The sequence below is a fragment of the Streptomyces sp. NPDC059696 genome (genome assembly GCF_042733745.1).
GTDB lineage: Bacteria > Actinomycetota > Actinomycetes > Streptomycetales > Streptomycetaceae > Streptomyces.
Map to the genome: position 1 here is coordinate 2,014 of NZ_JBHWFG010000040.1, position 57,671 is coordinate 59,684.

Sequence of the window (57,671 nt, forward strand, 5' to 3'; positions counted from 1 at the left end):
GCTGGCGGGGGGTGGGGGCCGCGGGGGCCGGGGGGTATGCCGGCCCGCCGCCCGCCCGGGGGCGGGGCGGCGGTCGCGCGGGGGCGTCGCCCTCGCGATCACTGCTTGGCGAAGGCCAGCAGGTCCTCGTTGAGACGGTCGGCGTGGGTGGCGAACAGACCGTGGGCCGCGCCCTCGTAGGTCAGCAGGGTGCTGCCGGGAACGAGCTCAGCGGTGCGGGGGCCGCACAGCGGATACGGCGCCGCGAGGTCGGCGGTGCCGTGGATGACCAGGGTGGGCACCCGGACGGCCGCCGTCTCCGCCCGCAGGTCGGTGGTGAACAGCGTGCGGTAGATCTCCGTGGCGGCCCGCGGCGAGGTGTCCATGGCCAGGTCCATCAGCCACTCGGCCAGTCGGGGCGAGAGCGGAGTGCTCGCCGGATCCGCCTCGGGGCCGGCGAAGAACGGCCAGGTCAGTGATCTCAGCCAGGCGGCCCGGTCGGTCCGGACGGCCTTCTCGATCTCCTCGAACAGCGCCATCTCCAGCCCGTCCGGGTTGTCCGGGGCCCGCAGCAGGAACGGCGTGGTCGAGGCGACCAGCGCCAGCTTCCCCACCCGCCCGGCGCCGTACCGGGAGAGGTAGCGCACGGCCTCGCCGCCGCCCACCGCGTAGCCGACCAGCAGGACGTCCCGCAGGTCGAGGTGGTCGAGCAGGTCGGCGAGGTCCGAGGCGAGGGTGTCGTAGTCGTAGCCGCTCCAGGGGACGTCCGAACGCCCGGTGCCGCGCCGGTCGTAGGTGACGCAGCGCAGCCCCTGACCGGCCAGGAACGGCGCCTGGAACTCCCACATCCGCGAGTCCGCCATGGCGGCGTTCAGCAGCACCACGGGACGTCCTTCGCCCCAGTCGGTGCAGTGGAGCCGGGTCCCGTCCCGGGTGGTGACGTACGGCATGACGCCTGCCTTCCTTGGTGGTGGGGACCCTCAGCGCCGTGCGGTGCGGCCCGGTGCCGCCAGGACCAGGGCGGAGGCCAGGAGTCCCAGGGCGATGAGCGGGACGAGCGTGACGGCGAACGCGTGGGGGTAGGCGCCCGCCGTGCCGCCGGCGTCGGCCAGGGTGGGGAAGAAGACCGCGCCGGCGATCGCCACGCCGACGGCCGCGCCGCCCTCCTGAGCGGTGTTCAGCAGTCCGGACGCGGAGGCCGCGTGCTCGGGAACGGCCGCGCCCAGCACCAGGTTGGTCAGCGGCCCGGTCGTCAGGCCCATGCCGAGCCCGGCGACGAGGAGGGCGGGCAGCAGCCACAGCACGTGTCCCGTCGTGTCGAGGCGCTCGGCGGTCAGGGCGACCGCCGTGTAGCCGATCGCGAGGGTCAGCGGCCCGACGGCCACCCTGCGGGCGGTGACCGAGGCGGCCTTGCGCGACGACATCACCGAGGCACCGAAGTAGCCCGCGCCCAGGGCCAGGAAGACGGACCCGGACTCCAGGGGCGACAGGCCCCGGCCCAGTTGCAGGTAGAGGGCCAGCACGAAGAAGAAGGAGCCCATCGCGAGGAAGTAGACCACCGTCGCGGTCAGCCCCACCGAGAACACCCGGCCCTTGAACAGGGCGGGTTCGATCAGCGGGCCCCGGTCGGCCGCCGCCCGCCGGCGCAGGTGCCAGACGGTGACCGCCACCAGGACGGCCGCGCCGGCCAGCGCCTCCCACACCCACACCGGCCAGCCGCGCTCCTGGCCCTCCAGCAGCGCGAAGACGATGATGCCGAGGGACGCCGTGACCAGCAGGGCACCCACGAGGTCCAGCCGGGTGCCGCCCTCACCGCGCGACTCGGGGATCGTGCGGCCGGCGAAGGCCAGGGAGACCAGGCACAGCGGGACGTTGATCAGGAAGATGGTCCGCCAGCTCAGTCCCGCGATGTCGACCGTGATCAGGGCACCGCCGATGAACTGGCCGAAGACGCCGGCGAGTCCGATGACCAGGCCGTAGGCGTTGAAGGCGCGGTCGCGGGCGGCGCCGGTGTACACCGTGCCGATGATGCCGAGCACCTGCGGCACCATCAGCGCGGCGGCGGCGCCCTGGGCGATGCGGGCGACGATCAGGACGGTCGCCGTGGGGGCCAGGCTGCACGCGGCCGAGGCCAGCATGAACAGCACCATGCCGAGCGTGAACATCCGCCGGCGGCCGAAGAGGTCGCCGAGCCTGCCGCCGGTGATCAGTCCCGCGGTGAAGGCGACGCCGTAGCCCACGACGAACATCTGGGCCTGGGCGGCGCTCGCGCCCAGGTCGGCCTTGATGGCGGGGACGGCCACGTTGGCGATGAAGAAGTCCAGCACCGTGATGAACGTGCCCACGAGCACCACCAGGAGGGCACCGGCCGAGGGGGCGGCGGCCGGTGCGCCGCCGGAGGGCGTCGGCGCACGCCCCTCGACGGCGACTTCCGTGCGTGTCTCAGAAGTCATGACGACTCCGTTTCTCGATCTTTTCGGGTGGTTGGCCGGTGGTGCCGGTACCGTGGCCGGTCACCAGGTCACGGGAAGGTGTGTCACCCCGTGGAAGACGGTGCCGCGGCGGAAGACCGTGCGCGGGTCGGCCGCCAGTCGCAGGTTCGGGAAGCGCCGCAGCAGGGAGCGCAGCGACAGCTCCATCTCCAGCCGCGCCAGCGGGGCCCCCTGGCAGTAGTGCGGCCCGAAGCCCCACTGCAGGTGGCCGCTGGTGTCGCGGTGCGGGTCGATCCGGTGCGGGCAGGCGAAGACCGACTCGTCGTGGTTGCCGGCGGGCACGGAGATGACGACGGCGTCGCCCTTGGAGACGGTCACACCGCCGAGTTCGAGGTCCTCCACCGCCAGCCGGACCATCGCGTCCTGGGAGATCGACCAGTAGCGCATCGACTCCTCGATGAAGTTCGGTATGAGCGCGCCGTCGTCGGCGGCCACCCGCGCCCGCAGGTCGTCGTCGCGCAGCAGCGCCAGGATGTTCAGGGCGATCTGGTTCGTGGTGGTCTCGTGTCCGGCCACCAGGACCAGCCGGGCGATGCCGACCAGCTCGTCCAGGGTGATCGCGCCCCGCGCGTGGTGGTTGACGGCGAGGCGGCTGATCAGGTCGTCGCCAGGACTCTCCAGCTTGCGCAGCGCCAGTTTGGCCAGGTACTCGGACATCTCCTCGAAGGCGGCCAGGGAGACCGCCGGGTCCTCCTGGGAGATGGTGACGCGGGTCTTCTCGATGAAGAACGCGGAGTCCTGCTCCGGAACGCCCAGCAGCCGTGCGATGACGAGGGTCGGCAGCGCGCGGGAGAACACCGCGTGCAGGTCGGCCGGCCGGGGCAGTTCCTCCAGTTCGTCCAGCAGCTCGTCCACCAGCCGCTGGACCGGTTCGCGCAGCTTCCTCACCCGGCGTGCGGTGAACTCGGTCTGGATCATGCGGCGGAGCCGGGCGTGCTCGGGGTCGTCCAGGCGCAGGAAGGAGCTCGGGTTCCCGCCGGGCGGGACCTGGATGCGCACCGGTGCGCCGGGCAGCCGTTCGTCGGCGCTGAGGCGGGGATCGCCCAGCGCCTGCCGTACGTCGGCGTACCGGGTCACCAGCCAGGCCAGGCGGGACTCGGCGGCTCCCGCCGGGATACGCACCACGCAGGGGGGCGCTTTGCGCAGTTCGGCCAGGATGGGCGGCGGGTCTCCGTCCTCGGTGCGGGCGAAGGGCCAGTCCAGGACATCGGTGTGGTCCGCGAGCGACAAGTCGGCCTCCAGGGGTGAGGGGGCAGGCAGGGGGATCCTGGGCACCGGCTCTCTCCCGTGGTCGGACTCGGACGCGCTGACGCCGCCGGGGCGGTGGGGACATGGGTGGTGTCCCGTCCTTGAGCCGCGGACGGTCATGCGCCACTGTCGCGCAGTCCGCTGACACGGCGCTGACGCGGCGGACTGGCCGGGCTGTGGAACCCGGGGAACCGTGTGGGGCCGGTGCTGGGGGGTGTGTGGTGCAGGCCGGGAAGGCGCCGGAGCGGGGCGCCTTCCCGGTGTCGTGCCGGTGCCGTGGCCGGAAAGGCCGGCCGGTCGGCCTGTCGGGTCGCGGCTAGCGCGCGTGCTGGGCGACGGTCCGCTGCAGGCGGTGCGCGAAGTGCGCGGTGACGGCCTGGGCGTGGGTGTCGATGTAGAAGTGGCCGCCGGAGTACTCGTTGTGGCCGAGGTAGGCCGGGGTGCGTCCGGCCCAGTGGGTCATGGCGTCCGGTTCCTCCTGCAGGGGGTCGGAGCGCCCGCCGTAGGAGGCGAGCGGGCAGGCGACCCCGGCGCCGTCGTCGACGTACTGGGCGGCGACCCGGAGGTCGGCGCGGAGCGCGGGGACCACGAGGGCGAGCATCTCGGGGTTGTCGTAGATCTCGGCGGGGAAGGAGCCCAGCTTCTTGATCCACTCGACGAGCTCGGACTCGGGCATCCGGCTCTGCTCCTCGGTGGGCTGGAAGAAGCCCACGGGCGACCAGCCGGACATGCCGACCATGACGGGGGCCGGGCCGCCCTCCTCCTCCATGCGGATGGCCAGCCGGAACGCCAGCTGGGCGCCGAGGCAGTGCCCGAAGAACGCGAACGGCCGGTCGTCCAGGTCGTCGAGCACGGCCTCGTGCAGCGCTTCGAGCAGGGGCCAGAACTCCTCGTACGTCGGCTCCTCCCGGCGGTTGTGACGGCCCGGCAGGGTCACGGCCTGCGGGGCGATGTCGGGCGGCAGCAGGCTCTCCCAGTCCCGGTAGATGATGGCGCCGCTGCCCGCGTGTGGGAGCAGGAACAACCGGATCGAGGCGTCGGGCGAGGGCTCCACCGGGTGGAACCACTGGCCCGCGCGGGACATCCGGCTGCCGGCGGTGACGGTGGCGCCGGTGTCCGTTGCGTTGGTGGAACTGGTCACGACTGTGTACTCCCCACGGTGGTGGACGGGCCGAGGGCGCGTACCGCGGGCAGCAGCACCTCGGCGATCTCCTTCAACTGCGGTTCCGGGTCGAGCGATCCGATCCTCAGGACCAGGTGGCGGGCGCCGGCCCGGACGTAGCCGCCGAGCCATTCGGCGCACTTCTCGGCGCTGCCCCAGGCGTAGGCCTGGATGGTGCGCATCTGGTCGAGGGAACGGCCGTAGTAGTGGCTGATGTAGTGCTCCAGTTCGGCCTCGGCCGCCCGCTCGTCGCGGTTGACGGTGATCGTCGCGTACAGGGCGGGGGTGACGGCGCCGGCGGGGCGGCCGGCCTCCTCGGCGAGCTCGGCGATCCGGCGGCGGGCCCGGCCGTAGGCCTCGGGGTCGGGCAGGAACGGCAGCCAGCCGTCGTAGCGGGTGGCGGCGCGGGCGAGCACCTTGGGGGTGTCGCTGCCGGCCAGCCACAGCGGCGGGCCGCCGGCGGTGGCCGGGGAGGGCAGCCGGTCGAGGTGGTCGGCCTGCCAGTACCGGCCCTGGAAGTCGGCCGGTTCGCCCTCCTGTCCGGCGCGCCAGGCCGTGCGCCACAGGGCGGTGATCTCGTCGAGGCGTCCGACGCGGCCGGTGAAGGCGGCGCCGACCGAGGCGAACTCCTCCTCCGTCTCGGGCATGGGGAAGCCGGAGCCGAGCCCGAGGACCAGCCGGCCCGCGGCCACGTGGCTGAGGCTCGCGACCATGTTGGCGCCGATCAGCGGGTGGCGCAGGGCCGGGGTCAGGGCGGCGGTGCCGACGGTGATCCGCTCGGTGGCGGCGGCAGCGGCGGCGAGGACGACGAGCGGGTCCAGGCGCGGGCGGGCGGTGAGCGAGTCGCCCGCCCAGAGGGAGTCGAATCCCAGTGCCTCGGCCTGCCGGGCGAAGTCCAGCAGCGGGGCCGCCGCGTAGGTGCCGTTGATGGCTTGTTCCCGGGTGGGCAGCAGGATGCCGACGTGCAGGGGCCCGTTCATGGGCGACGACCTTTCTGTCCGTGGTGGCTGACGCGCTGTCATGCGACCGTGCCGGCCAGCGGGTCTCGGGCCGGTGCCGTCAGCCGCTCCCGCACCGCGCGGCGCAGGATCTTGCCGGAGGGGTTGCGGGGCAGGGAGTCGGTGAAGTGGTAGGCGGTGGGGATCTTGTAGTCGGCGAGCCGGCCGCGCAGGGAGAGCAGCAGGTCGCGCGGGTGCGCCTCGGCACCGGGGCGCAGGACGACGACCGCGTGCACGCTCTCGCCCCAGTGCTCGTCGGGCAGGCCGACGACGGCGGCGTCCGCCACGGCCGGGTGTGCGGCGAGCGCCTTCTCGACCTCGGCCGGGTAGATGTTCTGCCCGGCGACGATGATGGTGTCGTTGATGCGGTCGCACAGGTGGAGGTAGCCGTCCTCGTCGAGGTAGCCGGCGTCCCCCATGTGCAGCCACTCCCCCACCAGGGTGCGTGCGGTGGCCTCGGGCAGGTTCCAGTAGCCGAGCATCCGGGACGGGGCGCGCACGCAGATCTGGCCGATCTGCCCGGGCGGGAGGGGGTCGCCGTCGGGGCCGATCACCTTGATCTCGTTGCCGGGGCAGGGCCTGCCGACCGAGTCCAGCACGGGACTGCCCGGGTGGTGCGCCTCGGGCGGCAGGCACACCGCCACACTGCCGGTCTCGGTACTGGCGTAGATCTGCGCGAACTCGCAGTCGTAGGTCTCCAGGCACTGCTTGAGCAGGGTCTCGGACATGGGCGCAGCGCCGTAGGCGATCTTGCGCAGGGAGGTGAACGCCTCCGGTCCCGCGCCGCGTTCGGCGGCCATCATCTGGAGCATGGCGGGGGCCGCGAAGGTGGTGGTGACCATGTGGGTGCGGATCAGCCGAACCGCTTCCTGCGGGTCGAACTGCGGCATGATCACGTTGGTGCCGCCCGCGTTGAAGGTGTGCAGGAACCAGCCGATGCCCGCGACGCCGAAACCCGGCAGCGAGATGAGGCTGACGTCGTCGGGCAGCCAGTCGATCCAGGCGACGCCGTGCTCGCGCATCGCGTGCGGGAGGGTGAAGAAGCTGCGGTGGGCGAGGACGGCGCCCTTGGGCAGTCCGGTGGTGCCGCTGGTGTAGATCTGCACCACGGCGTCGTCGGGGCCGGTGCCCGGCACCGGCTCGGAGTCGGGCTGGTCGGCGGCCCAGGCGGGCAGGCCCGCGCCGCGGGCGGGTTCGCCGTCGGCGTCGGTGCCGTCGACGCGGATCACCCGCCGCAGGCCGGGCAGGTGGTGGCGCACCGCGGCGACGGTGTCCCAGAACTCGTCGTCGACGAAGATCAGGGCGGCGCCGGAGTCGCGCAGGATGTGGTCCACCTCGGTCGGGGTGAGCCGCCAGTTGACCGGCACCAGGACCGCGCCCGCCTTGGCGCAGGCGAGCATCACCACGTAGTAGTTCTCCGACTCGCGCCCCAGGTAGGCGACCCGGTCGCCGCGCCGCACGCCCCCGGCGCACAGGGCGTGCGCGGCACGGTTGCTGTCGCGGTGCAGCTTGTCGTAGGTGGTGACGCGGCCCTCGCAGATGATGGCCGGGTGGTCCGGCCGGCTGCCGGCGTGGGCCCGTGAGGAGTGGGTGAGCGTCCAGCGCTCCCTCGGTGTGCCGCGGAGTGTGTCAGTCATGATCCGTCCTTGGGTGCGTCAGGCGGCCGGCACCGGCTCGAGCTGCCCGCAGAGGAACTGGGCCAGCTGCCGCACGGTCGGGTGGTCGTGAGTGAGGGAGGCCGGCAGGGGCAGCCGGAACGCCTGCTCCAGAGCGGCCTTGACCTGCTGGGCCATCAGCGAGTCCAGGCCCAGGGAGACGAACTCGGTGTTCGCGTTCAGTTCGTCGCCCTCCTCCAGGTGCAGGACGGCGGCGACCTTCTCGCGGACGACCCCGGTCACGGCGGCGGTCCGCTCGGCCGGGGGCAGGGCGGTGAGCGCGGTGAGGTCGAGGCCGGTGTCGTCGTCGGAGGCGTTGCGGGCGAGCCGGTCGTAGAACAGGTCGCCGGTGACGCTGCCCGCGACGTAGCGGTCCCAGTCGAACTCGCCGACCACCCGCTGGGTGCGGGGGCGTCCCCAGAGCCTGGCCAGGGTGTCCAGGGCGCGGGTCGGGGAGAAGAAGCGCACGCCGCTGCGTTCGATCTCCTGGCTGAGGTGCTCCTCCAGGCGGGCCGACATGCCGACCCGTGCCCAGGCGCCCCAGTTCACCGACAGGCCGGGCACGCCCTGCCGGCCGCGCCACTCGGCGAGGGCGTCGAGGGCGGCGCTGGCCGCGGCGTAGTGGCCCTGGGTGGCGCCGCCGAGGACCGAGGCGATCGAGGAGTAGGTGACGAAGAAGTCCAGCTCCGGGAAGGAGGACTGGGCGGCCTCGTGCAGCAGCCAGCCGCCGTACGCCTTGGCCTCCAGCTGGGCGTCGATGGCCTCCCAGGTCAGCTCGGCGATGAGCTTCTTGTCGTAGGCGCCCGCGGCGTGCACGATCCCGCCCACCGGGTGCGGGCCGGCCGCGAGGTGCCGCACCAGCCGTCGTACGTCCTCGGTGCGGCCGATGTCGGCGCGGACCACGTCGAGTTCGGCGTGCTCGGCGAGGTCGGCGAGGACGGGGGCGGCCTCCTCGGTGGGCCGTCCGCTGCGGCTGACCAGCGTCAGGTGGCGGGCGCCGAGGGCGATCAGCTTCCGGGCGGTGACCAGGCCGAGGCCGCCCAGCCCTCCGGTGACGAGGTAGGTGCGGTCCGGGCGCAGGGCGGCCGGTACCTCCTCGGCGGGGGCGGCGGGCTCCGCCTCGGGGGCGTCCGGGAGGGTCACCCAGGACTGTCCCGACGGGTCCGACAGGGCCGTCCGCAGCGCCTCGCCGGTCTCGTCGAGGCGGAAGTGCCGGGCGGCGTCGTCCCTTCCGGCGGGCGGGGCGTGCACCACGGCCGCCGCCGGGACGGTGAGCGTGGAGCGGAACGTGCCGTCGTGGCGTACGAGGACGTCGTCGCCCGGCGCGAAGCCGGTCCCCTCGGCCGCGGCGAGGACCGTGCCGGTGGCCGCGGTGCCCAGCAGCGGCGGGGGCTCCTCCTCCGCGCCGAGCAGTTCCTCGCGCTCCGCGCGGCCGGTGTCCAGGGCGGTGCGGGCGTCGCCGGCGGTCAGGCCGACCGACCGGACGCGGATCTGGACCTCGTCGGCACCCGGGGGCACGTCCGTGGCGGCGACCAGCGCGAGGTCGGACAGGTCGCCCGAGTCGGGGGCGCGCAGTTCGAAGCCGCCGGACCAGGTGAGCGGGGCGTCGCCGGAGAGGAGCCGGCGGACGTAGCGGCGGCCCGGACGGTGGGCGACCTGGTACTCGCCGGCCGGTTCGGCGTGCCACTCCTCCAGCAGCGGGGCCAGGCCGCTGCCGGGGGCGACGTCGACCAGGGTGGCCCGGTACTGGGGGTACTCGGTGAGCAGCACCCGGCCGAAGCCCCAGAGGGTGGCGGCGGCCAGGTGTCCGCCGTCGCCGGCCGGGTCGCCGGGCAGCCACTGGGCTCCCTCGGTCACCAGCCACAGGCGGGGCGGCCGGACGGTGCCCGTGGCGTCCAGCGCGGTGACCAGGGCGAGCAGTTCTCGGTAGTTCTCCTCGCACTCGGCGCGCAGCCGGTCGGCGGACATGGCCTGCGGGAGCTGCCGCCAGACGCGGACGACGTCGGTGACGGTGGGGTCCTCCAGGGCCGCCTTGAGTTCGGTGAGGCCGGTGCACCGGGTGACCTGAAGGCCGGGCCGTCCGGCGAGGTCGGCGGCGCGGGCGGGCGACGGGTCGAGCAGCACGACGTGCCGGGCGGGCGCGGTGGTCCGCGGTGCGGGCAGGGCGCGGCGGACCCACTCGGGGCGGTGCAGGAACCGGCGGCGGCCGGTGCTGCCCTCGGGGCGGGCCAGTCGGACGCCGAGCAGTTCGGCGACCGGGTCGCCGTTCTCCAGGAGGAGCACGTCGGCGGTGCGGCGGTCCTGCTCGCCGTGCACCCGGGCCAGGACGCGCAGCTCCTCGCCGCGGGGCTTGCGGAAGTGGCGGACCGAGGCGACGCCGCGGGGCACGAACACCGGGCCCTCGGGGTCGAGGACGACGCACGCCTGGACGGCGGCCTCCACGAGCTCCGCCGGCACGTGTTCGACGGCGGAGGCGCTGCGGCCGGTCAGCTCCCCGGTGACCAGGCCGTCGGCGTGCCGGGCGGCGCGCAGCAGCAGCCGCATCCGGGGGCCGTTCGGGCGGCCGACGGAGGCGAGGTCGGTGTAGATGTCCTCGTCGTCGATCTGCGTCGCGGCGGGGGCGAGGTCCGCGTCCAGTTCGGCCAGTTCGGAGACGGGGACCACCGGTTCGGGGTCGGCGGCGATCACCGCGGTGGCGTGCACGTCCTCCTCCCCGCCGACGACCGTGAACACCGCCACCTCGGCGCCCCCGCCCGGCAGGGGCCGCCACCGGGTGGTCAGGGCTGTCGTGGTCTCGGCGGGGAGGTCGAGCGGCGCGAGCAGCCGGAGGTCGCGCACGGCGGACCGGGCGTGGCCGCGGACCGCGTCCTGGACCGCGAACAGCAGGTCGACGTAGGCGCCGGCGGGCAGGGTGGTGCGTCCGCCGTCGGCCAGGTCGGCGAGGGGGCCGAGGTCCTCGGCGGTGAACTCCGCGGTGAACTCCCGCACCCCCGAGGCGAAGCGCTCCTCGGTGCCGAGCAGCGGGTGGCGGGCGGTGCCGCCCGCGGCGGCGCGGCGGGGTCCGGCGGCCGGCAGCCAGTAGCGCTTGCGCTGGAAGGCGTAGGTGGGCAGGTCCGCCTTGGCGGGCACGGCGTGCCCGGCGTGGTAGCCGGGCCAGGAGACGGTGAGTCCGGCGGCGTAGTACTCGGCGAGTGCGGTCAGGGTGGTGCCGGCCGTCCGGTCCCGGCGGCGCAGGCTGGCCAGCCACAGGTGGTCCTCGGCGTCGACGCCGCGCCGGGCGAGCGCGGTGAGCGCGGCCTGCGGGCCGACCTCGATCATGGCGTGCCGGCCGCGCCGTGCCACCGCGCGGATGCCGTCCAGGAAGCGCACGGGTTCGCCGATGTGCCGCACCCAGTAGTCGGGGGTGGCGATGTCGCGGAACCGGGCGAGCCGTCCGGTCACGTTGGAGATCAGGCTGATGGCCGGCTCGTGGAACTCGATGCCGTCGAGCGCGGCGCGGAAGTCGTCGTAGACCTCGGCCATCTGCGGGGAGTGGAAGGCGTGCGAGACGGCGAGCCGGTCGACGCGCACGCCGCGCTCCTTCAGGATGCCGCAGACCTCGTCCAGGGCGGGCAGGGCGCCGGAGACGACGCACTGGTCGGGGGCGTTGACCGCGGCCAGGGCGAGGTCGGGGCGGCTCTCCAGGAGCGGCTCGACGTCCTCGGCGGGGGCGGCGACCGCGGCCATGCCGCCCTCGGCGCGCACCGCCTGCATCAGCCGGGCCCGCGCGGCGACCAGCCGCACGGCGTCGGGGAGGCTGAACAGGCCGGCGACCGCGGCGGCGACGACCTCGCCGATGCTGTGCCCGACGAGCACGTTGGGGCGCACGCCCCAGGCCATCCACTGCCGGGCGAGGGCGTACTCGAGCGTGAACAGGGCGGGCTGGGTGTACTCGGTGCGGTCGATCGCCCCGGGGTCGTCGGCGGTGCCGAGCAGCAGGTCGCGCACGGAGCGCTCCAGGTGCTCCGCGAACAGCCGGTCGCACGCGTCGACGTGGGAGCGGAACTCCGGGAGGGCCTCGTAGAGGGCGGCGCCCATGCCGGCGTACTGGGAGCCCTGGCCGGTGAACATGAAGGCGGTCTTGCGGATGCCACTGGGGCCCTCGTGGTCCTGGCCGGCCGCCTTGTCCAGGAGCCGGGTCAGGGCGGCGCGGTCGGCGACCGGGGCGGCGACGCGGTAGGGGTGGTGGGTGCGGGCGACGTTGGCGGTGTGGCAGAGGGCGTCGAGGGGGAGGTCGGGCCGCTCGTCGAGCAGCCGCCGGTATTGCGCGGCCTGCTCGCGCAGGGCCGCGGAGCTCTTGGCGGAGAGGGTGAACAGCGGGGCGGCGGGCGTGCCGGAGGGCCGCGGCGCGGGGCTCGCCTCCGGTGCCTGCTCCAGGACCACCGCGCCGATGGTGCCGGCGAAGCCGAAGCTGTTCACGACCGCGCGGCGCACCTCGGCCCGCCACGGTTCGCAGGCGGTCGGCACGCGCAGCGGATAGAGGTCCCAGGGGATGCGCCCGGACGGAGTGGTGAGGTTCAGGTGCGGGTAGATGGTGCCGGAGCGCAGCTGCAGCACCGTCTTGATGACGCCGACGATGCCGGAGGCCGGTTCCATGTGGCCCAGGTTGGTCTTCACCGACGCGGTGAGCACGGGGTTGTCGGCGGTGTGCGACTCGGCGAACACGTCGCCGATGGCGCCGAACTCGATCGGGTCGCCGAGCGGGGTGCCGGTTCCGTGCGCCTCCACGTACTGGATGTCCTCGGGGGCGAGGCGGGCCGTGGCCAGCGCGGCGCGGATCACCTTCTCCTGCGCGGGGCCGTTGGGCACGGTCAGTCCGGCGCTGTCGCCGTCCTGGCCGACGGCGGTGCCGCGCACCAGGGCGAGCACCCGGTCGCCGTCACGCTCGGCGTCGGAGAGCAGCTTGAGGACCAGGACGCCGCAGCCCTCGGCGCGCGCGTAGCCGTCGGCCGACTCGTCGAAGGTCTTGCACTGCCCGTCCGGGGCGAGCATCTGCGCGTTGGAGAACATCACCGGGATGCGCGGGTGGTGCAGGGCGTTGACGCCGCCGCACAGCGCGATGTCGGTCTCGCCGGAGCGCAGGGCCTGCACCGCCAGGTGCAGTGCGACCAGGGAGGAGGAGCAGGCGGTGTCGACGCTCATGCTGGGGCCGCGCCACCCCAGGAAGTACGACAGCCGGCCCGACAGCGGGAACATCGTGATGCCGGAGGCCAGGTGGCCGTCCATCTCCTCGTACGGCAGGGACTCCAGCTCCAGCGCGTAGTCGATGGAGCTGGCGCCGACGTAGACGCCCCCGTTGCCGCGGCGCAGCGGTGCCGGATCGATGTTGGCGTGCTCCAGGGCCTGCCAGGCGGTCTCCAGCAGCAGGCGCTGCTGGGGGTCCATGTAGCGCGCCTCCTTCGGGGAGATGTTGAAGAAGGCGGCGTCGAAGAGGTCCACGCGGTCGAGGAAGCCCCCCGCGGTGGTGTGGATCTTCCCCTTGTCCTCGGGGGTCTCGGGGGTGAACGCGGCCACGTCCCACCGGTCCTGCGGGATCGGGCCGATCCCGCTGCGCCCCTCCCGCAGGAAGGCGTCGAACTCGTCGGGCGAGGTGCTGCCGCCGGGGAATCGCAGACCGATTCCGACGATCGCGACCGGCTCGGGCGGCTGCTGGGATTCCGCACGCGGCATGGAGGGACTCCTTAGCTTTCCTGGGAGGAACTGTCCTGGACGGCCTGGGTCAGGTGGTCCACCAGATGGGCGATCGTCGGCTCGTTGAAGAGCACGCTGACGTTGATGGAGAGATCAAGGAGCCGCTCCAGGCTCTGCCGTATCTCGGTCAGCCGCAGTGAGGTGAGTCCGAGATCGAAATAGCTGATGTCGAGCGGGAGGTCCTCGGATTCGTCCATGAGGAGAACCGCCCTGAATTTCTTCAGGACGATCGACTCGATTTCTTCGGCGAGTTCGGCGCGCGGCAGATCGCGCAGGCGCTGAACAGTGCTGTCGACGGGTGGCATGCGGTCATGCAAGCAGCGCAGGCTGACGCCCCACTGACGGACGACGGGGCCGGCTTGGCTGAATCAGCTCCCTGTCAGCGCCGGGTCAGATTCCGCTGCCACGCTCGCACTGCTTCGAAAAATCCGCTCGCCAAAGGTGAAAGGCTGAAGATGCTTCGCGAAGCCGCGCAGGAGGAGAGTGCCGAGGCACCTTCCGATATCAAGAGCTACGACCTCTACATCGCGGGCAAGGACGTCGCGGGTGACGGATGGGTGTACACCGTCAGCGGCCGGTCCCTGCTGGAAGACGTGTTCACCAGCGTGAGCCTGAAGCGCGCCCTGGAGCAGGACCCGGAGTCGGAGGCGGCCAGGCACCCGTACGTCGTCGGGCGCTGCGCGATCGCGGACGACGCGTCCATCGACCTGGCCACGCAGGCCGCGGCCGCCGCCGCACCCGACTGGGCGGCCGTGCCGCTGGAGCGGCGGATGCGGCTGGGCACGCGGTTCCGCGAGGAACTCATCAAGCACCAGGACGAGTTCCTGCGCATGCTGGTCGCCGAATCCCACCCGGTCAAGCTGGCCCGCTGGGAGCTGAGCTGCCTGCTGCAGATCTACTCCCCGGGCTCCCTGCGCTGGTACACCAAGCAGATGCGGGTGGAGAAGGAGTACGCCGGCCGCACGCTGGTGCTGCACCGCCAGCCCGACGGTGTGGTGGCCTTCAACCCGCCGCAGAACGCGCCCCTGCCGAGCGCCGCCCTGTGCGTGCTGGCGCTGATGGCCGGTAACGCGGTGGTGGTGCGGGCGCCGCGCAGCATCGCGCTGAGCACCATGTGGCTGCTGCGGGACGTGGTGGCACCGCTGCTGGAGGAGATGGACGCTCCCGCCGGGGTGCTCAACGCGGTGTGCAGCAACCCCAAGCAGACCATGGACCGCTGGATCGCGGACCCGCTGATCAACGACATCTTCTACATCGGCGGCAGCCAGGAGGGCCTGCGCTTCGAGCAGCAGTGCGTGGCGCACGGCAAGAAGCCGATCCTCGAACTGGCGGGCAACGACGGCATCGTGGTGTGGAAGGACGCCGACATCACGTGGGCGGCCGAGGCCATCACCGAGGCCTTCTACGGCTCCGGCCAGATCTGCATGGTGCCCAACTACGTGCTGGTGCACCCGGACGTCGCGGACAGCCTGATCGCCGAGGTGAAGGAGCAGGTCAAGGGCATCCGGCCGGGCCTGCCCGAGGAGGAGGACGTGCTGCTGTCGCCGGTGCGGCGCAGCGAGCGGTTCTTCCGGCTGCTGCGGCAGGCGCTGGACAACGGCGCCGAGCTGGTCACCGGCGGCCACCGCACCGAACTGGACGGCACGCCCTCGGAGACGGGGGTCTTCCTCCAGCCGACGGTGGTGCGCGTGGACGGCCTGGACCGGGCGCGCACCTACGACGTGGTGCGCGAGGAGACGTTCTTCCCGCTGGTGCCGATCGTGGTTCCCGAGCGGGAGGACGACGACGCCCTCCTGGAGGCGTTCCTGCGCTTCGTCAACAGCAACGACTACGGGCTGCGCAACTCCCTGTGGTCGCGGTCCGACCACGTCATCGAGACCTTCGTGCGACGGGTCGTCAACGGTGGCCTGCTGAAGGTCAACGACTCCCACATCGGCTTCCTGCCCTATCTGCCCAGCCACGGCGGTACCGGCCGCACCGGCGGCGCCTTCGGCGAGGCCAACTACCCGATGCTCAAGACCTCCCACGTGCAGGGCGTCAGCATCGCCCGCGGCGTCAGCCCGTACGACGCCGTGTTCGGCGCCTGACCGCCCTGCGTCCCTGAACCCCGCCGTTTCCGCTGGAGGCTTCCGTTGCGTTCCCTCGACCTCGCGCGCTCCGTCTGCGAGCGCTTCCACCCCGGTCTGCTCAAGGAGCTGGACCAGATCCCGTACGCCGAGCGCGAGCGGCCCGGCAGCCCGGTGATCGACCTGTTCCGCATCCACGGCGGGGTCGGTCTGCTGATCCCCGAGGAGTACGGCGGCCACGGCGCCGACGCCCTGGAGGCGCTGCGGGTCCAGCTGGCCCTGGGCGCCGTGTCCCCGTCGCTGGTGGCGGCCGTGTCGATGCACCACTTCACCGTCGCGATGCTGTACTCGCTGGCCGTCAAGGCGGGCCGGCTGACCGACGAGCAGACGGCCCTGCTGCGCCGAGTCGTGCCCGACCAGCAGGTGATGGCGTCCGGCTGGGCCGAGGGCCGGACGGCGCAGAACATCCTCAAGCCGGCCGTGACCGCCCGCCCGGTGCGCGACGGGTTCCTGCTCACCGGCGCCAAGAAGCCGTGCAGCCTGTCCCGTTCGATGAGCCTGCTCACGGCGAGCGTCGCCATCCACGGCGACGACGGCGAGCCGGAGCTGGCGCTCGCCCTGGTGCCGGCCGACGCGCCCGGCCTGACCGTGCACCCGTTCTGGGGCAACGACCTGCTGGCGGGCGCGGAGAGCGACGAGGTGCGGCTGGAGGACGTGTTCGTGCCGGCCGGCATGGTCGTGCGGGCCGGCGCCGACGATCCGCACCGCCTCGACGACCTCCAGTCGGCCGGGTTCGTCTGGTTCGAGCTGCTGATCTCCGCCGGGTACGCGGGTGGTGCGCTGGCGCTGGTGGAGCAGGTGCTGGAGCGCGAGCGCGGCAGCGTGGCGGAGCGAGCCTCCCTCGCCGTGGACATGGAGACCGCGGTCGCGCTGCTGGAGGGCGTCGCGCGGGCGACCGGCCCGGAGCCCGGTGACGAGGAGTCGGTGGCCCGCGTACTGGTGGCGCGGTACGCCGTGCAGAACGCCCTGCCCGACATCGCCTCCCGCGCCCTGGAGCTGCTGGGCGGCCTGGACTTCATCCGCGGCTCCGGTCCGGCACAGGCCGCGGCGGCGCTGCGGGCCCTCGCCTTCCACCCGCCGTCGCGCACCGCCGCGGCCGAGCCGCTGCTGCGCTGGTTCGACGGCGGCCAGCTCGTCCTCGCCTAGGGCCGCGGCCGGGACGGTCCGCCGGCCGGTGAAGACCCGGTCACGGCACCACAGCCGCGGCCGGACAGGGCCCCGGCCGCGGCACGGGCCCGGTCCTGTCCGCACGACCCCACGACCCCTTGGAGTGAGCCACACGTGACCGTCGTCCAGGAATCCCCGGCGGCTTCGTCCGCCGACGCCGAGGCAGAGGTCCTCGGCCTGTACCGCGCGCATCTGAGCAAGGGCCGGGCCACGCTCGCCGAGCTGTTCGGCAGCCACATGGAAGTCGCGTCCGAGGGCGCCTGGCTCACCACCAGCGACGGTGAGCGTTTCCTCAACGCCGGCGGTTACGGCGTGTTCGTGATGGGCGCCCGCCACCCGATCGTGATGGAGGAGGTGGAGCGCCAGCTGCGCACCCACCCCACCGCGACCCGCATCCTGCTGGAGCCCACCGTGGCCCGCGCGGCCGAGGCACTGGTCTCGGTGCTGCCGCCCGGTCTGGACCGGGTGCACTTCGCCCTGTCGGGGGCGGAGGCGGTGGAGACCGGCCTGAAGCTGGCCCGCGCGGGCGGCTTCAAGCGCACGGTCTCCATGCGCGGCGGCTACCACGGCAAGACCCTCGGCGCGCTGTCGGCCACCGCCAAGGAGGTCTACCAGCGGCCGTTCCGCCCGCTGGTGCCCGACTTCCTGCACCTGCCCTTCGGCGACGCCGACGCCCTGGAGGCCGAACTCGCCGCCCACCCGGGCGAGGTGTGCGTCATCCTCGAACCGGTCCAGGGCGAGGGCGGTGTGATCATCCCGCCGAAGGGCTACCTCAAGCGCGTCGAGACCCTGGTGCGCGAGTACGACGGCTTCCTGATCCTCGACGAGGTGCAGTCCGGCTTCGGCCGGCTCGGCGAGTGGTGGGGCGCCGACATCGAGGGCGTCGTCCCGGACGTCCTGCTCGCGGGCAAGGCGCTCGGCGGCGGGGTGATGCCGGTGTCGGCGGCCGTCGCCACCCGCAAGGCCTTCCGTCCCTTCGACAAGGACCCCTACGTCCACACCGCCACGTTCTCCGGGCAGCCGGTGCTGATGGCCGCGGTCCAGGGCGCCATCCGGGCCGTGAAGGAGGAGCGTCTGGTCACCAGGGCGCTGGACCTCGGCGCCCGGCTGCTGCCGGCGATCACCGAGATCGCGCGCCGCAACATCCCCGACCTCGTGGTGGACGTGCGCGGACGGGGCCTGCTGATCGGCGTCGAGCTCGTCGAGGCCGGACTCGCCGGCGAGCTGCTGATCGAACTGTTCAACCACGGCGTGGTCGCCAACCATTCGATGAACGGCAGCTCGGTGGTGCGGTTCACCCCGCCCGCCGTGCTCGGCGACAGCGACGTGGACTTCCTCCTCAACTCCTTCGACCTGGCCACCCGCGACCTCGTACGGGGCGCGGCCAAGATGCCGGAAGGCGGTAACTGATCGTGAGGCACGTCGAACTCGATGCTCTGATACCCGGGGAGCAGGCCGAGACGGTCCTGCACGCCGTACGGCGCTGGGAGCGGTACCCGGACCTGGCGCCCCACGTCAACGCGACCACGGTGCACGCCGCCTACCCCGACCCCGCCGCCTCCTCCAGCTGGGAGCTGCACTTCCGCAGCGGCCTGCTGCGCTGGACCGAGGACGACACCGTGCTGCCGGAGCAGGGCGAGATCCGCTTCGAGCAGTCCGACGGGGACTTCGACTCCTTCTCCGGGACCTGGGCGGTGACGCAGGACGGTGACGACGTCGCGGTCCGCTTCGACGCCGACTTCGACTTCGGCATCCCGAGTCTGGAGGGCATCCTCGACCCGATCGCCGAGCGGGTCATCAAGGAGACCGTGGCCTGGGCGCTGACCGGTCTGTTCCCCGCCGTGCGCATCAGCGGCGGCATAGAACTCACCACGCCCGCCGCGGTCGGCGCCTAGCGCATCAGGGAGCTGCTGACCATGGACCAGGCAAACCCGTTCGAGACACCGCGCACGTACTCGCTGCACCGCGCCGAGTACCTGGTGGGCTTCGCCGTCACCACCGGCCTGATGATCGCCCACTTCGGTGAGATCCGCTGGCTGCCGGCGATCGCCCTCTTCCTCTACATCGACCTGATCGGCTACATCCCGGGCGCGATCGCGTTCCGGCGCAGTGGCGGACGGCCGATCCACAAGGCGTACTACGTCCTGTACAACGTGATGCACAGCCTCATCACCCAGGCCGCCGTCGCCGCGCTGTGGTGCTGGCTGGTGAAGCCGGAGTGGGCGCTGCTGGTGCTGCCCTTCCATCTCTTCGGCGACCGCGGGCTGTTCGGCAATTTCATGAAGTCCTTCGCGCTGCCCTTCGAGCCGGTCCGCCAGCCCGGCTACCTGCGGCTCCTGGACGACCTGGGCCTGCCGCACCCCAAGCCGGTCGGGCATGTGACGGACCCGGTGCCGGTCGGGCACGTCCCGGTCCGCAAGCCGGCGCCGCGGGCGGACGCCGCCGTGGCGCAGGAGGCCCCGGCGCAGGCCGCCGCGGCCGGTGAGTCCAAGGCCAGGCAGGCGGAGGCGCTGCGATGAGCACCGCGACCGCGACAGCGACCGCGACCGGCCCCCGCACGCGCCGGCCCGTCCGCCAGGACCCGGCCGAACGGCGCCGGGCGCTCTACCACCTGGCGTCCCCGGTGTCGGTGCTGACCACCGGCCCGGAGAGCCGGATGCACGGCACCACCGCGAGCACCGTCACCCTGGTCTCGCGGGAGCCGCTGCTCGTCGGCGTCGTGCTGCGGGCCGGGTCGTCCTTCGCGCGGCGGGCCGCCGCCGAGGGCCGGTTCGCGATCAACGTGCTGGGCGGCGACCAGGCGGAGGTGGCCCGCCGGTTCGCCGACAGCGGGCGCCCCGACGGCAGCGCCCAGTTCGCGGGGCTGGCCTGGACGGCGGACCCGTACGCGCAGGCCCCGCTCATCGCGGGCGCGCTCGCCCACTACACCTGCCGCTTCCACTCCGCCCACGCCGCGGGCGACAGCGAGCTGCTGCTCGGCCACGTCGTGCGCGCCAGGGCGGACGAAGGGCTCCCCCTGCTGAGTTACGCCGGCCGCCTGCACGCCGGCACCCTGCACCCGGCGAAGGAGGCCGCCGCGTCATGACGCAGTCCAAGGTAATCGTGGCCCCCGAGGCCGACTGGGACAAGGCGCCCGGTCTGCTGGACGGGGCGAAGGAACTCACCCTCGGTCCCGAGGAGTGCGACCTCGCCTACTGGATCACCTCGGTGGCCCAGGGCACGCTGCGCGACCGCGGTGTGACCGGCCACCACGACGACGCGATCGTCCCGGACTTCCTGAAGGAGCCGGGCCCGCTGCGCGAGGCGCTGGTGCTGGAGTTCGGCCTGCGCGGGCTGTCCGAGGAGCTGGCCACCCGGCTGCTCGGCCACTACGTGTCGATCGCGCCCGGCATCCCCGAGATGGAGTTCTACGCCACCCAGTTGCTCGACGAGGCACGGCACGCCCGGGTGTTCCGCAACCACCTGGTGGAACTGGGCGTCCCGGCCGACACGCTTCTGAAGAGCATCGACGAGATGGCCCGGGACTACCGCGCCCGGGTGCTGGACCCGGTGGTCGACTTCACCCTCGACATCGTCCGCGACCAGGCCGACTTTCCCGGCGGTGTCGCCGTGTTCGCCATCGTCATCGAGGGCGTGCTGGCGCCGGCCGCCGAGCTGAGCGAACGCAAGTGGACTCCCCTGTCCCCGGCCACCGGCGAGATCTCCCGGGGCACCGCGATCGACGAGATCCGCCATCTGACGGTGGCCAGCACCATCCTGCGCGACCACGTGGCGGCGCACCCCGAGTACCGTCCGCGTCTGCTGGAGATCCTGCGGGCCGGTGTGCGGCTGTGGGACGAGATCCCCGACCGGGAGTTCGTGATCCACCGCGAGGAGCTGTTCCAGGAGGGCATGCTCCGGCACGCCGACCGGATCGGCGACTACGAGATCTGGCCCGGCGTGCGGATGCTCGACACCACTCCCGAGCAGCGCTACGACATGGCCGAGCGGTGGACCGACGAGATGGCCGAGGCCCGGATGGCCTACATGGGCCTGCCCCTGGAGGTCCTCAGCAGTCCGGAGCCGGGCGCGTGAGCACCGGACGGGCCGCCGTGATCTGCGGGATCGGGTCGTACGTCCCGCCCGACGTGGTCACCAACGAGGATCTGGCCCGGCGCCTGGACACCTCGGACGAGTGGATCCGCTCGCGCACCGGGATCGCCCGGCGCTGCGTGGTCGCCCCGGGCACGGCGACCAGCGACCTGGCGGTCGAGGCGGGCCTGCGGGCGCTGAAGTCGGCGGGGGACGAGCGGGCGGGCGCCGTGGTGCTGGCCACCACCACCCCGGACCAGCCGTGCCCGGCCACCGCGCCGCAGGTCGCGGCGCGGCTCGGACTCGGCGAGGTGCCCGCCTTCGACGTGGCCGCCGTCTGCTCCGGCTTCCTGTACGGCCTGGCCAGCTCGGCGGGCCTGATCGCCGCCGGGGTGACGGACCGGGTGCTGCTGATCGCCGCGGACGCGTTCACGACGATCATCAACCCCGAGGACCGCACCACGGCGGTGATCTTCGCGGACGGCGCGGGCGCGGTGCTGCTGCGGGCGGGCTCCCCCGAGGAGCCGGGCGCGGTGGGCCCGCTCGTGCTGGGCAGCGACGGCGGGCTGAGCCATCTGATCGAGGTGCCGGCCGGAGGGTCGCGGCAGCGGTCGTCCGGCCGGGAGCCCGCACCGGAGGACCGTTTCTTCCGGATGGTGGGCCGCGACACCTACCGGCATGCGGTGGAGCGGATGACCGCCACCTCCACCGAGGCGGCCGAGCGGGCCGGCTGGCGGCCGTGCGACGTCGACCGGTTCGCCGCGCACCAGGCCAACGCCCGCATCCTGGACGCGGTCTCGGAGCGGCTCGGCATCCCCGGCGAACGGCGGCTGAGCAACATCGCACGGGTCGGCAACACCGGCGCCGCCTCCCTGCCGCTGCTGCTGGCCGAGAGCGCGGCGGACGGACGGCTCACCGCCGGGCACCGGCTGCTGCTGACCGCGTTCGGCGGCGGGCTGTCCTGGGGCGCGACCACGCTGGTCTGGCCCGAGGTGCAGACCATCTGACGTCCCGTCACAAGCGGGGCCCGGGCCGGCCCCTCCACCAAGCGCTGTCCGACACAGCGGAGAACGGGCGCTTGCGCCTTCGAGAGAACTGTCGAAAGGAACCGACATGCTGGAGCAGCTCAAGGAAATCCTGTCCAACAAGCTCAAGGTGTCGCCCGAGGCCATCACCCCGGAGGCCACCCGGGAGGACATCGAGCTGGACTCGCTGGCCGTGGTGGAGCTGTCGCTGCTGCTGAAGTCCGAGCTCGGCCTGGACGTCAGCGACGACGACCTGCTGGAGGCGGAAACCGTGGCCGACATGGTCCGGCTCATGGAGGAGCGGAGTGCGAAGGTCTGATGGCGGGCATGGACATCGCCGTCACCGGGCTCGGCCTGGTCACCCCGGGCGGTATCGGGGTCGGGCCGAGCTGGGCGGCGGTCTGCGACGGCAGGCCGGCCGCCGCCCTCGATCCGCTGCTGACGGATAACCCCGTACGTATCTCCTGCCGGGTGCCCGGCTTCGACCCCGAGCGCCTGCTGAGCGCGCGGCGGGCCCATCGCCTGGACCGGTTCGTCCAGTTCGCGCTGGTCGCCGCGCACGAGGCGGTGGCCGACGCGGGCCTCGATCCGCAGACGTGGGACGGGGCGCGGGTGGGCGTGGTGCTGGGCTGCGCGGACGGCGGCCCGGGCACCGTCGAGGAACAGCACCACGTGCTGCGCGAGCAGGGCGCGGACCGGGTCTCGCCGCTGCTGCTGCCCATGCAGCTGCCGAACATGCTGGCCGGGCAGACGGCCATCGAGTTCGGGGCGACCGGGCCCAACCTGGTGGTGGCCACCGCCTGCGCCTCGGGCGCGACCGCCATCGGCACGGCCCGGGACCTGCTCGCCCTCGGCCGCTGCGACATCGTCCTCGCGGGCGGCAGCGAGGCCATGGTCACCCCCCTGGTCATGGCCGGCTTCGCCCAGATGGGGGCGCTGTCGAAGCGGCACGACGACCCGGCCTCCGCGTCCCGGCCGTTCGACGCCGACCGGGACGGCTTCGTCGCCGGGGAGGGCGCCGGCATCCTCGTCATGGAACGGGTGGCGGACGCCCGGGCCCGCGGCGCGCATGTGCACGGCCGGATCATCGGCTACGGCGCCACCGCCGACGCCCACCACATGACGTCGCCGCACCCCGACGGCGCGGGCATCGAGGCCGCCGTCCGCGCCGCGCTCGCCGACGCGGGCGCGGACCCGGACGACGTCCAGCACGTCAACGCCCACGGCACGTCGACACCGCTGAACGACCTGGCGGAAGCCCGCATGATCGGCCGGACCCTGCGCGGGGACCCGCTGGTCACGTCCACGAAGGGAGTCACCGGACACCTGCTCGGAGCGGCCGGGGCGGTCGAGGCCGCCTTCACCGTGCTGAGCGTCGAGCACGAAGTCGTACCGCCCACCGCCAACCTCGTCATGCCCGACCCCAGGATCGACATCAAACTCGCCCAGACCGCCACCTACATGCCCATCGACCTCGCCCTGAGCAACTCCCTGGGCTTCGGCGGCCAGAACACGGCCCTGGCCATCGCCCCGGCCTGAACGGCCCGGACACGTACGGCAGCCGCCCGCGGAGCACCTCCGCCGGGCGGCTGTTCCCGTGCGGCACCCGGCCGCACGGCGCCACCCCGCCCCACGTCAGGAGTCCACCGTGCACGATCCCCAAGAACTGCTGAAGGACGGGCCGCAGGCCGTACGGCGGCTGGCGCGCCGCCGCCACGACTTCGACCCGGCCGCGCTGGCCGACGCCCTGCGCGAGCGCAACGGCGCGCAGGCCGAGGTGACCCGGCTGCGCACCGAGCTGAACCGCACGTCCAGGGCCCGCCGCTCCGGCCCGCCGACCGAGGAGGAGAAGGCGTCCGCCCGGGCGCTGCGGACCGAGGTGCAGCAGGCCGAGGCCGCCGCCCGCACGGCCGCGGCCCACCTGACCGAGCTGCTGCTCTCCGTCCCCAACATCCCTCTGGACGCCGTCCCGGACGGCGACTCGGAGAAGGAGGCCGTGGAGATACGCCGGGGCGGTCCCGCTCCTCGTCCGGCGGACGGCGCCCGCCACCACGCCGACATCGGGGAGGCCCTCGGCATCCTCGACGGCCCGGCCGCGGCCCGGCTGTCCGGTGCCCGCTTCTCGGTCGCCCGCGGGGCCGGGGCACGACTGGAGCGGGCCCTGCGCGACTTCTTCCTCGACCTGCACACCCGCGAGCACGGCTACACCGAGCAGTCGGTGCCGTTCCTGGTCGACCGCGACACCATGACCGGGACCGGGCAGCTGCCCAAGTTCGAGGACGACCTGTTCCGCACCCAGGTGGGTGAGCGGGAGCTCTTCCTGATCCCCACCGCCGAGGTCCCGCTGACCAATCTGGTGGCCGGCCGGCTCCTGGACTCCCGCTCGCTGCCCCTGGCCTTCACCGCCGCCACACCGTGCTTCCGGGCGGAGGCCGGGGCGTACGGCCGGGACACCCGCGGCATCCTGCGGCTGCACCAGTTCGAGAAGGTGGAGCTGGTGCGCGTGTGCGCCCCCGAGGACGCCCCGGCACAGCTCGAACTCATGGTGAACCACGCCGAGGAGTGCCTGAAGCGCCTGGAACTGGCGCACCGCGTGGTGCTGCTGCCGGCCGGTGACCTCGGCTTCTCCGCCCGGATGACGTACGACGTCGAGGTGTGGCTGCCGGGCAGCGGCTCCTACCGGGAGATCTCCTCGGTCTCCGACTGCGGCACCTTCCAGGCGCGTCGCGCGGACATCCGCGTCAAGCGGCCCGACGGGAGCAGGACGCCCGCGGTCACGCTGAACGGCTCGGCGCTGCCGATCGGCCGCACGGTCGCCGCGCTGCTGGAGCAGGGCCTGCGGGAGGACGGCTCGGTGGTGCTGCCCGAGGCCCTCGTCCCGTACACCGGCTTCCGCCGGATCCTGCCGGGCGGGGACACCGCGTAGGCGCCGGCGGGCGCCACCGCGAAAGGGGTCCTTTCACTATGGGCGTCCGATCAGGTCGCGTGGTCTGGTGCCGTGCATCGCAAGACGCCGGGGCGCCCTCGATGGGGGCGCCCCCTGCTCGAGCGAAGCCGAGAGCTCGGGGGAGGAGCCACGTGGGCGTTTCGGCAACGCGGCGAGGTGCGGTGCCAGGCCGCGCGACCCGGACGGGCATAGTGAAAGGACCCCTAAGGGGCGGGAGCCGGGTCCGCGACCCGCTCCCGCCCCTTTCGCCGCGCCCGGCCCGGAGCTCAGGCGCCCATCATGTGCACCCCTCCGTCGACGTGCACGATCTCCCCCGTGGTGCGCGGGAAGAAGTCCGACAGCAGGGCGACGACCCCGCGGGCCGCCGGCTCCGGGTCGGTGGGGTCCCAGCCCGCCGGGGCCCGGTGCTCGAAGACCCCGGCGAGGTCGGCGAACCCGGGGATGGACTTGGCCGCCATGGAGCGCAGCGGTCCCGCCGCGACCAGGTTGCAGCGGACGCCGCGACCGCCCAGGTCCCGCGCGAGGTAGCGGCTGGTCGACTCCAGGGCGGCCTTGGCGACGCCCATCCAGTCGTAGCGCGGCCAGGCGACCGCGGCGTCGAAGGTCAGCCCGACCACCGAGCCGCCACGCCGCTCCATCAGCGGCAGGCAGGCCGTGGTGAGCGACTTCAGCGAGTACGCCGACACGTGCACGGCGGTCGACACGTCGTCCCAGTCGCCGTCCAGGAAGGAGAAGGCGCCCTGCGGCCCGTAGGCGATGGAGTGCACCAGTCCGTCCAGGGTGTCGGTGTGCTCGCGGATGCGGTCGGGGAGGCCGTCCAGTTGCCGCTGGTCGGTGACGTCGAGTTCGAGCACCGGGGCCGGCTTCGGCAGCCGTCCGGCGACGCGCTCGATCAGGGAGAGGCGCCCGAAGCCGGTGAGGACGACCTCGGCACCCTCCTCCTGGGCGATGCGGGCCGTGTGGAAGGCGATGGACGCGTCCGTGACGACGCCGGTCACCAGGATCCGCTTGCCTGCGAGGAGTCCGCTCATGTCCGGGTCACCGCCTCGGGCAGGGCCCGCACCATCGGGGAGTCGTGGCCGAGGGCGCCGAGTGCGGAGGCACCACCGGGCGAGCCCACTTCGGCGAAGAAGTCGGCGTTGGAGGCGGCGTGGTCGCCCCACTCGGCGGGCACGTCGTCCTCGAAGTAGATCGCCTCGACGGGGCAGACGGGTTCGCAGGCGCCGCAGTCGACGCATTCGTCGGGGTGGATGTACAGGGCCCGGCGGCCCTCGTAGATGCAGTCCACGGGGCACTCGTCGACGCAGGAGCGGTCCTTGACGTCGACGCAGGGCAGCGCGATGACGTAGGCCATCGTCAGCTCCTCTTCGTCACAGGGGTGGTCGGGGGGCCGGGGACGCCGTCGACCGGAGCCCCGGTGGTGCGTTCGCCCAGCAGCACAACGGTCGCCGCCAGGGCCGCCATCGCCGCGGCGATGACCCCGAACAGGGCACCGGGACCGTGCGCGTCCAGGACCGGCAGCAGGACGAACGGCAGCGCGGCGGCGCTGAGTTTGGACAGCGAGTAGGCGACGCCGGACGCGGTGGCGCGGATCGCGGTCGGATACTGCTCGGAGAGGTACACGTGCGAGACGCTGGAGAAGACGTTGCTGCACAGGGTGTAGACGAAGCCGAACGCCACGATGAGTGCGGGGGATCCGGCGTAGGCGAAGCCGAGGCCGGCCACCATCATCGCCGCCGCGGAGGCCGCGACCAGCGTCCGGCGCTCGAACCGGTCGACGATCGGCAGGGCCAGCGCGGAACCGACCGGGTAGCCCAGGAAGGACAGCGCGGTGAAGCCGATGCCCGCGACGATGCCGTAGCCCTTGGCCGCGACGATCTGGGGGGCCAGCGTGCCGAAACCGTAGTAGCCGACCACGGACAGCACGCAGAAGATCCACAGCACCACCGTGCGGCGCCGCATGCCGCGGCCGAACACGTCGCGCACACGGTGGCGCACCGCGGCCGGTTCCTCCGGTCCGGCGGTGTCCGCGGCCACCGGGCGAACCGTCGCGGGACGGTCCGGGTAGGCCTGCCTCTCCATCTCGGCCACCAGCAGTTCGGCCTCCTCGGTGCGGCCCTGGGCGGCCAGCCACCTCGGCGACTCGATCAGCCGGCGCCGCAGCACCCACACCACGGCGGAGCCCAGCGACCCGATCACGAACAGCCAGCGCCAGCCGTCGATGCCCAGCGGGGACAGCGGCACCAGCCACAGCGCGGCGAAGCCGACGGCGGGCACCCCGCAGAAGGCGACGGTGTAGGCCCAGGCGATGTACCGGCCGCGCCGCTTGGCGGGCAGCACGTCGGCCAGGTAGCAGTCGGACAGCACCTGTTCGGCACCGATGCCGACGCCGGCCATGAAGCGGGTGACGATCAGCCAGACGGCGTTCGGCGAGAAGGCGCCCAGCAGGGAGAAGCCCGAGTAGAGGGCGAGGTTGATCAGGAAGGCCCGGCGCCGGCCGAACCGGTCGGCGATCCGGCCGAGCACCAGCGAGCCGATGAACTGGCCGATGAACACCGAGGCCAGGACGAGTTTGAGCTCGGTCGCCCCGAAGGCGAAGTCGCTCTGGAGCACCTTGGCGATGGTGCCCGAGAGGTTGTTCTCGAACGTGTCGAAGAGCAGGCCGATGCCGATGACCATGGTGAGTCTTCGGTGCATCGGGGTGATCGGCATGCGGTCCAGGCGGACCCCGATCGCGGCGGGAGCGGTGACACCGCCCGTCACCGTGGTGGTCTGGGACATGGGGAGGCTCTCCTTGGACTCCTGGATCTCAGGGGCTCCGGTGAGGCAACCGCCCGGGCCGACGGCGGGCCCGGGCGTGCGGCCCGGGGCCGGGCTGTGGACGCGTGGGGGGTGCGGGGGCCGTGCGGGACCGGAGCGTGGGGGGAGTCCCGGACCGGCGGCGACCGAGGGGCGCGGGGCGGGTCAGGCCGCCTGGGCTGCCCGGCGCCTGATCTCCTCCTCCACGGTCCCGGCCCGTACCGGCTCACTGACCTCGTGCAGGTAGGAGGCGACCTCCCGGTAGGACGCCCAGAAGCCGACCTCGTGGTACGGCACCCCGCGCTCGGCGCAGTAGGCGCGGGTCAGTTCCCGGGCGCGCGGCAGGTGCTTCTGCGGCATGGCCGGGAACAGATGGTGCTCGACCTGGTAGTTGAGGCCGCCGTAGAGGAAGTCGACCACCGGGTTCGGGCGGATGTTGCGGGAGGTGAGGACCTGGCGCTCCAGCCAGTCCAGGGTCTCCTCCTCACCGTCGCGGACGTCCATGCCCTTGTGGTTCGGGGCGAAGATCATGCCGAAGTAGACGCCCAGCGCGGCGTGCTGCACGAGGATGAACGCGACGGCGAGGACCGGCGAGAGCACCGTGAAGACCAGAGCGCCGTAGACCGCGGCGCGCAGCACGATCAGGAACGACTCCAGCACGGGCCGCTTGGTCTTGCCCTGCGCGATGGACACCACGGCCGTCCGGAGCATCTTGAAGCCCTCCAGGACGAGCAGCACGAAGAACAGCACGCTCTGGTGACGCACGACGAACTTCTGCGTGCCCCGCCGGCTGGGGTACTGCTTGACGTCGAAGATGACGGTGCGCCGGCCGATGTCGGGGTCCTTGTCCAGGTGGTTGGGGTTGCTGTGGTGCCGGTTGTGGTGGTTGACCCACCAGCCGTAGCTGACCCCGTTGACGAGGTTGGCGTGGAGGTAGCCGACGGCGGAGGCGGCCTTCTTGCTGCGGAACATGGCCTTGTGTCCGGCGTCGTGCCACATGAACGCCGACTGGCCGCCGCACAGCCCCATCCACAGGGCCGTCAGCAGCTGCCACCAGGAGTCGCCCAGGGCGAAGAACGCGGCGAATCCGATCAGCAGCAAGGTGGTGTTGAGCGCGAGACGGCCCACGTAGTAGCGCGGGTCGAGGTCGAGGAGACCTTCCGCCTTGACGCGTTTGAGGAGCTCGGCGAACGTCGCCGAGGCGCCGGTGCGCGGGCCGGCCGCGGAGGCGGCTGCTGCCCCGGCTTCTTGTGTGTGCGGACGCTGCATGCGTTGCTCTCCTTGGGAGAAGTGCCCGGTTCGGGCGGCGGCGCCGCTGCCCCGCGGACCTGCGGGCGCCGCGAGTCGACAGTGCTCCCGCGGGCGGTCGGGAACGCGCGGGCGTGCCCGCCCGGTGGTCCGGAGGCGCCGGAGCACAGTGCGGTACTCCGCCGGGGGACCACCGGACGAACACGTGTCCAGCGTGCTGCGCCGCGCTGATGTGCCACTGATGCCGGTCTGATCGGCGGCGGCCCTCAGGCGGCGGACTCGGCGCGCAGACGGTCGTCGAGCACCAGGACGGCGGCGTCCGCGTCGCGCGCCACGTCCTCGTCGTCGGGCGCGCCGATGACGGCCATCAGCCGCTCGACCACGGTGTGCTGGAGGACTTCGGTGCTGGTGTCGGGTGCGTTGTCGCTCATCGCTGGTTCTCCTGTTCCGTAGGGCGGGTGGTGCGGGAGGGCGGTGCGAGGGTCCGGCCCGGGGCGCACGGCGACGCCGGGCCCCGCTGCGGGCACGGTCGGTCCGGAGTGCCCCGCCGCGTGCGCGGCAAGTGACAGCTCGTCAGAACGCCTTGCAGGCACGGAAAACGTGGGCGAAGGACGCCAGCGAGGCCTGCGGGCCGTCGAAGGCGACGTACTCCGGGATGACCACGTCCGGAGCCCACTTCTGCTTGTACGACAGCTGGGTCTGTGCCGGGTACAGCGCGGCCCCCTCGGCCCACAGGGCGTGCATCAGCCACTGGAACGCCGGGCTGTGGCCGTCGATCTCGTGGCCGGCGTCGAGGCCGGTGAACGGGGTGAAGCCGAAGTGCAGCCACTCGACGCCCTCCGAACGGAACACCTCGATGGCGGTCGCGTTGATGGCCTCCATCAGTCCCGGGGAACCGTCCGGGACGCGCCGGCTCAGGTCGTGCATCCAGCCGGCCCGCCCCCCGTACACCGGCGAGTAGGAGATGTACGCCACCGGGTTGCCGTCGATGGTGCCGGTGAACAGCCGGCGGTGTGCCTGGGCCGGTCCGCCGATCTGGCCGACCAGGAACTCCAGTTGCTGGGCGCCGCCCTTGGAGCCGAGCCAGGCCCGGTCGATGGCGGCGATCGCGTCCCGCCAGTCCTCGGCGGGGACCTCCTGGACGACCAGGCCGTTGCGGCGGGCCCGGGAGATCTTGTTGCGCAGCTGCATGAAGCGGGTGCCCCGCAGTGTGAAGTCCGGCAGGCCGACGGCCCAGGAGGCGCCGACCTGGTTGACGGTGAAGCCGCGGCGGGCGTAGTGCTCGGCGTCGGCACGCTGGAGCTGGATGCCGACCAGGGTGCGGCCCTCGTCGCGGACGTGCCGGCGGAAGGCCTCCAGTAGAGGGGCGTAGGCGTCGGGGGCGGCGAAGGGGCCGCCGAACTGGACGGCGAACCGGCCCGTGCGGCGGTACACCACGACGCCGTCGGCACCGGGCAGTGTGAAGACGTCATTTCCGCTGTTGAGGGCCAGGAACGCGCTGGGGTTCTCGCTCGACGTATGCGTGCGTATCGCCTCGAGAACCGGGTTGTCCGTGGCGGTCACGGTCATTGTTTTCCCCTTTCGGGAGCGTTTTCCGTCGTCCCGAGTAGAGCATCGAGGGCGCGTGCGGGAAAAGACCGGACGGGAATTCTCGGATCGAGTCAGAGAAACGTCAGCGCTTTGTCAGGCCACCCTGCCAATGTTGTTCTCGTGAACGGCACGGGAGACCGGAAGCCGGGAACGAGGAGAGGTGCCCGGAGCGGCTCATCGGGGACCAGAGAGCGATCTCACGGTCGGGCCCAAAAGCCCACGCAGGTTCGAATCCTGCCCTCTCCGCGAAAACACGGCCACACACCAACGGCCACACAAGGAGAGGTGCCCGGAGCGGCTCATCGGGGACCAGAGAGCAATCTCACGGTCGGGCCCAAAAGCCCACGCAGGTTCGAATCCTGCCCTCTCCGCCCATCGCACACGCCCCGGCGCCCGGCTTCTGGCGCGGCCCCGCCCCACCGGCCGCACGGCCCCGGTGCCGCACGCACCGTCGGTGATCCCCCGCGCCGGCGGACACACGCGCCCCGGCGCACCGCCCGGCACGAGGCGGTGCGCCGGGGCGCAGGCACGTCCGACGCCCCCACCCCACCCTTCCGCTTGACCTCGACTGCCCGACAAACACACAGGTCAGCACCCTTGTCGGCATCACTTGGACTCGTTCAGCAGAAAAATACCTTCCCAAAGGAATTATTCTGTGCCAGGATGAAGTCGGGAGGAAACCCCGGGACGGAAGCCGGCCGGGAGACCGCCACGCGGCCTCGGCCGCAGAGACGGACTGCCGCGACCGGCCCCCCGACCACTCTCTGCCGCACTGATCGCCAAGGGGGAAACATGCTGAGGTTCTCGATCCTCGGGGCACTGCAGATCCGCACCGCGTCGGGGCCGGCCGAGATCTCCGGCGATCTGCAACGGACCCTCGTCCAGACGCTGCTGGTCAGCGAGGGCCAGTCGGTCTCCGGTGAGGCGCTGGTCGAGGAGATGTGGGGCGAGGGCGCCCCGGACAACCAGGCCAACGCCCTGCAGGCCCACGTCAGCCGGCTGCGCCGCAAGCTGCGCGGCCTGGAACCCGACCGCACCACCTCACGCGTCACCATCCACCCCTCGGGCTACCGCCTGACGGTCGCCGAGGGGGAGCTGGACGCCGCCGAGTTCGTCAGGACGGTCCGCCAGGCCGAGACCCTCGGCTCGGGCTCACCGGAGGAGGCGGCCCGGTTACTCAGGCAGGCTTTGGCCATGTGGCGGGGGCCGGTCTTCGGCGGCTTCACCGGCGGAACCCTGTGCCAGCTCGCCGGCGCCCGCTACGAGGAGTACCGCATGCGGGCCATGGAGCTCCGCTTCGACGCCGAACTGCGGCTCGGCCGCCACGCCGCCGTCCTGGCCGAACTCGCCGAGACCCACACGAGCCACCCCCTCAGGGAACGCTTCTGCGAGCAGCTGATGATCGCCCTGTACTGCGCGGGCCGCCAGGCCGACGCCCTGGACGTGTTCCGCCGTATGCGCCGCCACCTCGCCGACGAACTCGGCATCGAGCCCTCCCCCGCGCTGCGGCAGGTCGAGAGCGCCATCCTCTCCCACGACCCGGCCCTGTCCGGCGAGGTGCGCACCCCCTTGCTCCAGCTCACCTGAGGCCACCGGTCCCGACGCCGCGTAAGCGGCACGTCAGCCGCTGGTCAGCACTGCCTGGAACGATCCGGATCGGAAGTGGAAACCGCCCCCCGACCTTTGGAGAACCACATGACCACGAGCCAGTCGCCGGCCCTCGCCGTGACGACCCAGGGGCGCACGGAGGCCGCGCGTCCGTTACGTCTCTTCCTCGGCCTCGACGCCGTCGTCACCGGTGGCAACGGCCTCATCTACCTGTTCGCCGCGGGCCCGGTGGGGGACCTGCTCGGCCTCGACAGCGGCTTCCTCCGCGGCATCGGCGTGTTCCTCACCGTCTACGGCGCGCTGGTCGCCGTGCTGGCCGCCCGTCCGGTGCCGTCCACCACGGCCACCAAGGTGGTCATCGAGGCGAACCTGCTGTGGGCGGTCGCGAGCGTGGCCGCCGTGGTCTTCGGCTGGCTGGACCCGAACACCGTGGGCACGGTCTGGACCCCGCTCCAGGCGGTCGTGGTCGCGGCCTTCGCCGTGCTCCAGATGAACGGCCTGCGCCGGCTCGGCAACTGACGTCCCGTTCGCTCAGGGGGAGACATGAGGTCCCAGGTCGAGGAGCTCGCCACGATACGCCGCCAGGTGCTGGCCGGCCCGAGTGAGAAGGCGACCGAGGCGCAGCACGCCAAGGGCAAGCTGACCGCGCGCGAGCGCATCGGCCTGCTGCTGGACGAGGGCTCGTTCCGCGAGGTCGAGCAGCTGCGCCGGCACCGGGCGACCGGATTCGGTCTGGAGGCCAGGAAGCCGTACACGGACGGTGTGATCACCGGCTGGGGCACGGTGGAGGGCCGCACGGTGTTCGTCTACGCCCACGACTTCCGGATTTTCGGCGGTGCGCTGGGCGAGGCCCACGCCACCAAGATCCACAAGATCATGGACATGGCCATCGCGGCCGGTGCACCGCTGGTCTCCCTCAACGACGGCGCCGGCGCCCGCATCCAGGAGGGCGTCACCGCGCTCGCCGGCTACGGCGGCATCTTCCAGCGCAACACCCGGGCGTCCGGTGTCATCCCGCAGATCTCGGTGATGCTCGGCCCGTGCGCCGGAGGTGCCGCCTACTCCCCCGCCCTCACCGACTTCGTGTTCATGGTCCGCGAGACGTCGCAGATGTTCATCACCGGACCGGACGTCGTCAAGGCGGTCACCGGTGAGGAGATCACCCAGAACGGCCTCGGCGGCGCGGACGTGCACGCCGAGACCAGCGGCGTCTGCCACTTCGCCTACGACGACGAGGAGACCTGCATCCAGGAGGTCCGCTACCTCCTGTCCCTGCTCCCGCAGAACAACCGGGAGAACCCGCCCGCGGTGCCGTGCGACGACCCGCCCGACCGTCGCTGCGACACCCTCGCCGACCTGGTCCCGGCGGACGGCAACCGGCCCTACGACATGGCCGAGGTCATCGAGGAGATCGTCGACGACGGCGAGTACCTGGAGGTCCACGAGCGCTGGGCGCGCAACATCATCTGCGCGCTGGCCCGGCTGGACGGGCAGGTGGTGGGCGTCGTCGCCAACCAGCCCCGGGTGCTCGCCGGTGTCCTGGACATCGAGGCCAGCGAGAAGGCCGCCCGCTTCGTGCAGATGTGCGACGCCTTCAGCATCCCGATCGTCACCCTCCTGGACGTCCCCGGGTTCCTGCCCGGCGTCGACCAGGAGCACGGCGGCATCATCCGCCACGGCGCCAAACTGCTGTACGCCTACTGCAACGCCACGGTGCCGCGGATCTCCCTGATCCTGCGCAAGGCCTACGGCGGCGCCTACATCGTCATGGACAGCCAGTCCATCGGCGCCGACCTCACCTATGCCTGGCCCACCAACGAGATCGCGGTCATGGGCGCCGAGGGCGCCGCCAACGTCATCTTCCGCCGCCGGATCGCCGAGGCCGACGACCCCGAAGCCACGCGGGCCGAGCTGGTCAAGGAGTACAAGGCGGAGCTGATGCACCCCTACTACGCGGCCGAGCGGGGCCTGGTCGACGACGTCATCGACCCCGCCGACACCCGCGAGATCCTCATCCGTTCACTGGCGATGCTGCGCACCAAGCACGCCGACCACCCCGCCCGCAAGCACGGCAACCCCCCTCAGTGACGGCACGGCCGCCCCACAGTGACGGAGGTCCCATGCTCACTCCCCCGCCCCCCATCCGCATCGAGAAGGGCCAGGCCACGGACGAGGAACTGGCTGCCCTCGCGGCCCTGTTGCTCAGCCGTGCCGCCCGGGCCGGCGTCGACGCGCAGGCGTCCACCCCCGGCACCACCACCTGGCGCCCCCACCCCTTCCACGCCCCGCACAGCTGGCAGTCGCCCTGAGCGGTGACGCGCCGAAGCGCTGGGCCGGCCCCCTCCCCCGAGGCGGCCGGTCCAGCGCTTCGGCGCTGCCGGGACACGGGCACCCTCGGTTTCCACGAGGAGGGCTCAGGCCGCTCTTCCGGACGGGGTCGCGGGTACAGTGGCAGGTCCCATCCGCTTCATTCCTTCTCGGGCCCCTCGGCCGGACCATTCCCGGCCTCTGCCGGAAGCGACGGATTCATGGCTCTGGTGGTGCAGGACCGCACGTTTCTCGATGTCCTCAGCGCCGAAGCACGGAAGGATCTCTTCCGGATCAGTGTCGAGCGGACCTTCCGGCCGGACGAGCATCTGTTGCTGGAACAGGACGACAGCGACCACGTTCTGGTGCTGCTGGAGGGGTGGGCCGTGGTGTCCACGGCGACCGACCGGTCTTCCGCCCGACTGATCCTGGCGCTGCGCCGGCGCGGTGAACTCGTGGGCGAGATGGCCGCGTTGGGTGGGATCGCGCGCAGCGCCACCGTCACCGCGCTGGGTCCGGTACGTTCCCTGGTGGTGCCCGGCACCCGGTTCCGTGCGTTCGCCGGGCGCGACCCGGAGGTGTCGGCGCTGCTCATGGCCCAGCTCGTCTCCCGGCTGCGCACCGCCGACGAGGAGCGGCGCACGCTTGCCTCCCTGACCGTCATTCAGCGGGTGGCCGGGCGGTTGCTGGAACTGGGGGAACTTCAGCGGGTGGCCTCCGGCCGGGCGGGCACGCGGGGCGCGGGCGGGCCCGGGGACGAGTTCCCGGTGCTCGCACAGTTCGCCCAGCACGATCTCGCGGACGCCGTGGGCGCCACCCGCGAGGCCGTCGCCAAGTCGCTGCGGCTACTGCGGACCGCCGGTGTCGTCCGGACCAGGCCCCGCCGCATCGAGCTGATCGACCACGACGCGCTGCACCTGCTGGCGGCCGGCGGGAACATCGGATTCCCGGCGCCCTGAGCGGTTTTTCGTGCGGCTGCCAGTTCCCGGTCCCTCCAGCAGGCACCTCCTCCCATAACCTCGCAAATGCGCCTTTGTCAAGGTTTACGCACGGTTGCGTTGGAGTGCGGGGAGCAGAACGGAACAGCTTGCAAGGCGCGCGTTTTCGGCACGCGATCCATGTGATGCCACCGGATGTGTAAACGACCACATCGCGGGCCGGCGCGAGCCGCCATGCTGACGGTCGGTCACTGCACGACAGGGGGGTGGGCAGATGGCTGACGGAGCCGTCTACAAGACCTTGATGAGCGTAGACACCAGAGGTTCGGGCAGCTACCTCGACGGCGCGAAGCGGCGGATGCGCGCTCGGATCTACGACCTGGCCAAAGCGTCCTTCGCGGCGACGGGCGTGGCGAAGTCCATGCTCCATCTGGAGGACCGGGGCGACGGGTTCATCGCCGCCGTGGACGCACGCATCCCACCGGTCCGGCTGCTCGGCACCTGGCTGGCGGAGCTGCACCAGCGGCAGCGGTCGGGCAACGAGGACCTGGCACGCCGGCTCGGGCTGCGCGTCGGACTGCACGTGGGTCCCGTGGAGCACGACGAGGAAGGACTGTCGGGCCATGCGATGGACTTGGTCTGCCGGCTGGCGGACTCACCGGTCACACGGACGGTGCTGGAGCGCTCGGGGCGCGATCTCGTCCTCGTGGTCTCCGACTCGCTGCACCACGAAGTGGTCCGGCACGGCGGGCGGTTCGTGGAGCCCTCCGCGTACCGCGCGGCCCGGGTCGCACTGAAGGAGGGCCCGGTCACCGCGTGGTTCCACGTGCCGGGCGAGGCTCGGCCCCGAGTGCCGGGTGACGAAGGGTTCGACACGCTTCCCGTGGACGCGCCTTCGGGGGAGAACGGGGGCGGCGCCTCCACGGGAGCCGAGGCGGAGGGCCGCCTGCCGGCGAGGGATCCGGGGCATGCCGCTCCGGCCCCGGCCGGCCGGCCCTCCGCCCACGGGGGCCGGAGGGCGCCCGAGGCGGAAGCGTGGCCGATGGACACCGGTTCCGGTGCCCACTGGGACATCAAGGTGCAGGGCGGCACCAACGTCGTCCAGGACCGGGCGACCTTCCAGGCACCGGTCCACTTCGGGGGCGGCGCGGGCGCGGCCCCGGAGGACTGGCCGAGCGGCGACAGGGCGCCGGGAGACGGAGGGGCGACGAACGGCCCCACGCCCGACGGCGGGCGACGGAACGCCGACCGCGACGCCCCGACCGACAGCCGGAGCCCGCGGGATGACAACGGCTCTGCAGGGGGCTCACGTTGAGCGACGACGGCGAGCTCGAGGGCGCCCGGGGTTCCGGAGCCGAAGGCAGCGGGGGCGCTCCCCCGGGGCCGGACCAGTGGCAGGCCGGGGACGAACCGGCATGGCAGGACGGCGAACGGCGGCCCGGCCGGGGTTCCGGCAAGGACGCCGACGGGGAGGCGGGGCGGGACGGCGGCGGCCGGGACCGGGCGGACGAGGCCGAGCGCGCGGAGCGGCGGGAGCAGAAGGAGCGTTTCCGGGAGGCGACCCGAGACCCCCTGGCCGACTCGGGGGTGCCGGGCGAGGCCCGCGCGGCGGCCCGGGTCCAGCGCGCAGCGCAGGCCCGGTTCGACATCCGGGGCAACAGCAGCGTCTTCGACCGGACCAGCTTCGACCGCGCCCACTTCGGCGACGTCTACATAGGCGCCCGGGACACGACGGCGCCGGTCTTCGGGGACGTGCCCGAGGACGAGCTGGACCGGCTGCGCCAGATCTACCGGGCCCCGGCGGGCTACCCCACGCTCAAGCGGGTGCTGCGCGGGCGCCGGGTGCTGGTGCTGGGCGGCCCGCCCGGCACGGGCCGCCTCACCACCGGGCTCTGCCTGCTGGACGAGGTCACCACCGCCGTGCGCGACCTGGCGCCCGGCGCCGGGGACCCCCTACCCGAGGGGGCGCTGCCCGACGGCCGGAGGGGCACCGGAGTCCTCGTCCGGGGCCGCGTCACCCGGCTCGCCCCGTCCGACTTGAGGCTGCTCTCCGCCGACCCGGGCGCGGTGGCGGCGGGTGTGCTGGACGGCGGCGGTCTGCTGGTCCAAGTGCCCGAGAGCGCGGACGACTTCACTCCGCCGCAGGAGCTCCACCTCGATGCGCTGGCCGCGGGGCTCGCCGCGAAGGGGGCGTACGCGGTGCTGGTCGTCTCCCCCTCCTCACCCGCCGGGCATCTGCTGGCAGGGCGCTACGGAGTGGCCTGCCCGCCGGCACCCGCCGGGGAACTGCTGGAATGGCAGCTCGTACGCCACCTCGCGGACTGCCCGGACCCGGACGCCCTGGGCCGCGGCGAACAGATCCTGAAGCACCCGCTGTTCCTGGACGCGCTGGGCATCCTCCCGGAGGCGCTGCGGCCGTCGGAGACCGAGCTGGTCGCGGAACAGGTGGCCCGGCATGTGCGGGGCGAGCTGAGCCGGGATGCACTCCTGGACGCCTGCGGCCAGATCGCCCGCCGCCAGGCCCGCGAGTGGTTCACCGGGATCGCCGACCCGCTGCCCACGGCGCCCGAGCCCACCCCGGCCGGTGCGGACGGGCCGGGGGACACCGCCGCGGCCCGGGTGCGGGAGGCCTCGTTCCGGATCGCGCTCGCGGTGCTCGACGGGGAGGCGGTCAGCTCGGTCGCCGACGCCGCCGAACTTCTCGCCCAGCAGATCCTCGCCGTACGGACACCCGGGCGGGCGCACGGGCGGCCGGTGTTCGCCGAGGACCTGGAGGGGCTGCTCGCCGCCTGTCGGGCCGAGGTGCGCACCGGCGAGGAGGAGTCGGTGGGCGGGGTGCCCGTGCCGGTCCGCACGGTCGCCTACCGGGGCACGGCACTGGCGGGCTCGGTGCTGGCCGAGGTCTGGCACCGGCATCACGCGGCGCGCGGTCCGGTGGCGCGCTGGCTGCGCGAGCTGGCGGTCGACCCGCGACCGCAGGTCTGGGTGCGCGCCGCCGTAGTGGCCGGCGAACTCGCCACCGCCGACCTCGGATACGGCTTCGCGGAGCTGATCCGGCCGCTGTCGGCGGCCAAGGACACCCGGCGCCGCTTCTTCGCCGCGACCGCGCTCTCCCAGGCCGCCGGCCGCGAGCCGTACCGGTCGGCGGTGCGCGGCGTGGTCGCGGACTGGGCGGACGCCCCCGTGCCGGCCCTGCGCTGGACGGCGGCGCTGGCCCTCGGCTCCGGCCGCGTCATGGACGACACCCGGCAGGCCATGGAGTTGCTGTGCCGCATCGGCGGCCGGGACGAGGGCGCCCAGTCGCTCGTCGCCTCGTACGGCGCAACCCGGCTGGTGGCCGGCAGTCGTGCCGGGGAGGCGGCCACCGTGCTGCGCGAGTGGTCCGAGAACGGCTCCGCCGAGCAGCTGAACCTGGCGATGCTCTGTGCCGTACGGCTGTTCTGCGCGCGGACCGACGACATGTGGCAGGCGGAGGAGAGCGACGGCCCCGGCGCGCCGCCCGAGGACGCCGCCACGTCCGTGCCGGAGTCCGTCAGCCGGGTGTGGGGGCCGGGTGGAGTGCGGCTCGCGGGCCGAGTGCCGGGACAGCCGGGCGGTGCCGGACAGCACGCCCGGACCGGGCAGGACGAACGGCCGCCGGTGCCGCGCGCGTCGGTCGAGGTGACCGACGCGGAACTGGCCCGGCGTGGGCACTGGCCGCTCGTGCCGGCCGTGGCCGTGACGGTGGAGAGCGCGGCCGAGCCGCTGGCCGACCTGCTGTGGCGGTCGCTGGCGAACCGGCTGTCGCACGAGGCCGCGACAGAGGGGCTGGCGACCTGGCTGCGGGCCGCCGAGGCGGACGCCGTGCTCCCCGGACGGGCGGGCCGCACCTATGTGTTCGAGCAGGCGGCCGGAGAGGAACCGGCCGACGGCACCACCGGACGGCCCGGGGAGATCCTTCAGGCGCTGCTGTGGCTGCTGCCCCGGATGATCCGCGACCGTCGGGACGCCGAACGGCTGCGCTGGCTGCTGCGGTTGATGGTGGACGCACCGGAGGAACCGATGACCGCCGCCTTCGCCCGCCATGTGGTGGCCGCGATGGCGGCGGCGGGACGCGGCCGCAGCGGCCGGGGGGAGGAGCAGAGGTGACGGCGGGACAGGAAGAGGAACTGGTCATCCCGGAGAACCTGGCCGGGCCGTTCCTGCACGAACGGAAGGTGCAGGGACGGGGGTTCAGGCACATGGGCGCGCAGGTGGCCTCCGTGCTCTACTACCAGGACGGCGGGCACAGCGTGATCACCGCGCGGGGCGCCGACCACCGCGACCGGATCAGCCGGTGGTCCCGGCCGAGCAGTGTCTGCGAGGTCGCCTGCGGGCGGCACACGACCTCGTTCGCGCTGAAGCTGCCCGCGCACGGCTCGGCGACCTTCTTCGAGACCCGGGTGAAGCTGCGCTGGGAAGTCGTCGACTACCGGCTGGTCGTGGAGAAGCGCCTGTTCAGCGTCGAGGAGGATCTGGGCCCCGAGATCGTGGACCGCCTCCAGGGCGTCACCAGCCGGTACTCCGTGGACCAGGCGCACGAGGCCAACCAGGCCGTCCGGCAGGACATCGAGGCGGGCCACTGGGCCGACCTCGGCCGGGAGGTGGGGCTGCGCACCAAGGTGTTCGTCGAGGTCGGCACCGACCGCACGCAGATCGGCTTCGTCAGCCAGTCCCGCAAGGACGAAGCGGAGGCCCAGCGCGTGAGCGCCCGCTTCCGGGGATTCGCGGCGATCGCGCACGGCACCGACGCGGAGAAGTACGCCTATCTGATGGCGTCCGGCGGCACCGCCGAGGTCGGCCGGCTGGTGAAGATGATGCTGGAGAGCCAGGCCGAGGAGCAGCGCGCCAACCGCGAGTTCCTCGTCCGGATGGCGCACGAGGGGCGGGTCAACACCCCCGAACTGGACGCCTACATCCGCCGGATGGTGCTGCCCGGCCAGGCGGCCGGGCAGCTCTCGCCCCCGGCGCTGGAGCCCCTTGCCGCGCTGCCGCCCGCACCCGTGGCCCCGGCCGCGACCGCAGCGGCCCGTCAGGACTGGCCGGACACCCCGGCGGCCGGGGACGCGGACGCGTACGACACCCCGGAGCGCGGGACGGCGCGGACCGCCGGGCCGTCGCGCCCGGAGGAGGACGACTGGTGGGGCGAGCCGCAGGAGGTCGTCGCGTACGAGACCGGCCCCGCGGCGGTGCGGGACGCGCACGACACGTACGCGCACGGCACGTACGCGCACCTCGACGGCCACGGCTACGCGCACGCGTACGGCGGAGCGTCCTCAGGTGCCGGGCGCGCGGAGTCCGCGACGGAGTGCGCGTCCGGTGCCGGGTCCGGTGACGGGACCGGCGAGGACGACGACATCTGGGGCGACCCGTCGGACGGGGACCCGGGCGGCGGACGATGACGGCCGCACCGAGCACGCCGACGGCCGCACTCCCCGAGGCGCGGTACGTCGCCGAGCGGCTGCTCGCCACGGTCCGCGAGGACACCGGGCGGGCGGACGTCAAGGCGTCGGTGCTGCTGTCGGTGACCCTGAGCGTGCCGCCCCTGGTGGCGGGGGTGGGACAGCGCCCGCCGGACCGGCCCTCCGTGCTGTGGCTGGTGCTGGTCGTGGCAGGACTGCTGATGTGGCTGGCGGGGTCCGTTTCACTCGTTCGAGCGGTGCTTCCGCACGGCGGAACTGAGCGGGTGGGACCCGGCATCACCTTCTTCGCCGACGTCGTCGCGGTGCACGCGGCGACCGGGACGGGCGGCGTGGCGGAGGCGGTCGGAAAAGCGGGCGAGGACGTCACGGCCTGGCTGCTGACCCAGGCCGTGGATCACAGCCACATCCTCGTCCGGAAGTACCGGTGCATCCGCTGGGGAGCGATCTGGCTGGTTCCGGGGGCGCTGTCGGCGACCGCCGGGCTGCTGCTCGGCTGATCCCGGCGCGCCGGGTGCAGACGACGGCACCGGCCACCGGCACCGGGGGCGCACGCGGGCCCGCACTGGCCCCGCACGCCCGACATCTACGGCTATCACATGACATCTGAGGGGGACGACATGGACGCATACGACACCGCACCGGTGCGCGGCGGCCCGAGGCGCGCGGCACGGGGACGAGGGGGACGTACGGCGTCCGACCCCCGCACGACGTACGACGCCGGTACGGCAACCGCCACGCACCGTGATGGGGTTGACGCCCGTGCCGCGTCCGGCGCCCGCGCGCCGGACGGGGCGCGCCGGACAGCGCCCGCCCGACGCCGGGCGCTGTCCGGGGCCCGGCGGACCGCCGCTGTGCTGGCGCTGCTGCTGCTCGGGCCGGCCGCGCTCGGCGGGACGGCGCCGTCCACGCCGCTCGCCCCGGCCGCGTCGGACGCCACGGACGCCGTGGACCTGGCCGTCGCGGTGGACGAGTCCAGCAGTCTGAGCGCGGCCGACGTGGAGCGGGAGCGGGACGCCGCCGGACGGATCGCGGTCGGGGAGATCTCCCCGGCGTCGCGGATGACCGTCCTGGGGTTCGCCAGCGCCGACAACGACGACCAGAGCCCGGTGGACGAGGTGTGCCCGACCACCGCACTCGACGCGGTGGCCCGGGAGAAGATGGACGACTGCCTCCGCCGGCTGGCCCGGCGCGGCCCGGGCCAGGGCACCGGGACCGACTTCCCGAACGCGATCCGGCAGGGCGTGACCCGGCTGAGCGAACACGGCGGCAGCCGCCCGCGCATCCTCTTCCTGCTCACCGACGGCAAGCTGGACGTGAGCGACAGCCCCTCCTACGGAACGGACAAGGAGAGCCGCGAGGAGAACGGCCGTCGCGAGCTGACCAAGGCGCTGGCCGAGGCCCGCGCCGCCAAGGTGCAGATCTGGCCGCTCGGCTTCGGCGACAAGCTCGACATGGACGCGTTGCGGGACATGGCGGAAGGCGGCTATCGGGGCGGCTGCACCGCCCTCGACGCGGCCCGCCCCCGCGCGGACAGGGCGACGGACTCCCAGACCCTGGGCGACGCCGTGCAGCGTGCCTTCGCCGGGGCCCGCTGCCTGGTCACCGACCCGCCGCGCAAGGACACCCCGCCGGCGGACATCTCCGTACCGCTGTCCCCGCTGGCGACGCTCGCCACCATCGTCGTCTCCAAGGGCGACCGCGCGGTGCGGGCCACGTACTACGACCCGCGCGGCCGGAAGATCGAGCCCGGCAGCCGGTCCGACGGCTCGACGTTCACGCCGGCCGGGTCCGGCGGCGAGGTGGAGTCGCTGCGCATCACCAATCCCCGGCCGGGCCGCTGGCAGGTCCGGCTCGACGCTCCCGAGGGTCACCGGGAGCGGCTGGCCAGTGTCTCCGTGCAGTGGCGGGGTGCGGTGCGTTCCTCCATCGTCCTGACGCCCGCCGCGCCCCGGCCGGGTGAGAAGGCCCGCGTCGAACTGACCCTCCAGACCCGGGACGAGCAGGGCATCGGCGACCCGGCGGACCTGCGCCGGCTGAAGGTCTCCGGGCGGCTGACCGGCGACGGTTTCGCACCCCGGGACCTCGCGCTCGCCGACGACGGGCAGAGGGGCGACAAGGAGGCCGACGACGGCCGCTTCACCGGCACCGTGACGATCCCCCGGCAGGCGACGGGCGCGCTCAAGGCCGTCGGAGTGCTCGGTGCCGTCGGACTCACCGCCGACCACCGCCCGTTCCTGACGCGCACCGCCTCGCCCAACCCGGAGGTACGCGCCGGCCTCCGGGTGGACGACGCCGAGGTGCACCCCGGCGGCAGTGTGCCGTTCCGGCTGCTGGCGTCCAACGACTCGGACCGGCCGCACACCCTGCGCCTCTCGCTGCGGGACACCCAGCCGGGCGCCGTCGCCCTCTCCCTCACCGAGGTCACGCTGGCCCCCGGCGACTCCGTGGACCGGGCCGGCCGGCTCACCGTCGGCGGAGAGCTGAGCCCGCGCGAACTGACCGCGCGGGTGGAGGTGTCGGACGCGGACGACGCTGCCCAGCCGCTCGCCGCGAAGCTGGTGAAGGTGGACGTCACGCCGGTGCCCTCCTGGCCGCACCGGGTCTGGGACGCGTGGTGGTGGGCGCTGGTGACCGGTGCCGTGCTGCTGGCCGCGCTGCTCGGCGGGTTCGTGTGGCACCGCAGGCAGGTGCGGGAGGACGTCTCACCGGGCGGACTGCTGCTCCGGCTCACCGTGTCCGACGCCGCCGGGGAGTGGACGACCAGCGAGACGACGGTGCCCCGCAAGCGCGATCCCTGGTACCGGTTCGACGTCTCCGACCCGGACGGCCCCAGCCCCCGTCTGGACCCGTGCCCCACCGGCCGGTACGCCGTGCAGCGCGACCCGCGGATCGGAGTCCGGCTGCGCACCCCGGACGGGCGTGACCAGTCGTATCCGCTGGCCCGTGACGTGCCGCTGGAAGGCCGGGTCCGCCTGCGGGTGGAACGCGGCGTGGGCGGGCGGCCCGCCGCCCGGCGGCCGGGACCGCCCCGGTGGCTCGCCGACCTGCTGCCCCGGCAGCGGACGCCCGTCACGGCGCCGTCGGACCGCAGGGACACGTCCGACCCGGGAGGGCGGGACACGTACGGGGGTTCCTCGTACGGCGGTTCCTCGTACGGCGGTTCCTCGTACGACGAGTTCGACGAGGCCACCTGAACCGGACGGCGGACGACCGGGACCGGGCCGCCCGCAAGGCGGTCCGGCCGCCCGGACCCCGCACCACCACCCCACGACAGGTCCGCCCACGGGACCTGGGGGCCCATCGAACGCCCGGTGCCCACGCACCGGACAGGGGGGAAACAAAGCGATGAAGATCTTCCAGCCGATGCTGTTCGTCGGCCTCGGCGGCACGGGCGGCCTGATCGGCGCCGAACTGGAGCGCCGGCTGCGCGCCGAACTCTGCGGCCCGGACGGCACCGCCCTCACCGGCAACGGCCGGCTGCCCCACGAGCTGCCCGGTTGCCTGCAGTTCGTGTACGCCGACTACAGCGAGGCGGAGCTGGGCCGGCTGCCGCACCTGAGCGCGGACACCGCGCTGCGGCAGGCCTACAGCCGCACCTCGCGCGCCACGCACGACCTGCTGCCCGCCGACTACGACAGTTCGCCCGAGGTGACCCGGATGCTGCGCGCGCTGTTGCGCGACGAGACGTCCGACTGGCTGCCGCCGCACGGCGGCGAACCCAAGATCAATCCGTTGCGCAACGGTGCCGGCCAGCTGCCCACAGTGGGCCGCGCCGCTCTGTTCGCCACCCTCGCCAACGGTCCCGCGCCGGTGCTGACCCCGCTGCACCGGGCCATCGACGCGATCGCCGGGTCCGGTGGGGAACTGCAGGAAGTGGGCGGCGACACCATCAACGGCTGCGACGTGTTCGTGGCGTTCTCGGTGGCCGGCGGGACCGGCGCGGGCATCTTCCTCGACTACCTGCACCTGATCGGGCAGGCGTTCAAGGACAAGAAGTTCCGGGGCGCGCGGATCTATCCGCTGGTGGTCATGCCGTCGGCGTTCCCCGAGGCCAAGGGCGGCGGCCGGGAGGCCGAACTCAACGCCGCCCGCGCGGTGGTGGACCTGTCCCGGCTGGTGGACGAGCAGAACGCGCCGGACGCGGAGGCGGAACTGGGCGACGTGGACCTCCAGGAGTCGCTGCGCATCCGCTACCCGCAGACCCACCCGGTGTCGCTGCGGCCGGGCACCGTGCCCACCGCCTTCCTGTTCAGCCAGACGGCCGGCATCCGCCCCGACGACCTGCGCCGCTCCATAGTCTCCCTCGTGGTGTCCCTGGTCGGCACCGACCTCAACCTGGGCGAGGCCAAGGGCGGCGGACGCGACGACGACTACCAGACGTTCGCCAGCAACTTCGTCAACGGCGACATCAGCCGCCGCACCCGCTCCGCGACCGGTATCGGCCGCAAGGGCATCTCCACCAGCCTGGTGGCCTCGATGACGGCGCCGCTGGACGAGCTGGCCGAGCTGGTCGCGGCCAAGATGCTGGCCCACGCGGTGACCGGGCTGACCGACGCCTCCGCCGCCGTACCGCACGAGACGGCGCCGCTGGTCCGGGAGATGTTCACCGCCGCCGGGCTGGGCGAGCTGTGGCGGCGCGAGCCGCTGGAGGTGACCGCGCCGGATCCGCTGCCGCGGGGCAGCGGCGAGATCGAGACCGCGCTGCGGGACCGGCTGGAGCAGATGCGGCGGCTGCTGGCCGATCTGGAACGGCAGGTCGCGCACCGCATGCCGGTGCTGGTGGAGGGCTTCTCACCGCGCGCGGCAGCCGAGCAACTGCTGTCGAAGACCGACTTCTTCACGCTCGGCCGGGTGGTGTCGGGAGTGCCGGGCGAGACCAACACGGTGGCCCGGCTCGGCTTCCTCGGCATGCTCGACAACCGCCGGCAGGACCCGGCGCGGCCCGCCGGGATCGAGGCGCAGCCACCGTCGGTGCCGAGGATCAAGGGCCGGGTGGTGGGGCCCCGACTGCGCTGGACGGACGACGAGGTGGCCGTCGCGCTGGAGGCGCAGGACCGCTGGTACAAGTGGCGGGCCCACACGATCTGGCACCGCGCCTGGAGCGAGCACGAACCCCGCTGGCGGCAGGCCGCGAACCTGCTGCGCAACGAGGTGCACGCGATCGTCGACGCGTTCCGCAAGCACGTGGACGACCAGCCGCGGGCACACGCAGCACAGGTCAAGGAGCTGTACGACGACCGCGCCGGCGTCTCCTACCTGCTGCCGCCGCAGGGCAACCTGGGCCGCTTCTACCAGGCGCTGATGGAGCGCCTGGTGGAGAGCCACCAGCTCGGGCCCAACGGCGACGAGGCGGCGCTGCTGCACAAGCTGGTCGACGCCGAGCTGCGCCGCGGCGCCTTGGCGGCCGGCCGGCACTCCCCCGACGCGGCGGTGTCGGAGGTGAAGGCCGCGTTCAAGCACCGGGTGCAGCGGCTGTTCTCCGAGCGTCCCGACGGGCGGCAGGCCCGCGCGCTGCTGCCCAGGATGGGCACGCTGCTGGCCGCCGAGGCGGGCGACACCGAAGCGGCCCAGCAGGTCAGCACGCGGGCGCTGGAGCAGTTCCGGTACAAGCTGGCCGGTCTGCTGCCGGCCGCGTTCACCCCCGAGGGCAACGGGCGGCTGAAGGTGCTCATCACCTACCCGGGCTCGCGCCGGGCGACGGTGGACAACTACCTGGAGAAGCATCTGCGACTGCCTCCGGACAGCCAGCGGACCATCGAGTACCGGGCCGTGGACACCGACTCGATCTCCGTGGTGCTGTTCCGCAGCGAGATGAGCCTCACCGAGGTGCCGGAGGCCCGCAAGGTGCTGCGGCAGTGGGCCAGAGCGCAGGAGACCCGCCGCGACGAGGACGTGCTGCGCTGGCGGCAGCGGCTCGGATACCGCGACGAGTGGCTGGCCAGCACACCGGACGACCGGGCACACATCCTGAACCGGCTGCTGTGCGCGCTGTGGAACGGCCAGATCGACTACCAGGGCGACCCGGCGTCCCCGCAGCGGCTGCGCATCCGGCTGCACGACGACGCCGGCCAGGACGCGCTCGGTATCCAGTTGGCGCTCACCGACTTCCAGGACGGCATCTCCAGCTGGGCGGGGCTGCTGCGGGCGTACGAGCGTTGGGCGCTGCTGGCCGAGGAGAACATCGTGCAGAGCTACTGCAAGGTGGTGATGAACACGCTGCCGCGCGGGCTGGGCACCTCGGGGAGCGAGCCCTCGGAGCTGTATCTGAAGCTGGTCCACGAGGTGGCGCCGCGTCAGCTGCGGCTGCTGGACGAGCGGGAGCGGCGTTACGGCGCACGGGTGACCGACTGGACGCGCCGGCTGCGCGAGTTCTGGGCGGAGACCCTCCCCGACGCGCTCGACCTGCCCTTCCCGGAGGGTGAGAACCGCGCCCACCCGACCCTGCGCGAGCTGGAGGAGTGGGTCCGCGAGAGCCGGAGCGCGGGCGAGGATGCGCGGCACCCGGAGGGCGGGGAGGGATGGGCCTCCGACCGGATCTCGCACGGGCCGCAGGCGCGGGCCTGGGACGGGTCCTGGGAGCAGCGGCCCGCCGAGCGTCCGCAGCGCCCCGGCCCGGCGGACGGCGGGCCGTCCGCCGATCCGTACGGCGTGGCACGCGGCGCCGGGCCCCGGCGCGCCGACGGGTGGGACGTGCCGGCGCACGGCAGGCCGGGCACCGACGGCGCGCCGGGATCCGGCAGCCGGCCGGGAGGTGGGCCCTCCGCCCGGCCCGGTCCCGCGGCCGGTGCCCCGCCCACCGGGGAGGTACCCGCCGCCCGGCACGGCGGCGACGGTGACGTGCGGTGGCCTTCGCCGGCCTCGCACGACGAGCGGACCCGGCACTGGCCGGACTCCCCGCCCCCGGCCGACGGGGATCCGGTGGACCGTCCGCGCCAGGAGACGGGCCGGGCGGCGCCGGCGGACCCGGGCCGCGCCCGGCCGGTGCCGCCCGCCGGCCGACCCACGGTGGGACAGGCGCCGGCCGGGTGGCCCGCGCCGGGGCCCGCGCCCGCTCGGGCGCCGGAGTACCCGCCCTTCCCGCGCGCGACCGAACCCGACCCGGGCTGGCCCGGCGCCGGTTCCACCGCGCCGTGGGGCATCTCGGACGCGGACGGCGACGCCGACTGGCCCGACGAGGAGATCACGTCCGACAGGGAGGGCGACGACGCCCGCGAGAGCTGGGAGAGGCACGCGTGAGCGCCATGGAGAGCCCGGTCGTCGTACTCGACTTCCGGGACGGCCGGGACGTACCCGCTGACGGCGCCGGTCTGCGGCGCCTGGTGGGCGAGCGGCTGCCGGACAGCGGCCGGGCCGGTGCCGGGAACCTGCGGTTCCTGGTCGTGGACGAGCCGGACGGGCTGACGGCGCACGCGGAGGCGTACGAACTGGTCGCCGCCTCGCCGACGCTGGGCGCGGTGAGCCTGCTCTGCCTGGTCGTCGGCGACCTGGAGCGGCGCCGGTCCGCGAGCCCGCCGCCCTCGGACGTGCCGTACGAGACCCTGTCGCACCCGGATCCGGCACACCGGGAGGCGTCGCACTCGGACGGCCGCCCGGTGGAGGGTGGGCGCCGGCTGCGGCTGGCGTCCGTGCTGCAGTCGGCCCGTACGGGGGTGCTGTGGGTACCCGATCCGCGGGCGGGGCACGATCCGCGCACCTCCGATCCGGCCGGGGAGACGGAGGCGGCGCTCGTCGCGCTGATCGATCTGCTGCGGGTGCGGGAGGTCTTCGACCGGGTGCTGTCCGAACTGCACGACGCCCCGGTGTCGGTGGCCACGTTGTCCCTGCGGGTGCTGGAGCACGACCTGACGCCGGACGCGCGGGACAGCGCGTGGACCGGTGCGCTGGCCCGGTTCGCAGGGGGCGAGGTGCCGGTCACCGACCTGCCCGCCGGACCGGACCTCCCGCGAGGACTGGCCGAGTTGCTCGGCCCGGGTCCGGAACGCCCGGTGACGGCTCTGCTGCGTCCGGACGGCCCGGTGGACGCCGCCCGCGCCGCCTGTGTGCGGGCCGTGGACGCCCTCGCCGCGTCCCGGACCGAACTGGGCTCCGCACGAGCGCTTCTGACGGGACGAAGGGTCGCGGACGGAGTGCCCTCGGCGCTGGCCCGGGCGGTGGACTCGCTGCACCGGTACCGGGACGCGGTGGCCCGGGTGCTGCGGGACAGCGGCTCGCCCGGTGTCCCGCACGGTGACGCGCTGGCCCGGCTCGCCGACGCGGGCGTGGCGCCGCCGGAGGAGACGTGGGGACGCCGGTCGCACGGCGGCGACTCGGACGAGGGGCTGCAGCGCTGCACCGCGCGCTGGCTGACCTCGGGGCTGCCCCTGCGCGCCGTCGCGGCCCGGCTGACGGTGCTCGCCGAACGGGTCGCCCCGGTGCCGTCCGCCGCGCGGCTGGGGGACCTGGAGCGGGCGTGCCCGAAGGAGTCGCTGGGGCGGATGTCGGCAGCGGTGCCGCTGTACTTCGCGCGCGCCCGCGCGGGGCATCTGGTGCCGGCGGCGCTGGCCGCCTTCGTCTGTGCGCTCGCGCCCTGGCCCGGCACGCTGCTCGCGCTGCTGCCCGCGGCGGTGTTCCTGCTCGGCGGCGCACTGGCCGGCGCTGTCCGGCCGGGCCGGGCGGCGGGCGGCCGGGTGCACCGGGCGGAGGCGGCCCGCGCCGTCGCGCTGGCGGCCGGCGCGGGTGCCGGGTCCGGTCTGGCCGTGCTGGTGAACGTCCCGCGCGAACTGGTCCTGGGGGGTGTGCTGGTGGGTGTGCTCGGCGCGGCTCTGTGCGTCGGAGCCTGGTGGCGCCGGGGCGTGGCCGACTGGTGGGAGGCGACCGGCACCTGCGAACTCCGGCCGTGCCTGGCCCGGGTGGACATCGTCCTGGCGGACGCGCTGCGCCGGCAGTGGTGGGCGGCCGAGGAGCGCACCCGGTGCGCGGACGGCGCCCGGACGCTCGCGGCGGTGCTGCGGGGAGCAGCGGTCGAAGCGGACGCGGGACACCCGGTGTCCGGCCCACCGTACGCCTCCGGCGTGGCAGCGGCAGCGGCGGACGGCTGGTCGGACCCCGGCTGGGACGAGTCGTCCTGGCCGGACGACGGCCAGGAGGTCCAGGTCGCCTGGCAGGACCTGTCGCGGACGGAGGCGGCACAGGGCTGGGCGGCGGAACCGTACGGGGCATCCCCGAGCGCCTCACCGCCGTACGCGGCGCATGCGCAGACGTCATCACCGCCCTACGCGGCGGAGACGTATACGTCGCAGCCGGCCGGACCGCGGCAGTACGCGTCGCACCCGGCCCCGGCAGAGCCGTACTCCTCCGGGCGGAACCCGCAGGGCCAGGACCCGTCGGAGCCGGACTCGTTCTCGCCGGAGGCCGACTGGCCCGACGACCCGCCGGTCGGCACGTCGGCCGGCGTGCCCGGTGGCCGCGCCCGGCATCTGCCCCGAGTGGACCCGCCGTGGTTGCTCCGGGGCTCGGGCGAGGGCGGCCCCGACCTGGTGCCGACCCTCGTGGCGGACCTGGCCGACGCGACGGTGGCCGCGTTGCGCGACCACACCGGCTCCGGCGGCGGCGCGGGCGGCGCCGGGCCCGCGGGCGGGGCGCCGACCACGCTGGAGGCCGCCGTGTCCCGAGCCATCGCGGCGGCCGGGCTGCGCCTGCGCGACAACGGGGTGGTGCCCGCCCCGCCGTACGCCCGGCAGGACCGGGTGCGGGCGGACGCCTCGACGCTGCTGGGCATCGGGGTGCAGCGCGTCCGGGACGTGCTCGACACCGGTTCGGAGCAGGGCCGCCCCCTGCTGCTGTGTCCGCCGGCGCAGTTCTCGCTGCTCAGCCGGGACCCGGCCGAGGCGCGGTCCATCGCGTTCGCCCCGCAGGCCGTGCGGCCCGACGTAGAGGTGCGTGCGGGCGGGCCCGGCACCGACGGCGCACCGGCCGCGATGGTGTGGACGGCGTCCGGCCGCTTCGCCGGCACGCTCCGGCTGGTCCCGCTGCGTGCCGGTGTGGTGGAGAACGTGCGCGTGCGCACCTGGGTCGACGAGGGCCCCCTCCCCGGCCCGGACCGCGGCACGACCGGAACCTTCCCGGACCCCGGCGAGGAATGGGCGCAGCGGTGAACCGTACCCGTACGACGACGACCGACCGCGCCCCGGGCGCACGGACCAACACAGTGGGGAAGTCATGGTGAACGACCACCGGCCCGCACCGCGCCCGGACCGGTTCGGGCCGGCGCCGGAGCCGTACGCGGCGGCCGACCCGCGGCCGGCCGGCCGTCAGGAGCCCGTCCACGACGCTGAGGGCGACCGCGCGGAGGGGTCGCGGCCCCGCGAGCACACCGGCCGGGAGCCGGGCGCCGGTCCAGCCGTGTCGCGGCAGCCTGCCGTGGAGTTCTCGTTCGTCTCGCCGCAGGGCGTGACGCACCGGGTGCGGGCCAGGTTCGGGCCGGACCGACCGCGTCTGGTCCGGCCGCCCGCGCTGGCCCGGCCGGTCCGCTTCGAGGACGGCTGGCGGGGCTTTCAGGTCCGGTTGCCGCGGGAGGCGGGCGCGGACCGCGAGGCGTACACCCTGCTCCAGGCGGAGATCACCGCCGCGCTGGCGCTGCACCGCGCGTACGCGGGCACCCGCTTCGGCGGTCTCTTCCCGACGCCGGTCGGTTACGACGTCAACACCCTGACGCCGTTCGTGCTGTACGCCGTACCGCGCGGACGCCCGCTGTCCGGGCCGACCGAGCGGGTGTCCATCGGGGAGCAGCGGGCCGTGGAGCGCGATCTGGTGCTGGCGGTACGGCTGATGGAGGCGGTCGGCCTGGTGCACCGGGGCATCGTGCCGGGCGCCGTCCGCTGGGACCCGCAGGGCGTGCAGGTCTGGGACCTGGGCTCGGTGGTCCGGGCCGGGCGTCCTCGGGTGCCGTACGGCATCCCGCCCTACGCCTCGCCCGAGCAGCGGGCCGGGGTGGGCACGACGGAGGCACGGGACGCGCTGTGGAGCGTGGCGCAGGTGATGTACCACCTGGTCACCGGCCGGCCGGGCAACGCCGACGGTCCGCCCGCGGACCTCGGCGCGCAGCGGTCGGTGACCGAGACGCTGGGCCAGGTGTTCGCCCGCCTCGCTCAGGACCGGCCGACGCCGGACGCGCTGTTGCGCACCCTGGTGCCGGAGGTCGCCGCCGAGGCGGCGGGCGTGCTGCTGCCGGACCCGCTGGAGCACCACCGGCGGGAGTTCGACGAGATCCGGCGCCGCAAGCACGCCTCCCTCGCCCCGCCTCCCCCGGCGCACACCCCGTACCTGTCGGAGCAGCAACACGCCGTGGACCCGGGCGGCTACGGCGCGGACAGGCCCCGCTACGGCGAGGCGCCGCCGGCGCCGTTCACCGGCTACGAGTATCCGGCCCGCGAGCGCGGCCGGCTGCGCACCTGGATCAGCGGAGGCCGTACCTCCGGCACGAACGAGCCCGGCGGGAGCCGGTCGGAAGGAGACACCCGCCGATGACTGTTCCGATGCCGCCGGGCGCCCCCACCCAAGAGATCCTCTGCCCGTACTGCCTGGAGATCATCGCCTACGACGAGCAGCGGCTGTTCGCCCGCAACGACAAGCAGCTCTTCGAGGAGCTGCACGTGGACCGGCGGATCAGTCCGCTGCGTCTGGCCGACACCCTCCGCTCCGCCTATCAGCGGTGCGGCAACTCCGAGGGGGAGCAGGCCCATTACATCCCGGTGCCGTACCTGACCAACGGCAGTCCGCTGACCGTGGCGATGGTCGGGGACTCGGCCACCGGCAAGACGCATCTGCTCACCCAGATGATCGCCGAGATCGCCGACGGCGGTCTGAAGCGGTACGGGCTGCAGATGCAGTCGGTGAACCCTCAGGACCACCAGACGTTCATGACCGAGCGGGTGGAGCGGCTGCGGTCCGGGACGATGCTGGAGCACACCCGCAGCGCCGGTGAGTTCGCCGCGTTCGTGGACGCGCTGCTGCTGAGCCGCCCGGACGGGACGGCCCGGCCGGTGGCGTTCTTCGACCTGGCCGGTGAGGACCTGCGCCGCACGGACGCGCTGACCCGGTTCATGGTGGGCGTGGACGCGCTGATCTTCGTGGTGGACCCGCTGCGGGCGCTGCCGATGCCTTATCTGGACCCGCTGCGGGGCGACCTCGGCTACAGCCGGGGCGGCGATCCGGCGTTCCAGACCGTGCTGGACCGGCTGCCGCGCGCCGGCGGGCAGTACCTCGGGGTGGCGGCCGCCGTCGTGATCAACAAGAGCGATCTGGTGCGGTTCGAACCGCCTGTGGACCGCTGGCTGGGCGAACCCCCACCGGAACGGCGGCTGGCCGAGCGGTTCGCGGAGGAGAGCCGGGACGCGTACGCGTTCCTGCGCCACCACACCGGACAGGCGTGGGTCGGCCCCTTCGACAGTGTGCTGCGCTGCACCCTGCACTTCGCTTCGGCCACCGGCAGCCACGACCACGAGGGCAGGTTCCCGCACGGCACCCGGCCGTTGCGGGTGCTGGAGCCGCTGGTGTCGGTGCTCGCCATGTGCGGGCTGCTCGACGACGGCACCGAGGACGGACCGGCGGCGGTGGGTCTGTGACACGGACGCAGCCCGACCGGCCCGGCGACATGGCCCCACCCGACGACCGGGTGCACCAGGTCGTGTTCCGCTGGGCCGGCAACGTCGGCCACCGGGGCGCGGGAATCGCCGCGGTCGCCTACTCCTGCCCCGAGCCCGAGGCACGCGCACTCGCCGACCGGCTCGGCCCCGTCCTGCGTGTGATGGGCGGCGAACAGCGCCCCAGCCTGGTCCGGCACATTCTCCCCGGCGGCCGCGTCCTCCTCGTCCGCCGCACCCCGGGCTCGGACGCCCAGGGGCGCGACAGTACGGTGTGCCATGCGCTGCTGGGGCCGGCGAAGCTGCTGGTGCCGCTGTACTGCGTCAGCCTGGGCGCGGTCCCCTGGGCGGAGCGGGGCTGGGCCGACCGGGTGACGGGGCGGATCGAGCCGATGCCGCGCGAACGGCTCAACGCCCTGGCCAACCACATGCGGGACCGCATGTGGGAGAACGTACGTCTGGTGCGGCGCCCGCTGCTGTGTCTGGTGGCCCAGTTCCTCCGCACCCCAGGGGCCCGGCTGTCGGCTCTCGTGGGCGAACTGGACGAGTCCCTCGCCACGGCGCACGCCCAGGCCCGGGAGCAGCGACCGGTCCCCCCCTTCCAGGAGTTGCCGGAGCCGGCGCTCCTGGTGCTGTGGGGCCTGTGGTGGATCTTCGGCTCCTCGCTGGACCGGGGCTCGGGAAGCTGGCAGTTCGCCACCTTCGACACGATGGACGACCAGGCGTACCGGGTGGTGTTCGTCCCGGCCTGGCGTGTCTCCCCCACCGAGGACAGCCGTCTGCGCCGGATCGACCTGCTGGACCCCGGCACGGACCTGGCCGCCGAACTCGCCGCCACGCTCGTGGACCACTACCTGCACTGGTCCGGCGTCAAGTACCGCCGTCTGCTGGACACCGACCCGAACACGAGCGACCCCGTCCACCGGCGCTTCCACGCCCGGCTCCGCGAGGTGTGGCCCGCCCGGTACGAGGTCCCGGACACCACGGCCACGGGTGCCGTCCCCGTGCTCTCCCCACCGCCGGCCACGGCCCCGGACCGGCCCCAGGAGCCGCCTCCGCCACAACAGCCCGTCGTGCAGGACGAGTTGCCTGCGCATCCACCAGCCCGGCACACCTCCGCACCCGCCGCGAGCTGGACCTCGCCGCCGGAGTGGCGCCATCAGTTCCCCAGGGCGCAGGAGTCACCCTCTCCGCACACCCGGCCGGCGGCGGAGCCGACGACGGCGCTCGGGCAGGCCGGGAGTGTCACGGAGCAGGGGGAAAGCCCGGTCGAAGCGACGGAAGGGCAGCGGAACGGCACGGAGACGATGCCACCGGAAGCACCGCGGCCCGCGACGGAGACCATGTCGCCGGAAGCACCGCGGCCCGCGACGGAGACCATGTCGCCGGAAGCACCGCGGCCCACGACGGAGACCATGTCGCCGGAAGCACCGCGGCCCGCGACGGAGACCATGTCGCCGGAAGCGCCACGGCCCACCACTGCCGGCATGGGGACGTTGTCACCGGCGTCGTCACCGGACGGATCGACGTCCGCGACGGCACAGGGGGCGTACGCCTCGGAGCGGGCCGTGGAGCCCGGGCAGCGCACCCACCCCACACGATCGGGGCAGGGGATCCACCAGGGACATCCGCAGCCGCCGAGCACCCCGCCTCCGTACCCGCGGCCACCGAACCCGCCACCACCGTCCCTGCCACCCGAGTTCTCCCCACGGGGGGACGCACCCACCGCCCGCCAGGCGACGGGCCACACCTCGGGGGCAGGCACGGGTTCCGCGCAGGCCGCCCCGGCGATCAGAGCGATCACCGACCGGCTGACGCCGGACCGCCAACGCGCCCTGCTGGCCGACGCGTTGCCGGAGTTGTTCGACAAGCCGGTCATGGGACGGTCCACGGTCTCGAAATTTCTGGTGCACAAGAGCCGCCGGGCCCGTATGGACATGTCCCAGATCCGAGCCCTCGCCGAGGACCTGACCTGTGCGACGAACCGTGCGGGACACGCCGCCGACCTGCGGCACAAGGCGGAGGAACGTCTGGCCCAGACCCACTACGAGGACCTTCTGTCCCTCCTGCGGGAACCCCTGTCCTACGCCGCCCAGAACATCGTCCTCAAGTTCCTCCCACCGGCCGTCCCCACGGAGGAGTCGGCCCGCGACCTGCTCACCAGCCTGCTGGCGATCGACTTCCACATCACAGCACCCCCGGACCCCTCGGACCCGTACGTGACGGACCTGCACATGCAGCGCACCGCCCGCATGATCCGCTGGTTCTTCAGCTGGCTCGTCGAACCCCGGACCACGAAGACCGAGAGCCTCCCGCTCACCAGGTACCTCAGCTCGATCGCCGCCTCCGACGCCCCGGCCCACCACCGGATCCTCCAGGAACTCCTGATCGACACGGAGGAGGACCGGATCCCGTCACTGCCGAAGGAGACGTGGCTGGCGATCACCCGGGCACTGTACGAAAAGGCACACCCGTAGCCGACCGCAGGTCTGCTCCACGCCGCATGTGACCATCCGTCAGCTGTTGGACGTCCAAGGAGCTCAGCTCCGGGGGCCGTCTCTCTCCTGTCACCGCGGAGGCTCCGGAGCATGACCGTCCGGAGCCTCCGCTGCTGAGCCGAGCCCTCTCTCCGCGTTGCCGCGGGGGCCCGTCAGGCCGCCGCGCCCACCGGCTCGGCTCGCTCGGCGTCGTGCAGGGACTGCATCAGTGCGGACCGGGCACGAGCGACCCGGGAGCGGACCGTGCCGACCGGGCAGTCGCTGAGTTCGGCCGCTTCCGCGTACGGCAGACCGACGAGCTGGGTCAGGACGAACGCCTCGCGGCGTTCGCCGGGCAGCGCCTCCAGCAACTCGGCCAGGGCGATGCCGTCTTCGAAGCCGGGCAGGCCACGGGGCTGCGCGCACTCGGCGACGCTCTGCCAGTCGTCGGTGTCGGCCAGGCGAGGCCGGGCGGCGGTGTGCCGGTAGCTGTCGATCACCGCACGGCGGGCGATGGACAGCAGCCAGGTGCGGGCCGAGGAGCGGCCCTCGAAACGGTGCAGGCAGCCAAGGGCCCGCAGGAACGTGTCCTGGGCCAGGTCGTCGGCGGCCTGGGGGTCGGCGCTGAGGTAGGTGACGTAGGTGCGGACGTCTCGGTGCAAGGCGCGGACGAAGTGCTCGACGGCCTCGCGATCACCGCCGCGGGCGGCGAGCGCCCAGGCCGTTATCGACTCGTCAGTGGACCTCTTCTCGTCACGTGTTCTCGCAGCGCGCGATTCACGTGTTCTCGCAGCCTGCGACTCACGTGTTCTCTCCGCATGCGGCTCACGTGTTTTCGCAGCGTGCGGCGTCTCGTCATGTGCGGCAGACAGGGCAGGACTGATCACCTGGTGTCCTTCTCGGGAGACCGGAGATCCGGCATGCGGGGATCCGTCGTGGGGACATCCGGCATGCGGGCCGGGCCGCGCGGTGCGCGCGGCGGCTCCGGTGATGGTGGGAGGGGGCGGGCGTACGCGCGCTCGGCGGCGTGCACCCGTGGCCCGAGCCGTCCGGGCGCCGAGCGTCCGGACGGTGGTCGGGAAACCGGCTGTCTCAGAGGACAGCGGCCCCCGTCGGCGGGCCCCGAGAGGTGATCGTGAACACGAGGAGCAGCCGGCGCGGCCTGCGGACCGCGCGGCTGCGGCGGGCGCGGATGCGCGGGCGGTGCGGTGGCGCGGGCAGGGTGAGCGGCAGCCGCAGGGGTGCGGCCAGCCATCCGGCGACGGCCCGCAGAATGCGGAAGGCCGCGCGTTCACCGTGTGCGAGCCACAGGCCGCACAGCAGTGCGGCCAGCAGGTGGGCGGCGAGCATGCCCGTGGAGGACACCCCGCCCATGGTGTGCCCCGTCGCCGGCAGGGAGTCCAGGGAACTCATGGCGTGCACGGCGTCCATCGACGGCACGGCGTGACCGCCGTGGGCCATGGAGTCCATGGTGTGTCCCGCGTGCGCCGTCGACACCATGTGGTCCATGGAGGGTGTGCCCGCACCCGCGCTCGTTCCGTCCATGGACATCGACGGCATCGAGTGAGCGGGCGCCGGCGCCAGTTCCTGCACGTACGAGAACCACGCGTGCAGTGCGGTCTGGGCGGCCACCACGACGGAGGAGACGAGGAGGAGTCCGCGCTCCCGGCCGGCCAGACACCAGGCCGCACCGCCGGTGACCGCCACCGCCAGGGCGAGAGCCCATCCGGGCACGGTCGTGCCGGACATCAGCACGTGGCCCAGGGCGGCGAGCAGCACGCAGACAGCCGCGAACACCGCGGCCCGAAGCGTGCGGAAACACCACCCAGCAGTCATGGCGGCTCATCCTCGCATCCCTGGCTCCGCCGTCATGAGGGGGTACGCGCACACCCCCCGCCCGTCACTCAGCACTCTTCCCGTGATCCACGCCACAGTAAAGCCCGGGAACCTGACGGGAGTTAGGGCCGACTGCTGTCCGGGAGGTGCGTCCGTGACGACGGGCCGGACGGGACGGGCCGGCGGAACCGGGCGGTCGGGACCGAT

Annotated in this window: 42 protein-coding genes and 2 pseudogenes; 28 read left to right on the forward strand and 16 right to left on the reverse strand. The window is 73.6% G+C overall.

Features of this window, described 5'->3' with window-relative positions:
- Positions 1-98 precede the first annotated feature (98 nt).
- The 8 genes from ACFV20_RS31620 to ACFV20_RS31655 all read right to left on the reverse strand — a co-directional run bounded on the left by ACFV20_RS31620 (position 99) and on the right by ACFV20_RS31655 (position 13,569).
- On the reverse strand, positions 99-929 hold the full coding sequence (locus tag ACFV20_RS31620) for an alpha/beta fold hydrolase (protein WP_385662960.1): 831 nt from the start codon (positions 927-929) through the stop codon (positions 99-101).
- A gap of 30 nt (positions 930-959) precedes the next feature.
- Positions 960-2,432, reverse strand: coding sequence for an MFS transporter (locus ACFV20_RS31625; RefSeq protein WP_385662963.1), 1,473 nt, complete (start codon positions 2,430-2,432; stop codon positions 960-962).
- Between the two features lie 60 nt (positions 2,433-2,492).
- Positions 2,493-3,746 carry a cytochrome P450 gene (locus ACFV20_RS31630; RefSeq protein ID WP_385662965.1) on the reverse strand — a complete coding sequence of 418 codons (1,254 nt, stop codon included), beginning with the start codon at positions 3,744-3,746 and terminating at the stop codon, positions 2,493-2,495.
- A gap of 289 nt (positions 3,747-4,035) precedes the next feature.
- On the reverse strand, positions 4,036-4,803 hold the full coding sequence (locus tag ACFV20_RS31635) for a thioesterase II family protein (protein ID WP_385663089.1): 768 nt from the start codon (positions 4,801-4,803) through the stop codon (positions 4,036-4,038).
- A gap of 53 nt (positions 4,804-4,856) precedes the next feature.
- Complete coding sequence (locus tag ACFV20_RS31640; RefSeq protein ID WP_385662968.1) at positions 4,857-5,861, reverse strand: LLM class flavin-dependent oxidoreductase; 1,005 nt, start codon at positions 5,859-5,861, stop codon at positions 4,857-4,859.
- 38 nt (positions 5,862-5,899) lie between these two features.
- Positions 5,900-7,516 (reverse strand): fatty acid--CoA ligase, encoded by a 1,617-nt coding sequence (locus ACFV20_RS31645; RefSeq protein WP_385662970.1) that lies wholly within the window; start codon positions 7,514-7,516, stop codon positions 5,900-5,902.
- An 18-nt stretch (positions 7,517-7,534) separates the two neighbouring features.
- Positions 7,535-13,243: an SDR family NAD(P)-dependent oxidoreductase gene (locus ACFV20_RS31650; protein ID WP_385662972.1), complete on the reverse strand. Its 5,709-nt coding sequence runs from the start codon at positions 13,241-13,243 to the stop codon at positions 7,535-7,537.
- 11 nt (positions 13,244-13,254) lie between these two features.
- Positions 13,255-13,569: an acyl carrier protein gene (locus ACFV20_RS31655; protein WP_385662975.1), complete on the reverse strand. Its 315-nt coding sequence runs from the start codon at positions 13,567-13,569 to the stop codon at positions 13,255-13,257.
- Positions 13,570-13,719: 150 nt separating this feature from the next.
- On the opposite strand from ACFV20_RS31655, the gene ACFV20_RS31660 reads away from it, so the two are divergent.
- The 11 genes from ACFV20_RS31660 to serS all read left to right on the forward strand — a co-directional run bounded on the left by ACFV20_RS31660 (position 13,720) and on the right by serS (position 24,579).
- On the forward strand, positions 13,720-15,351 hold the full coding sequence (locus ACFV20_RS31660) for an aldehyde dehydrogenase family protein (RefSeq protein ID WP_385662978.1): 1,632 nt from the start codon (positions 13,720-13,722) through the stop codon (positions 15,349-15,351).
- A gap of 45 nt (positions 15,352-15,396) precedes the next feature.
- Entirely contained in the window at positions 15,397-16,536 is a 1,140-nt protein-coding gene (locus ACFV20_RS31665; RefSeq protein WP_385662981.1) for an acyl-CoA dehydrogenase family protein, read from the forward strand.
- A gap of 135 nt (positions 16,537-16,671) precedes the next feature.
- Positions 16,672-17,967 carry an aspartate aminotransferase family protein gene (locus ACFV20_RS31670; protein WP_385662984.1) on the forward strand — a complete coding sequence of 432 codons (1,296 nt, stop codon included), beginning with the start codon at positions 16,672-16,674 and terminating at the stop codon, positions 17,965-17,967.
- 2 nt (positions 17,968-17,969) lie between these two features.
- Positions 17,970-18,452 carry a type II toxin-antitoxin system RatA family toxin gene (locus tag ACFV20_RS31675; protein WP_385662987.1) on the forward strand — a complete coding sequence of 161 codons (483 nt, stop codon included), beginning with the start codon at positions 17,970-17,972 and terminating at the stop codon, positions 18,450-18,452.
- A 21-nt stretch (positions 18,453-18,473) separates the two neighbouring features.
- The gene (locus ACFV20_RS31680) at positions 18,474-19,076 is read left to right on the forward strand and encodes a hypothetical protein (protein WP_385662990.1); all 603 of its coding nucleotides are present in this window, start codon (positions 18,474-18,476) and stop codon (positions 19,074-19,076) included.
- Entirely contained in the window at positions 19,073-19,642 is a 570-nt protein-coding gene (locus tag ACFV20_RS31685) for a flavin reductase family protein (protein ID WP_385662993.1), read from the forward strand. The genes ACFV20_RS31680 and ACFV20_RS31685 overlap by 4 nt, the downstream gene beginning before the upstream one ends.
- A complete protein-coding gene (locus tag ACFV20_RS31690; RefSeq protein WP_385662996.1) occupies positions 19,639-20,631 on the forward strand; it encodes a VlmB-like protein in 993 nt (330 codons plus the stop codon). Before ACFV20_RS31685 ends, ACFV20_RS31690 begins: the two co-directional genes overlap by 4 nt.
- A complete protein-coding gene (locus tag ACFV20_RS31695) occupies positions 20,628-21,635 on the forward strand; it encodes a beta-ketoacyl-ACP synthase III (protein ID WP_385662999.1) in 1,008 nt (335 codons plus the stop codon). Before ACFV20_RS31690 ends, ACFV20_RS31695 begins: the two co-directional genes overlap by 4 nt.
- 106 nt (positions 21,636-21,741) lie before the next feature.
- Entirely contained in the window at positions 21,742-21,972 is a 231-nt protein-coding gene (locus ACFV20_RS31700) for an acyl carrier protein (RefSeq protein WP_018888444.1), read from the forward strand.
- Entirely contained in the window at positions 21,972-23,192 is a 1,221-nt protein-coding gene (locus tag ACFV20_RS31705; protein ID WP_385663003.1) for a beta-ketoacyl-[acyl-carrier-protein] synthase family protein, read from the forward strand. The genes ACFV20_RS31700 and ACFV20_RS31705 overlap by 1 nt, the downstream gene beginning before the upstream one ends.
- Before the next feature lie 109 nt (positions 23,193-23,301).
- Positions 23,302-24,579, forward strand: a complete 1,278-nt coding sequence (gene serS / locus ACFV20_RS31710) for a serine--tRNA ligase (protein ID WP_385663006.1) — start codon at positions 23,302-23,304, stop codon at positions 24,577-24,579.
- A 287-nt stretch (positions 24,580-24,866) separates the two neighbouring features.
- On the opposite strand, the gene fabI is transcribed toward serS, so the two are convergent.
- The 6 genes from fabI to ACFV20_RS31740 form a co-directional block, all read right to left on the reverse strand.
- The gene (gene fabI, locus ACFV20_RS31715; protein ID WP_385663009.1) at positions 24,867-25,631 is read right to left on the reverse strand and encodes an enoyl-ACP reductase FabI; all 765 of its coding nucleotides are present in this window, start codon (positions 25,629-25,631) and stop codon (positions 24,867-24,869) included.
- A complete protein-coding gene (fdxA, locus tag ACFV20_RS31720) occupies positions 25,628-25,954 on the reverse strand; it encodes a ferredoxin (protein WP_385663011.1) in 327 nt (108 codons plus the stop codon). Before fdxA ends, fabI begins: the two co-directional genes overlap by 4 nt.
- A 2-nt stretch (positions 25,955-25,956) precedes the next feature.
- Positions 25,957-27,381: an MFS transporter gene (locus ACFV20_RS31725; RefSeq protein ID WP_385663014.1), complete on the reverse strand. Its 1,425-nt coding sequence runs from the start codon at positions 27,379-27,381 to the stop codon at positions 25,957-25,959.
- 183 nt (positions 27,382-27,564) lie between these two features.
- On the reverse strand, positions 27,565-28,668 hold the full coding sequence (locus tag ACFV20_RS31730) for a fatty acid desaturase family protein (RefSeq protein WP_385663017.1): 1,104 nt from the start codon (positions 28,666-28,668) through the stop codon (positions 27,565-27,567).
- A 245-nt stretch (positions 28,669-28,913) separates the two neighbouring features.
- Positions 28,914-29,078 carry a hypothetical protein gene (locus tag ACFV20_RS31735; RefSeq protein WP_385663020.1) on the reverse strand — a complete coding sequence of 55 codons (165 nt, stop codon included), beginning with the start codon at positions 29,076-29,078 and terminating at the stop codon, positions 28,914-28,916.
- A 142-nt stretch (positions 29,079-29,220) separates the two neighbouring features.
- Positions 29,221-30,216, reverse strand: coding sequence for a DUF2156 domain-containing protein (locus tag ACFV20_RS31740; RefSeq protein ID WP_385663023.1), 996 nt, complete (start codon positions 30,214-30,216; stop codon positions 29,221-29,223).
- 175 nt (positions 30,217-30,391) lie between these two features.
- On the opposite strand from ACFV20_RS31740, the pseudogene ACFV20_RS31745 reads away from it, so the two are divergent.
- The 17 genes and pseudogenes from ACFV20_RS31745 (at position 30,392) to ACFV20_RS31825 (ending at position 55,628) form a co-directional block, all read left to right on the forward strand.
- Positions 30,392-30,483: pseudogene (locus ACFV20_RS31745) on the forward strand.
- Positions 30,484-30,516: 33 nt separating this feature from the next.
- Positions 30,517-30,608: pseudogene (locus tag ACFV20_RS31750) on the forward strand.
- 421 nt (positions 30,609-31,029) lie between these two features.
- Entirely contained in the window at positions 31,030-31,824 is a 795-nt protein-coding gene (locus ACFV20_RS31755; protein WP_385663026.1) for a BTAD domain-containing putative transcriptional regulator, read from the forward strand.
- 108 nt (positions 31,825-31,932) lie between these two features.
- Positions 31,933-32,364: a hypothetical protein gene (locus ACFV20_RS31760; protein ID WP_385663029.1), complete on the forward strand. Its 432-nt coding sequence runs from the start codon at positions 31,933-31,935 to the stop codon at positions 32,362-32,364.
- 24 nt (positions 32,365-32,388) lie between these two features.
- The gene (locus ACFV20_RS31765) at positions 32,389-33,933 is read left to right on the forward strand and encodes an acyl-CoA carboxylase subunit beta (protein WP_385663031.1); all 1,545 of its coding nucleotides are present in this window, start codon (positions 32,389-32,391) and stop codon (positions 33,931-33,933) included.
- A 32-nt stretch (positions 33,934-33,965) separates the two neighbouring features.
- Entirely contained in the window at positions 33,966-34,154 is a 189-nt protein-coding gene (locus ACFV20_RS31770) for an acyl-CoA carboxylase epsilon subunit (RefSeq protein ID WP_385663033.1), read from the forward strand.
- Between the two features lie 219 nt (positions 34,155-34,373).
- The gene (locus ACFV20_RS31775; protein ID WP_385663036.1) at positions 34,374-35,111 is read left to right on the forward strand and encodes a Crp/Fnr family transcriptional regulator; all 738 of its coding nucleotides are present in this window, start codon (positions 34,374-34,376) and stop codon (positions 35,109-35,111) included.
- Between the two features lie 283 nt (positions 35,112-35,394).
- Positions 35,395-36,405, forward strand: a complete 1,011-nt coding sequence (locus ACFV20_RS31780) for a hypothetical protein (RefSeq protein WP_385663039.1) — start codon at positions 35,395-35,397, stop codon at positions 36,403-36,405.
- Positions 36,402-39,218 (forward strand): hypothetical protein, encoded by a 2,817-nt coding sequence (locus ACFV20_RS31785; RefSeq protein WP_385663041.1) that lies wholly within the window; start codon positions 36,402-36,404, stop codon positions 39,216-39,218. Before ACFV20_RS31780 ends, ACFV20_RS31785 begins: the two co-directional genes overlap by 4 nt.
- Positions 39,215-40,510 carry a hypothetical protein gene (locus ACFV20_RS31790; protein WP_385663044.1) on the forward strand — a complete coding sequence of 432 codons (1,296 nt, stop codon included), beginning with the start codon at positions 39,215-39,217 and terminating at the stop codon, positions 40,508-40,510. Before ACFV20_RS31785 ends, ACFV20_RS31790 begins: the two co-directional genes overlap by 4 nt.
- On the forward strand, positions 40,507-41,028 hold the full coding sequence (locus tag ACFV20_RS31795; RefSeq protein ID WP_385663047.1) for a Pycsar system effector family protein: 522 nt from the start codon (positions 40,507-40,509) through the stop codon (positions 41,026-41,028). Before ACFV20_RS31790 ends, ACFV20_RS31795 begins: the two co-directional genes overlap by 4 nt.
- Positions 41,029-41,127: 99 nt before the next feature.
- The gene (locus tag ACFV20_RS31800) at positions 41,128-43,725 is read left to right on the forward strand and encodes a VWA domain-containing protein (protein WP_385663050.1); all 2,598 of its coding nucleotides are present in this window, start codon (positions 41,128-41,130) and stop codon (positions 43,723-43,725) included.
- A gap of 151 nt (positions 43,726-43,876) precedes the next feature.
- Entirely contained in the window at positions 43,877-47,767 is a 3,891-nt protein-coding gene (locus tag ACFV20_RS31805) for a tubulin-like doman-containing protein (protein WP_385663053.1), read from the forward strand.
- Positions 47,764-50,664, forward strand: coding sequence for a hypothetical protein (locus tag ACFV20_RS31810; RefSeq protein ID WP_385663055.1), 2,901 nt, complete (start codon positions 47,764-47,766; stop codon positions 50,662-50,664). Before ACFV20_RS31805 ends, ACFV20_RS31810 begins: the two co-directional genes overlap by 4 nt.
- Positions 50,665-50,728: 64 nt before the next feature.
- Positions 50,729-52,036, forward strand: coding sequence for a hypothetical protein (locus ACFV20_RS31815; RefSeq protein WP_385663058.1), 1,308 nt, complete (start codon positions 50,729-50,731; stop codon positions 52,034-52,036).
- Positions 52,033-53,133, forward strand: a complete 1,101-nt coding sequence (locus tag ACFV20_RS31820) for a hypothetical protein (protein WP_385663061.1) — start codon at positions 52,033-52,035, stop codon at positions 53,131-53,133. Before ACFV20_RS31815 ends, ACFV20_RS31820 begins: the two co-directional genes overlap by 4 nt.
- Positions 53,130-55,628, forward strand: a complete 2,499-nt coding sequence (locus ACFV20_RS31825; RefSeq protein ID WP_385663064.1) for a hypothetical protein — start codon at positions 53,130-53,132, stop codon at positions 55,626-55,628. The genes ACFV20_RS31820 and ACFV20_RS31825 overlap by 4 nt, the downstream gene beginning before the upstream one ends.
- Before the next feature lie 173 nt (positions 55,629-55,801).
- On the opposite strand, the gene ACFV20_RS31830 is transcribed toward ACFV20_RS31825, so the two are convergent.
- Entirely contained in the window at positions 55,802-56,515 is a 714-nt protein-coding gene (locus tag ACFV20_RS31830; RefSeq protein ID WP_385663067.1) for a sigma-70 family RNA polymerase sigma factor, read from the reverse strand.
- Between the two features lie 205 nt (positions 56,516-56,720).
- The gene (locus ACFV20_RS31835) at positions 56,721-57,464 is read right to left on the reverse strand and encodes a hypothetical protein (RefSeq protein ID WP_385663070.1); all 744 of its coding nucleotides are present in this window, start codon (positions 57,462-57,464) and stop codon (positions 56,721-56,723) included.
- Between the last annotated feature and the right edge of the window lie 207 nt (positions 57,465-57,671).

Coding starts and splice junctions, on each gene's coding strand:
- ACFV20_RS31625 (WP_385662963.1), bottom strand. CDS start 2,432: ATGACTTCTGAGACACGCACGGAAGTCGCCGTCGAGGGGCGTGCGCCG.
- fabI (WP_385663009.1), bottom strand. CDS start 25,631: ATGAGCGGACTCCTCGCAGGCAAGCGGATCCTGGTGACCGGCGTCGTC.
- fdxA (WP_385663011.1), bottom strand. CDS start 25,954: ATGGCCTACGTCATCGCGCTGCCCTGCGTCGACGTCAAGGACCGCTCC.
- ACFV20_RS31735 (WP_385663020.1), bottom strand. CDS start 29,078: ATGAGCGACAACGCACCCGACACCAGCACCGAAGTCCTCCAGCACACC.
- ACFV20_RS31680 (WP_385662990.1), top strand. CDS start 18,474: ATGGACCAGGCAAACCCGTTCGAGACACCGCGCACGTACTCGCTGCAC.
- ACFV20_RS31815 (WP_385663058.1), top strand. CDS start 50,729: ATGGTGAACGACCACCGGCCCGCACCGCGCCCGGACCGGTTCGGGCCG.
- ACFV20_RS31755 (WP_385663026.1), top strand. CDS start 31,030: ATGCTGAGGTTCTCGATCCTCGGGGCACTGCAGATCCGCACCGCGTCG.
- ACFV20_RS31640 (WP_385662968.1), bottom strand. CDS start 5,861: ATGAACGGGCCCCTGCACGTCGGCATCCTGCTGCCCACCCGGGAACAA.
- ACFV20_RS31655 (WP_385662975.1), bottom strand. CDS start 13,569: ATGCCACCCGTCGACAGCACTGTTCAGCGCCTGCGCGATCTGCCGCGC.
- ACFV20_RS31765 (WP_385663031.1), top strand. CDS start 32,389: ATGAGGTCCCAGGTCGAGGAGCTCGCCACGATACGCCGCCAGGTGCTG.
- ACFV20_RS31705 (WP_385663003.1), top strand. CDS start 21,972: ATGGCGGGCATGGACATCGCCGTCACCGGGCTCGGCCTGGTCACCCCG.
- ACFV20_RS31645 (WP_385662970.1), bottom strand. CDS start 7,516: ATGACTGACACACTCCGCGGCACACCGAGGGAGCGCTGGACGCTCACC.
- ACFV20_RS31620 (WP_385662960.1), bottom strand. CDS start 929: ATGCCGTACGTCACCACCCGGGACGGGACCCGGCTCCACTGCACCGAC.
- ACFV20_RS31800 (WP_385663050.1), top strand. CDS start 41,128: ATGACATCTGAGGGGGACGACATGGACGCATACGACACCGCACCGGTG.
- ACFV20_RS31650 (WP_385662972.1), bottom strand. CDS start 13,243: ATGCCGCGTGCGGAATCCCAGCAGCCGCCCGAGCCGGTCGCGATCGTC.
- ACFV20_RS31820 (WP_385663061.1), top strand. CDS start 52,033: ATGACTGTTCCGATGCCGCCGGGCGCCCCCACCCAAGAGATCCTCTGC.
- ACFV20_RS31770 (WP_385663033.1), top strand. CDS start 33,966: ATGCTCACTCCCCCGCCCCCCATCCGCATCGAGAAGGGCCAGGCCACG.
- ACFV20_RS31835 (WP_385663070.1), bottom strand. CDS start 57,464: ATGACTGCTGGGTGGTGTTTCCGCACGCTTCGGGCCGCGGTGTTCGCG.
- ACFV20_RS31690 (WP_385662996.1), top strand. CDS start 19,639: ATGACGCAGTCCAAGGTAATCGTGGCCCCCGAGGCCGACTGGGACAAG.
- ACFV20_RS31740 (WP_385663023.1), bottom strand. CDS start 30,216: ATGACCGTGACCGCCACGGACAACCCGGTTCTCGAGGCGATACGCACG.
- ACFV20_RS31635 (WP_385663089.1), bottom strand. CDS start 4,803: ATGTCCCGCGCGGGCCAGTGGTTCCACCCGGTGGAGCCCTCGCCCGAC.
- ACFV20_RS31660 (WP_385662978.1), top strand. CDS start 13,720: ATGCTTCGCGAAGCCGCGCAGGAGGAGAGTGCCGAGGCACCTTCCGAT.
- ACFV20_RS31700 (WP_018888444.1), top strand. CDS start 21,742: ATGCTGGAGCAGCTCAAGGAAATCCTGTCCAACAAGCTCAAGGTGTCG.
- ACFV20_RS31685 (WP_385662993.1), top strand. CDS start 19,073: ATGAGCACCGCGACCGCGACAGCGACCGCGACCGGCCCCCGCACGCGC.
- ACFV20_RS31795 (WP_385663047.1), top strand. CDS start 40,507: ATGACGGCCGCACCGAGCACGCCGACGGCCGCACTCCCCGAGGCGCGG.
- ACFV20_RS31760 (WP_385663029.1), top strand. CDS start 31,933: ATGACCACGAGCCAGTCGCCGGCCCTCGCCGTGACGACCCAGGGGCGC.
- ACFV20_RS31780 (WP_385663039.1), top strand. CDS start 35,395: ATGAGCGTAGACACCAGAGGTTCGGGCAGCTACCTCGACGGCGCGAAG.
- ACFV20_RS31730 (WP_385663017.1), bottom strand. CDS start 28,668: ATGCAGCGTCCGCACACACAAGAAGCCGGGGCAGCAGCCGCCTCCGCG.
- ACFV20_RS31805 (WP_385663053.1), top strand. CDS start 43,877: ATGAAGATCTTCCAGCCGATGCTGTTCGTCGGCCTCGGCGGCACGGGC.
- ACFV20_RS31775 (WP_385663036.1), top strand. CDS start 34,374: ATGGCTCTGGTGGTGCAGGACCGCACGTTTCTCGATGTCCTCAGCGCC.
- ACFV20_RS31725 (WP_385663014.1), bottom strand. CDS start 27,381: ATGTCCCAGACCACCACGGTGACGGGCGGTGTCACCGCTCCCGCCGCG.